This window comes from Brevibacillus laterosporus (assembly GCF_030489605.1).
Lineage (GTDB): Bacteria > Bacillota > Bacilli > Brevibacillales > Brevibacillaceae > Brevibacillus_B > Brevibacillus_B laterosporus_E.
On sequence record NZ_JAUKFY010000008.1, the window covers coordinates 115,343 to 173,013 of the forward strand.

Below are 57,671 nucleotides of genomic sequence, written 5' to 3' on the forward strand. Positions count from 1 at the left end.
GGCAGCAAACAAAGCTGAGTAATGCTCCATCAAAATACTTTGTCCGATGGCTGCTGCGGCTTGCTTAGCTACGATGGTTCGCGGTCGTTGTTCATAGCCTAGCAGGCAATAGCCACTTGCTACAGCTCCCGAACTCACGAGTACGACCTCGTGTCCTTCACCACGCAGAGCTGCAATGGCATCTACCAAGAGACTCATTTTTTGCTGGTCGCAGCCGCCTTGTTTTTTTGCTAGGGAACTGCTTCCTACTTTCACCACAATGCGCATTTTTCCAGTCTGATTCATGTTGATCTGCTCTCCTTTTTCATCTCTAACAAACAAAAAAACCTTCCATCCTTAGAAAAACATAAGGACGAAAGGTTTACTTTCGCGGTACCACCTTAATTAAATGCCGAACCCATCCTTACATGGATCGACATCTATCTTTACACTTAAGAAAGCCCTAAATGGCCGATAAGCGCTTTCCTTGATAACAGGGGAAAGAATCCTGTCTAGGTCATCCCTAGCCGCTCTGGGATGGGTTCAAGCTGTTTCATGCACGCGATCTTCCAGCCAATGGATCACGTTCTCTGGGGCAGAAAGGGGGCTTTACTATTTCCCTTCAAAGCGATGAAGTATGATTATTTACATCATTATGATGGGGAGGACGGGAAAATGTCAAGGGACGTTACTGGAAATTTTCCTGTCCATATATGCCAGAGCGTTTTGTTATTTCGTACCGTTTGGATTCCTGATCCCGTCCTAAGTGATACCTCACAACCGAGCTGGAGGATGCGACAGTAGGCGAAATTCCAGAAACCTCCACAATTAAACCGCTATTTTCAACGGAAACCTTCATATTCTGAGTAGAGATAAATACGGGATAGCGTTTTGTCGAAGTAGACAAATAAACATTGCCATCAACGATTTTCGTATCTAAATGATCGTACAAGGCAACAGCTAACGGTCTGCTCCAATACTGCTGAAAGAAAGCGAGAATCCCATCTCTGGTATGATAAGGCTTTGGAAGCTGTCTATAAATGAGTCCATCTTCTTTAATCTCTTTGCCATCAGGAAGGGTAGCAGCAGCGTATTCCAAGTGATTAATTACCTGTTCGGCCTTTTGTAAGAATACCGACACATCATTGAGATTTGTTTCCATATGAGCCAATGCTGTTGTTTGCCATTTAGCCTGTTCCTTTTTGGTATCGGCTGTATTTATGCGGTCTGATTTTTCAGCAGTTGTGGCAGAAGATTTCTTGGATTTATTGGTAGCACCTTGTGATTTAACTGTTTTCTCTGCCTTTTGACTGTGTTCCTTCTCACTGGTATTCTTTGATTGCTCTGGTGGTTTATCACCTTTACATCCCGTTGCACCAGATATAAGGAGAGCTATTAGCAACGGAATATACCAATTTTTATTCATAAAAAATCACCTCGCCATTTTCTCCTTTTCTGCTAGCTTTTGAGTAGGAAGCCGATTTCAAACCCGTTAGATTTTACTAACAAAGGCATGGAGGAAGGAGGAGATGGTTATGATAAGACAATATTGAAGAAAGAAAAGGGAAAAAAGAACGACGAGGGGTTGTTTGTTGACTGTTTTCCCACTATCATAAAAGGGATAAGCATTGAAAATAGGGGGAAGCCCCGGTTTATTTGAGGTGGTCATAACGCATGTTCGGATTTGGAAATAAACAAAGAAAATTAATGACGTATGACGTATTGCTTGTAAAAACAAAAGATGGCAGAGGCCGTGACTTTTTCCAAGTTGCTTTTCACAGCTCTCAGGCCGCTGATATTATGAGTATGATTACGAAGCTGGAGAAATCCAAATACAATTCAACAGAATATCTAGGCGAGCTTGGTGATTTTAGGATTATTACGCATTATGAAGGGGTAGAAAGCATTAACATTCATGACACTGTAGACTCTGATGCGACACCTATTCAAATTCAAGATTTCGCAAACATGATGCTCCGTCGTTTTGAAATGCTTCAAGAAGCTGGCAAGCTGGAAGAAACAGAGGAGTTAGCTTTCTTTATGGGCGAATTAACTATGCTGCGCGATGAATCCTTTACATCATTATAGAATCTAATCAAATAGTGATGAAATTCAGAAAATAGGATTGCAAGGTATGGTTATTTGGTTTACAATGAATCTGAACAATTACTTTTTTGGTAGTAAATGTCAACATTCCACAGAATCGAAAAAATAAGGCGATTTTTGTGGAATGTTTTTATAGGCAGATAATGAATGAGCATTCATTCAAGACGAAAAACGACACCAAATCTGCCTACCTGCTAAAATCAAGCCATGATACAGGCATATGAAGGAGGAGACTTCATGGAACGCAAAATTAACAAAGCTGCGGTCTTGGGATCAGGGGTCATGGGAGCTGGTATTGCAGCCCATTTGGCTAACGTAGGTATCCCTACTTATCTGCTGGATATCGTACCGCGTGAACTGACGGAGGAAGAGAGCAAGAAAGGATTGACGCTGGATCACCCAGCCGTTCGTAATCGTATTGCACAAGCGGGTCGTGATCGACTGCTAAAAGAAAAGCCGGCGCCTCTGTATGATAAAGATTCCATCTCCCTCATCACAGTAGGCAATTTGGAGGATGATCTAGACAAACTAAGAGAAGTGGATTGGATCATCGAGGTTGTTGTCGAGAATGTAGATGTGAAAAAGCAGGTATTTGCTAAAATAGAAGCTTATCGCAAACCTGGCGCGATTGTATCCTCTAATACCTCGGGTGTTTCCATCAATGAAATGTGTCAGGATTGTTCAGAAGAGTTCAAAAAATACTTCCTGGGAACTCACTTTTTTAATCCCCCTCGTTACTTAAAGCTCTTAGAAATCATCCCAGGTGAGCATACTGATCCGGCCTTAGTTGAATTTATGATGCATTTTGGAGAATTTGTACTCGGAAAAGGAACTGTTCTTTGTAAGGATACACCTAACTTTATCGCCAACCGCGTAGGTACATATGGTCTTCAAGTGTCCATTCAGGAAATGCTGCGTCTTGAGTTAGGAGCAGATGAAATAGATGCTCTTACAGGTCCAGTAATTGGTCGTCCAAAAAGCGCGACGTTCCGAACCTTGGATGTGGTGGGTTTGGATACGTATGTACACGTTGCCAAAAATGTTCGTGATAAAGCTACGGACGAATCTGAAAAAGCCATGTTTGAAATTCCTGAGATCCTTACCAAGATGGTGGAAAATCGCTGGTTAGGTCAAAAAGCAGGTCAGGGCTTCTTTAAGCAGGAGAAAACAGCAGCAGGAAAAGAGATCTTGGTCTTGGATGCGAAGACGTTGGAATATAAGCCAAGGGTAAAAGCGAAGTTTGCTTCATTGGAGGCTGCTAAGCAAGCCAAAACATTGCCACAAAAATTGCAGGCAATTGTGTATGGAAAAGATAAAGGCAGCGAATTTTTATGGAACGTATTGAAAAAGACAATGCTGTATGCAGCCGCAAAAGTACCAGAGATTGCAGATGACATTGTTTCAGTAGATAAAGCGATGAGATGGGGTTTTGGTTGGGAGCTAGGTCCTTTTGAGACCTGGGATGCCATAGGCCTTGAGAAATCAGTAGCTCGGATGAGAGAAGAGGGAGAAACAATTCCAGCTTTGGTAGAGGAGCTATTGGCTAGTGGAAAAACCTCATTCTATGAAAAAGCGGAAGGAAAGATTGCTGCTTTTCATATCGGCGGAGCCTTTAGGGGACTAGAAGAGAAAAAAGAAGTCATTAATCTGGCCGCTTTAAAAGAACAGGGCAAAGTGATTGTCAAAAATGCAGGTGCGTCCTTAATTGATTTAGGCGATGGGGTTGCTTGCTTTGAATTTACCACTCCGCATAATGCGCTCGGCGTAGATATTTTGCAAATGTTCAATAAAGCAGCAGATGAAGTAGAGAAAAACTTTACCGGTATGGTGATCGGAAACCAAGGCAAGAACTTCTGTGTCGGATTAAACCTAGCGATGGCATTAATGGAGGCACAGGACGAAAACTGGTTTGAGCTAGATATGCTGGCTAAGAAGTTCCACAACACCGTTAACCGAATACGTACAATGCCTCGTCCGGTAGTAGCTGCGCCGTTCGGAATGACGCTTGGTGGCGGAGTAGAGATTTGTTATATGGCTGATCAGGTGCAATTGGCGGCGGAAACCTATCTGGGCTTTGTAGAAGTAGGCGTGGGTGTATTGCCGGGAGCGTGTGGTACGAAAGAAATGCTCTTTAGAGCGATGGAAAACATTCCAAGCGGAACTCCTACTCCTGTCGATGCCTTCCCATTTGTAGCACGAGCATTTGAAACCATTGCGATGGCGAAAGTATCCACCAGCGGCAAGGAAGCGATTAAATTAGGGTATATGCGCCCAACTGATCGCATTTCAATCAATCAGGATCATTTGTTATATGATGCTAAACAAGCGGTGCTGGAGCTTGATAAACGCGGATATACGCCTCCTGCAGAACGCCGGATTCCAGCTATCGGAACGACAGGATATGCCTCATTACGCCAAAATATCTATGGATTGCGTGAAAGCGGCATGATCAGTGAGCATGATGAACTCATTGCAACGAAAATCGCCTATATCATGTCAGGGGGAGATGTCCCAGCAGGTACACTGGTTAACGAAACATATATTCTTGAACTTGAGCGCAAAGGCTTCCTTGAATTAATCAAAACACAAAAGACCCAACAGCGCATGCAGCATATGCTTGCTAAGGGAAAACCGTTGCGCAACTAAACAAGCGTCGGAAAAGAAGGAGGAGAAAGCATGAGAGAAGTAGTCATCGTGGCTGGGGCACGTACGGCTGTAGGTAAGTCAAAGCGCGGCTCATTAAAGGATGTTCATCCAGTTGATCTGGGCGCATATGTTGTAGAGGATTTGCTTCGCCGTGTTCCGAATCTGGACCCGGCGTTGATTGAGGATATAATTATTGGAAATGCAGTGCCGGAAGCGGAGCAAGGAACCAACATGGCTCGTTTAATCGGTCTTCGAGCTGGATTGCCGACCAATGTATCAGGTATTACGATCAATCGTTTTTGTTCATCTGGTTTACAAAGTATTGCTTATGCGGCCCAACAAATCATGTGCGGTGGTGCTGATGTCATCATTGCAGGCGGTGTGGAAAGCATGAGTCTTGTACCGATGGTGGGGAATAAGGTAGCTTTGAACCCAACCTTGGTGGAAACGATGCCAGAAGCATACATGGGCATGGGACATACGGCAGAGAGAGTGGCACAGCGTTATGGCATTAGTCGTGAGGATCAGGACCAGTTTGCGGTAAGAAGCCATCAGCGTGCGGCGGAGGCGATTGCGGCCGGAAAGTTTAAAGATGAGATCGTCCCAGTGCCAGTGAAGCAGGTATACGTGGATGAGAACGGTAAACGTCATGAGAAAGAATTTGTGTTTGATACAGATGAAGGTGTACGAATTGATACAAATGTTGAAACTTTGGGAAAATTACGACCGGTCTTTCACGTAAAAGGTAGCGTTACAGCGGGTAACTCGTCTCAAACTAGCGATGGCGCCGCCGCCGTTCTCGTAATGTCCAAGGAAAAAGCAGACGAATTGGGCATTAAGCCAATTGCCAAGTTCCACTCCTTTGCGGTAGGCGGTGTTGATCCTGATGTGATGGGAATTGGGCCAGTTGTTGCTGTTCCAAAAGCCCTGAAGCAGGCTGGACTTAGCCTTCAGGATGTAGATTTGTTTGAGTTAAACGAAGCATTTGCCTCGCAATCCCTAGCTGTTATTCGTGAGCTGGGCATTGATGCTGAGAAGGTGAATGTTAACGGTGGTGCAATTGCATTGGGACATCCATTAGGATGCACAGGTGCCAAATTAACGGTATCTCTACTAAACGAGATGAAGAGACGTCAATCGAAATATGGCGTTGTAACAATGTGTATCGGTGGCGGTATGGGGGCTGCTGGGGTGTTTGAGGTTCTTTAAAAAAGATGTTTGAGGTTCTGTGAAAATATGTAAGCGTCCAAAGCATAAATAGCTTGGCTTGTTAAATATGGAAAGGAGAAATGAAACATGGCAGATGTAAAAGAAATTGTACGCGGTGGAAGCTTTTTGATCGAAACAGGTTTAGCAGAAGATGTATTTACGCCGGAGGATTATACAGAAGAACAAAAAATGATTGCGAAAACCACAGAGGAATTTGTCGTTAACGAGGTTTTACCTCATTTGGAGGAGATTGAACAGCATCACTTTGATCATTCGGTTCGCCTGTTAAAGGAAGCGGGAGAATTAGGGCTGTTAGGTGCAGATGTTCCGGAAGAGTATGAGGGGCTTGGGCTTGATAAAATGAGCTCTGCGTTAATTACAGAAAAAATGGCACGTGCACGTAGCTTTGGCCTAAGCCATGGTGCTCATGTAGGGATTGGTTCCCTGCCAATCGTATACTTTGGTAACGATGATCAAAAGCGTCGGTACCTGCCTGATTTGGCATCGGGCCGCCGTCTAGCGGCTTATTGCTTAACAGAGCCGGGTTCTGGTTCGGATGCATTGGGTGCTAAAGCAACCGCTCGTCTGTCTGAGGATGGCACGCATTACCTGTTAAATGGGGAAAAGCAATGGATCACCAACGCTGGATTTGCTGATGTATTTGTAGTCTATGCCAAAATCGACGGTGAGCATTTTACAGCGTTTATTGTAGAACGTGATTTCCCTGGCGTATCATTTGGACCGGAAGAGAAAAAAATGGGGATAAAAGGCTCGTCCACACGCACCGTTATTTTTGAGGACGCTAAGGTACCAGTCGAAAACCTATTGGGTGAGAAGGGCAAAGGTCACGTCATCGCGTTTAATATTTTAAACGTTGGTCGTTATAAACTAGCAGTAGGTACAGTAGGTTCTGCAAAACGTGCATTAGATATTGCGACGCAATATGCAAAAGAGCGTAAACAATTTAAAACGCCAATTGCCAACTTCCCGCTTATTCAAAATAAATTAGCTTCTATGGCAGCGAAAGTATATGCGTCTGAAAGCTCTGTATACCGAACAGTAGGTATGTTTGATTCCTCCCTGTCAAGCTTGGGAGAAAAAGCAAATGATGGCCGTGAGGTAGCAAAGGCAATTGCTGATTATGCGATCGAATGCTCGATCAACAAGGTGTTTAGTTCCGAGGTATTGGATTTCTGTGTGGATGAAGGCGTGCAAATCCATGGCGGATACGGCTTTATGTCCGAGTATGAAATCGAGAATATGTATCGTGACTCTCGCATTAATCGTATTTTTGAAGGCACCAATGAAATTAACCGCTTATTAATTCCAGGCACATTGGTTAAAAAAGCAATGAAAGGCGAATTGCCTTTGTTGCAGGCAGCATCAGGCTTACAGGAGGAGCTGATGAGCTACTATCCTAGTGAGCTGGAAGAAGCTCCTTTGGCTGTTGAAAAGCATCTGCTGGAGATGACACGCAAAATCATTTTAATGGTTGCAGGCTCAGCTTTGATGAAGTACCAAAAACAATTGGATCAAGAGCAAGAGCTACTAGCGATTGCGGCTGACATGCTAATTGAGCTATATGCTATGGATAGTGCCGTTAAGCGCACAGAAAAAGCAATCGCAAAAAATGGAGCAGACAAAGAACAGCACAAGCTGAACCTGACAACAGTGTTTGTGCATGAGGCTTTCGATCGTATCGAACAAGGAGCGAAGGAAGCGTTAGCGGGAATGGAAGAGGGGGACGACCTTCGTTTACGCTTATCCATTCTCAAAAAATTGACACGTCGTGACCCAATCAACAGCATTGGATTGAAACGCCAAATCGCGGCTCACGTATTAGAGAAGGATGGCTACGCAGTATAGAAACATATAGCTTGAGCATAAAAAAGGTTGCCAAGGAATCGGCAACCTTTTACTTTTTCTTTTTTATATCCTTTTGGGTGGAAGCACGATAGTTATCGCAAGAATTTCGCTCGACCAATTTAAAGGGAATAATAATGCGCTTGGTAGGTTCATCAGGTTGTTCAAGCTTCTCAATCAAGCATTTTCCAGCCTGATATCCCAGTTGAAAGATTTGAATGTCCACTGAGGTGAGCGGCGGCTGAGAAATTTCCGTAATCAGAGCATTGTTAAAACTAATAAGAGACACATCTTGAGGCACGTTAACCCCTATTTCGTTTAGGACCCGCAAAATCCCCAAAGCCATCATGTCATCCGTCACGATCAAGGCAGTCGGTCTGTTAGGCAAATTCATTAGTTCAATTGCGGCTTCCTCACCGCCTTCACGCAGGACTTTTTCTCGAACAATATATTCGTCTTGTAGGGGGAGGGAGGCTTGGGCGATGGCTTGTTTATAGCCTTCTAAACGGTCAATGGTGACCACCATGTCAGGTGAACCACCAACAAACGCGATTCGTTCATGCCCCTTTTTGATGAGATACTCGGTGATTTCCTTCGCTGCTGAATAGTTGTCGTTATCGACATGATTAATGGCATCCATGTCCGTATGCGGTTTTCCCACCATTACAAAGGGAAAATCTCGTTCTTTTAGATAATTGGTGACGCGATCGTTAATTTTGGAATAAAGCAGAATCAATCCATCTACTCGACCGCCTTGAACCATTCTCACAACGCCATCATACAATTCAGCTTCAGTTTCCCCGGTGGACATACAGATAGCGTACTCGCGGCTATGAGCAATTTTGCTGATACCTCGGATCACTTCAGGAAAGAAAGGATTTTGGAAGATCCGATCCGTTGAATCAGGCATTACCAGCCCAATGGTTTGTGAGGATTTGCTAGCAAGACTCCGGGCCTGATAGTTAGGATGATAGCCGAGTTGTTCCATGGCTTTTCGAACGCGCTGCTTCGTTTCTTCGCTAATGCGAGGATGGTTGGCAACGACACGAGAGACTGTAGATGGTGCTACATTTGCTGCCCTTGCCACATCTTTAATTGTTACCCCCATGCGTTACCATCCCTTTCCACTTTATTTTTCATTATGATCTCTCATGAAAAAACAGTCAGGGAGATGCCCCCAACTGTTTGCATAATTATTGGCTTAGTTCAAATGTGAAGATCTGCTTATCCTTCAAATAGGAGCCTGTCATTTCTTGACCATTTACATAGATGGTTTTCATCGTATCTACTCCGTGAATGTGGACAATCATAGATTTCCAAGAAGGAGAGTAACCTGTGTGAATGTCCTCTATGTTTATTTCTACTTGATTTTCATCGTGGTGACAAGTAATTTTTCTCTCTAGATATTGATTATTTTGATAGGAGAACGTACTTCCGTCATCTTCATACAGGATATACTCTGTTTGTTGCTGACCTGGATAGATGTGAATCATGATTTGTTCGTCAGGGACCTTAGTGGATAATTTGGCTGGTGCCTCCGGAATAATTGCCCCTTCCTTCACAAAAATCGGCAGGGTATCGAGCGGGGCAGAAACCATGATATGCTTACCGCCATCGAATTTAGTGTCTGTCCAGTAATCATACCAGGTGCCTTCCGGCAGATAAACAACGCGATGGTATGTTGCCGGTCTAGTGATTGGAGCGATTAAAACATTCTCACCAATCAAGAACTGATCGGACAGATTGGATGTATGTGGATCGTTTGGATATTCCAATACAAGCGGGCGCATTACAGGAAGACCCGTCTGATGTGCTTCACGGAACAACGTGTATAAGTGCGGAAGCCATTTATAACGCAGTTCAATATATTTCTTCGTGATCGTTTCCACTTCTTCTCCAAACGCCCATGGCTCTTGTGCCACTGTACCAAGATTGCTGTGGTTTCGGAAATAGGGAGTAAAAGTTCCGAGCTGTGTCCAGCGTGTCAGCAATTCCCCCGTAGTATCATGTGCAAAGCCTCCAACATCAGGTCCGGTAAATGGCACTCCGGATAACCCAAGATTCATGCACATAGGCATCGCCATTTGCATATGCTCCCAGAAGCTTCGATTATCTCCTGTCCAGACAGCAGCATAACGCTGTACACCAGCGTATCCGGCTCTGGTCAGCACAAACGGACGCTTTCCAGTTAACAGTTCTTTTAAGCCTGTATAAGTCGCTTCACCCATTAAGAGCCCATAGATATTGTGTAATTCACGATGAGTTTTTGGATTTCCGTCATTTTCATGTATGACTGATAAATCCATAGTCTTGGTTTCATTGAAAACGGCGGGCTCATTCATATCATTCCAGATACCTTCAATGCCCATGTCAGTATAGAATTTTTGCTTCTGACCCCACCATTTCCGTACATTCGTATTGGAAAAGTCAGGGAAGGCACTGATTCCTGGCCATACTTCCCCTACATATATATTTCCTTCCAGATATTTGCAAAAGCGATTTTCCCGCACTCCCTCTTGATAGATAGGGTATTCCGCATCTTGCTTTACACCTGGATCAACAATGGGAACGATGTTGATTCCTTCTGCTTTTAATTCTTGAATCAGCGAATGGGCATGCGGGAACCGATCATAGTCAAAAGTAAATACACGGTATCCGTCCATGTAATGAATATCCAAGTAGATCGCATCGACTGGAATTTCCTTGTTCTTAAAGTTTCTTACCAGTTCCCGGACTTCCTGCTCATTTTTATAGCTGTAACGTGATTGATGATAGCCAAGTGCCCATTTGGGGGGAATGTCCATGCGGCCTGTTAATGTCGTGTATTGAGTAATAACATCCTTTGGAGTAGGCCCTGCCAGAATGTAATAATCCAATTCGCCGCCTTCTGCCCCGAAGGAATAGCTGGTTTGACTGGATTTCAGATCAAAAACGCTGCGATACGTGTTATCAAAAAAGATTCCATGTGCAAAACCATTTCGAATTGTCATGAAGTACGGAATTGATTCATAGAGAGCATCAGTTTCTGGATTATGCGGAGCAAAAACGTCTGTATTCCACATTGTCATTTTTTCACCGCGTTTATCAAGAAAGCCTGTTTTTTCGCCAAATCCGTAAAAATGGTCGGCGGCATCCATTTCTTTAAAACAAATAATTTCTTGTTTTTGTGTAAAGGTCATTCCTCTCTCGCCCTCTGCTACAAGCAATCGTCCCAGAGGATCATAGGCGGAAATTCGAAAAGGATTTTTGGTGATTTTTAGGTGGAGCCCAGATGTTTTAATCAGTAGATGCAGGTCATGGTCCTCACATATTGGATTGACATCCTGAGGAGCCTTTATGAGGGCAAAGCTGCTTTCTAAAGTCGGTCTTGATAGCGGTTTCATAGTTATCCGTACAATATCATCTGCATAGAAAGACAGACTAACCCAACCGCGCTCACAGCGAAAGTGGAAGAGATCAGTTTTTTCATAGTCTAATAAGGCGCCAATGTCATAGTAGTGAGTCGAATTGCTTGCTTGTTCATTTCCAGGATGAATGGCAAAACTGGTATCTTGCATATAAAAACCTCCTTTGTTCTTTGGTTGACCGCATGTTTGAAAGAATCTCACAATCATTATATTTTCAATCAATTAATTGCGCAACCGATTGCGCAAGGTTATTTTCAAGTATTTTATTGTCGCTCTCTTAAAGTGACCGCGTTTCATTTAGGTTATGGCGGGATAAATGGTTGTAATGAACGTGTTTTCGTTAAGAAGTACAAGCGATTTTATTTTTGGGACAAAAAGGGGGACTATTATAAAATTTCTCTTGTTTTATGAAAGCGTTTTTATTACAATGATTTTGCGCAAACGATTTCACTAGGTTGATGAAATAAATGATATACGTTATTCAGGGGGGAGTCACAGTGAGAAACATGGCATCTTTTGATTTCTGGCAAAAGCTTGGGAAAGCACTTTTAGTGGTAGTTGCTGTCATGCCTGCTGCGGGGATTATGATTTCTCTCGCCAAGCTGATTGCGATGGCAGGCGGAGATGTAACCTTTGTTGTCAGATTTGCCCACGTGATGGAAGAAATAGGGTGGGCTATCATCGGTAATCTTCATATTTTGTTTGCAGTTGCCATTGGTGGCTCATGGGCAAAGGAGCGGGCAGGCGGCGCATTTGCTGCACTGATTGCTTTTATCTTAATCAATCGGATTACGGGTGCAATTTTTGGAGTAAGCGGGGATATGCTATCAAGCCCTGACGCTACGGTCTCCTCCTTATTTGGAAAAGAGTTAGTAGTGAAAGATTATTTTATTTCATTTTTAGGGGCACCTGCACTTAACATGGGTGTTTTTATTGGTATTATTTCTGGATTCCTAGGAGCCGTTATCTTTAATAAGTACTATGATTATAATAAACTTCCGGCATCGTTAGCTTTCTTTAATGGGAAGCGATTTGTTCCGTTTGTCGTTATTTTTTGGTCGGCTGTAACCGCTATCATTTTGTCTTCTATTTGGCCGTCTATTCAGGGAATTTTGAATGATTTCGGAAAATGGATTGCTTCTTCTAAGGATTCAGCACCTGTCATTGCTCCCTTTATCTTTGGAATGCTAGAGCGTTTGCTGCTACCATTTGGATTGCATCATATGCTGACTGTTCCGATTAATTATACCCAGCTTGGCGGTACATACACATTGCTTACCGGTACCAGTGCAGGTCAGGTCGTAGCGGGGCAAGATCCATTGTGGCTTGCTTGGGTGGCTGATTTGAACAACCTACTTTCTCAAGGTGATACGGCTGCTTATCATCAATTGCTAAATAGTGTAACGCCAGCTCGTTTTAAAGTAGGTCAGATGATTTTGTCAACGGCGTCATTGCTTGGCATCGCGTTAGCTATGTATCGTCATGTGGACATCGAGAAACGTCCAAAATATAAATCCATGTTTTTCTCTGCCGCTTTGGCGGTATTTTTGACAGGGGTAACAGAACCGATTGAATTTATGTTTATGTTCGCTGCACCGCTTTTGTATGTGGTTTACTCGATTTTGACTGGACTTAGCTTCGCGATGGCTGATTTTATTCACCTGCGCCTACATTCCTTTGGATTCATCGAGCTGTTAACACGAACACCAATGGCGATACGGGCAGGAATGATACAGGATATCATCAACTTTGCCGTAACATGCCTCGTATTCTTTGGATTGAATTTCACTGTCTTTCATTTTTTGATCAAAAAGTTTAACTTCCCAACCCCAGGGCGTGCTGGAAATTATACTGATGAGGAAGAGCCCTCTGCAAAACAAGAGCAATTGAAGAAAACCACTACTGGTGTTGCTGAATCGATTGTTCAGCTATTAGGTGGACAGAATAATATAGTAGATGTGGATGCTTGTATGACACGTCTGCGAGTAACAGTTAAAAATATAGAAGATGTGGCTAAAGAATCAGAGTGGAAAAAGACAGGCTCGCTTGGACTGATTTTAAAAGACAAGGGAGTGCAGGTTGTGTACGGTCCCAAGGCGGATGTAATTAAATCAAGTGTTCAGGATTATTTAGGAGTCTAATATGAGATTACTAACACTGAATTGTCATTCGTGGCAGGAATCTAATCAGCAAAAAAAGCTAGAGGAATTAGCGGATGCCATAGCGGAGCACGCGTACGATGCTATAGCTTTGCAGGAGGTTAGCCAATCGATTAAAGCTGCAGTGATAAAGGATCACATTAAGGCGGATAACTATGCTTATCTTTTATTACAAGAGCTTCAGAAGCGCGGGCTAGACGATTATCGGATGGTCTGGGAGTTTTGCCATATCGGCTATGAGGTTTACGAAGAAGGGGTAGCTTTGCTGACCAACCTTCCAATTAGGAAGCAGGACGCATTTTATGTATCCAAACATACAGATACGTCCTATTGGAAAACCCGCAAGGTTATCAAAGCGACCGTGGAGTATCATCAGAAGTACATCTCATTCTTTTCCTGTCATTTCGGATGGTGGGAGGATGAAGAGGAGCCCTTTCATGCTCAGTTCGAACGTTTAATGAAGAGAACGGATAAAAATGAACTTACCTTCTTGATGGGAGACTTTAATAATCATGCCAAAGTGAGAGGGGAAGGCTATGACATGGTAAAAGGGCAGGGCTGGTACGATACGTTTTTGCTTGCAAAGGTCCAAGATGAGGGCAGTACAGTTCAAGGGAAGATAGCCGGATGGGATCAAAATCAGGAAGGCTTGCGGATCGATTATATCTGGGTTAATCAGCCTGTCTCTGTCCAGGAATCAAAAGTCATTTTTAACGGAACCAATAAGCCAGTCATATCAGATCATTTTGGAGTAGATGTCATGATTTGATGCCAAAAACCAAAATCCGATTCACTAACAATCGGGTTTTGGTTTTTTTATTTTTATTTTTTTTATCTTTTCCTGAAACGTTTGTGAAAAACACCTCGTCAAAGAGTGTGAATCAAGCAAAATGGAAATTTTGTTAATGAAAATGGAGGTATCCACAATGAATAAAACTTTCAAAATGTTAAGTGCTGCTCTGGTTACCGCTGTGGTGGCTACCAGCTCCATTTCAGCTTATGCCGCTACTCCTCAACTAACACAAACAAATCTTGTACAAACAAAACCAGCATCTAAACACGCTATTTATGTAAATGGTAAAATAGTCGATCAGAAGTTAAACGTATACGCAAATAAACAAAACGTACTAATGATTCCTTTACGTGCGATTTCTGATCAACTCGGCTATAAGGTTAGCTGGAATGCAGAAACGAAGAGAGCTGAACTGCAAAAAGGAGCGCAATGGACAGCAGTTGCGGTGGGGAAAGATCAATACAATGTAAATAAAATGTATGTGCAGCTAGGATCAGCTCCCGAGTCAAAAGCAGGAGTAACCTACGTGCCAGTTTCCTTCTTTGATAAAGTGCTTCATCAGCAAGTAGTTGTTGAGGATGACGGGACAATAAAAATTGGCGAACAAGAACAAGCTCAAGGGGTTACGAAAAAAGGCAGTATTACTAACATCTCTATTGACGAAAAGGATGCTTCTATTAAAGGAGCTATCATGGTGAATGGGTTTACAAACGGTGTTCGTTTAAACATCACCGACGAGACAAGCATCGTTAATCAGGATGGTAAAAAGCTGACCATTGCCGATTTGAAATTGGGTCAAGAAATTGAAGTTGAGCATGGTCTGGCTATGACTATGAGCATTCCGCCTATGACAAATGCAGTGAAAATCGTAGTAAATGATAAAATGGCTGCTCCTGAGGTTTTAGGAACGGCTGGTGAAGTCGTTGAAGCGAAAACATTAACAGATGGAACCATTCAGGTAGTGATTAAAGGAGAGAAGTTAAACGACCAATCCTTTGAGATGATTGCGCTAAATCTAGCAAAAGATACCCCGATTATCGATGCGAAGGATAATAGTCCATTAAAAGCAGAGGACTTGCGTAAAGGGGCAAAAGTCTATGGATTCTATGGTCCTATGACAACAAAGAGCCTACCAGCGATTGGACAGGCGATGAAAATCGTGGTTGAGCAGGAGTCTTTGATTCAGCCTAAATAAAAAGCTACAGCCTAAGTAGATAGCTACAGATGCATGGAGATGGTGGCTTGGGCTTGAATAGGGAGTGTATAAAAACGCTTGGACGGATGATCCAAGCGTTTTTTTATGCGGTGGAAAAACTAATATAATAGTTTAATGGTAAGCTTTACCTATATCCCTATGTTCGTTTGATATCCTCCCTCATAAAGCTCCTAGTAAATTGCTTCCCAACCAGCAGGAGTTACAAACAGACGAATCGCAATAATTTTCCGATCCTCCATTAAGGTAAAGTAATGACGATAGGAAGATGGAACAGAGATTAAATCGCCGGGGGATAGCTCCACATCAAAGTAGCGACCGTCTGTGCCTAAAATGGCAAAAATACCATGACCATCTACGCAAAAGCGGACTTCATCATCCGTGTGATGATGTTCTTTGACGAAGTTCTCTAATTTTTTATCTAACTCTGGTGTTTTGTCACTTAGGACAATGACGTCTGCAGTGGTGTAGTTGCGGCGTTCGCTAATATCTTGTATCTCTTTTTGGAAGGTATCTAAAATTTGCTGTTTTTCAGCATCAGTTGGCGCGTAATTATTTCGCAAAGCAGGATCTAATTGATCTACACCCCAATATTCATAAATAACATCCTGCGAGTTTAAAAAAGCCTGAACTGCCTCTCTATCCTCAATATATTCATTGGTATCGTGAAAACGTACTTTTGCCATGAAGAAGGACCTCCTTGTGTTGCAATATTATGAATTATTTGTTTAGTCGGACTGAATTAAATGGCAATACCGGACGCTTTTGCAGATAAATTACCTACTTGCAATAAGCGCAGTTGATATTCAAATAGAAATTCAAAAGCTTCTATATGTCTTTTTGCTTCAAAATCATTACGACCCCAGGCATATATTCCGTGGTTGCGGATTAACACGCCGGGTACATCAGGCTTGATCGCCTCTTTAATGGCCGCTGCTAAAGTGGGAATATCTGCATGGTTTTCCACAATCGGGACGTTAAGAAGAGCGTTTTCTTCCCAAATTCCTAGTCCTTTGATTAATTCCTGACCATGAATAGTAAAGCTTTGCTTTTGTGCATACAGCTCGGAAATCACATTGTTGGCGATCGTGTGCACATGAAAGCAAGCGCCAGCATCAGGAGTGCTTTGGTAGACAACAGCATGCACTAATGTTTCCGCAGAGGGCTTCAAATTGGTAGGCTCTACAGAATTGCAATCGCCGTCAACGATCAAATAATCTTCTGGAGATAGTTTGGTTTTATCTTTGCCACTGGCGGTCACAGCAAATTGTAAGGGCACATCGCTGATTTTAATAGAGAGGTTCCCGCTTGTGCCCGGAAACCAATCTCTTCTGGCAAACGTTAGCTTTATCTCATCTAATTTTTTAAAAGCGGCGGTACGCTGTTCAAGTGTTGTTGTCATAGCACAATCCCCTCCTGTTTGGCCCTAATGGCTTTAATAATTGAAATCACATCATAAAAAGTAGTAAATGGTTTATGTGATAAATTTTCTTCCTTACATTTTTCTAGCAGGAAGGAACGGGCAATGACAAAATCAGCAATTCGAGACCCTGCCAAGTCAGTGATACTATCCCCAATGACAACACGTGTATAGGCGGTAGCATCATAGCTTCTAATGATGGTAGTTTTACACATTCCACAATCTGTTTGGCAATGCTCATCGCAGGTATGCGGCCACGTAATTTTTATTCTCTCATTGCTAAAATCACTGCCATTGCAATAAATGGGGCCATCGAGCTGAAACGGAGCAAGAATCGGATGAACAAAAAAATCTATACCTCCGCTTGTAATGAGCAGAGTCACGTCTTCTTGCCGGCAATAATCCACAAACTCTGCAAAGCCGGGGCGAATGCGGGCATTCTCTACAGCAAATTGGGTGATTTCATGTTCGAGTGAAGAGGGGAGCAGGGAAAAAAGCTTTCCTACCCCTTCTCTAATGGTTATTTGTTGCGTTAAAATTTGTTCGGTTAACTCTTCCCAGCCTGGGGGATGAAAGTGGCGCATGATTGCCACAATATTGTCTTTTTCCGTAATTGTTCCATCGAAATCGCAAAAAAGCACAAGCTGTTTTGTCATGCAGAACCTCCCCATTTTTCTAGCGCGAGTCGGAGTTCATTAGAGTCGGAAGCTGCTGCTGTAAGACTGATTCCATTCACGGATGCATCAATAGCGGCACGGAACGCTCGACCGCCTGCAGTTGCTCCGAGCGGGTGTCCATGAATGCCGCCGCCTGCGTTAACAACCTGATCCAGACCAAAGTCAGCGTACAGCTGTGGAACCAATCCGGGATGAATACCTGCTGATGGAACGGGGAAGACAGGTTGTAAGGTGCCGTAATCCTCAACCAAATGATTCGCTAGCTGATTAGCCTCGCTCTTATCTAATGCCACATTTCCGTATGGAGAAGGGAATAACACGAAATCAGCCCCGGCTAAACGCAACAGATTACCGAGCAAGAGCGGAGCAGCTATGCCGTAATCAGGACTAGGATAATAGGCGCCAGCAAGTGCGGGGTGTGCCATGATTGGCACTTGAATGTCTGGATCTTCTGTCAGACGTTGCAGGAGATCTAAGCCAAAAGCAAGTGCATTGAACAAAAGGCAGGAAGCACCTGCATCGACAGCTTGCTTCGCCCGTTCAATAAGCTGCGAGTTAGGTCCTGTAAGGTTAGCGGCATACAAGACAGGCTTGCCGGTTTGTTCCGCAATTTCATCTGAGATGGCTTTGAAGCGTCTGATACGTTGGATAAATGGAGCTTTATCATCAGCAAAGAAAATTTCGTCATCTTTAATCAAATCAAGGCCGCCTTCTGCTTGGGCACGAAACTGCACTTCTAGTTCCTCTAATGACAAACCTGTGCATGACTTAAAAATACTCATTAATAAAGGACGATCATGCACTCTCGTTATTTCCCGTATCCCTTTTATGCCGAATTTTGGACCCTGAAAGCCTTGCAAAAAAGAAGGAGGAAGCTGAATGTCTACCAGCTTGATTTTTCCGTCCATTGATAGTTTGCCGAATACCCCAGTAAGAAGAGAAGGGATATCTTGTGTAAAGCATATTGTTGGATAACTGATTGTGATATAACCTCGTGTTTCACCTGATGAGGTGGATTCAAGAGGAGATACATCTGCTACCTCGCCTAAATAGGGGCGCAGCTGCTCCTGTTTTGCCAGAGGAAGGTCCGTCCATGAGCCTACTGTCATACCAACTGCAATACCTTCCGCTTTCTTTTGTAAATCCTTTGCTTGGGTTAAATAGGTTACGAGAATTCGATCTGTACTCATGGATGACCTCCTTATAGGTAGAGAATTTATCAACTAAAAAACGCCCCCTTCAAGAGAAGGAGGCGTCCGATAGACAGATCTTCTTCTCTTATCTCTCACATAAATCAATACAGCACGATTATGTGTAGGATTTAGCACCGTTTCGCATCGTTTATCCCGATGCGAGGGTTGCCGGGCATCATAGGGCCAGTCCCTCCGCCTTCTCTCAATAAGAGCTGGGTAATTGTTGTAATTGTCAAAATAGAAGCTGTTTCTTGGAGATCATCTTATCCCTTTTTGTAACAGGCGTCAACCCTTTTTATAAATAAAAACTGAGTTTAATAAATTGTTTGACATAACTGGCTTACCTGTGTATATTTCTACTAACGATTCATTTATGAGGCTTTAGCTGCGCAGGGCAGGAACCTGTGTTCACCTACAATTACATATACTTATGGATACCTTATCCAGAGACGGTGGAGGGACTGGCCCGATGAAACCCAGCAACCGACACATAGCCGCTAACCTGGCATGTGCACGGTGCTAATTCCTGCAGAGACATTTAAAATTCTGGTAGATAAGGGGGAACGTTTTATGAATATGGCATGTCAAAACGACCTCTTTTCTTCGGAAAAGAGGTTTTCTTTTTCTTTGGTAAGCAAAGCATGGTGTGAACAGATATGGGCAGAGCATAAGTATTGGGTCATGATGAGGTGTTACCAAAAATATAAGCAAATATCACAAGCATTCCGGGATCAATTAAAAACGTCTCGCGAAACAGGAGAACGCGATTGGAGTATATTTGCAGAACAGTTATTACATGAATTTCAGAAGATGCGAAAACTGCCTATTGAATCAACTAATGCCTGTAATGCCTTAAGTCATGCATTCGGTCATCTTCGCGGAAAACTTACTGAACAAGAAAGCGGCTCCTGGCATGTCTTATTGCAAAGGAACTGGGAGGAAGCCCATCGTATATTGTTTTTGCTTGCTATGGAATATGGTGACGATTATTTGTCGCGGTCGCGTATATTTTCACCGGAGGCACCTAGCAGTCATACATGGATTCGGTTTCGCGGCAAGGATTTTTTTATTGCAAAGGATTTGGGGCAGTGGAAGATTCTTGAGCCATCGGAAGTTTGGGAGCGGGTCGGCGTGTATCGAGTTAACCAATTAACCAAGTATCGCTTATTAGCCAATCTAGGAGGAATCGTCCATCCTCTGGCACATTACGATCAATACATCAACCGATACTAGAGTGATAAAAGGAGAGGAAAAGCGATGGGTTATCAAGCGTTATCGGTTCAAGAGTCCATTTTATACGTACAGAATCAGGGAACGATTTTTACACAAGATGCGTCTCTTGTTAGCCGAGAAATTGGTGATGGCAATTTAAATTTGGTTTTTAGAATAACGGATGAAGCGACCGGTAAAAGTGTCATTGTGAAGCAGGCCTTGCCTTATGCTCGCGTGGTTGGTGAATCATGGCCGTTAACGCTGGACCGATCTCGGATTGAAGCAGAAGCGCTCAAAATTCAGCGAGAGCTGGTAGGGGATTTAGTGCCTGAGGTATACCATCACAATTCGGAGCTGGCTTTGACGATTATGGAGGATGCAGGTGATCATAAGCTTCTTCGTACAGGCCTTATTGAGGGAGAGATATACCCGCATTTCGCTAAACATATTGGAACTTTTCTGGCTCATACCTTATTTTTTACCTCTGATCTTGGAATGAATCCTTTTGCTAAAAAGGCTAATGTGAGCAGGTTCATTAATCCAGAGCTATGTAAAATTACGGAAGACCTTGTATTTACTGATCCTTATGAGGACCATGAGACCAACAATTTTAATCCGCTTATCCGCCAAGACGTAGAAGCAATATGGGGAAACCACGCATTACGTCGAGAAATTGCTAAGCTGAAATACGGCTTTTTGACACGAGCAGAAGCTTTGTTGCATGGTGATCTGCATACAGGCAGTATTTTTGTCACCCAAACGAGTACAAAGGTGATTGATCCTGAGTTCGCTTTTTATGGGCCAATAGGTTTTGACATTGGGGCTGTCATCGCTAATCTTGTCTTAAATTATGCAGGTCAGCACGGCCTACAAGCGGACATAAAGAAACGGGAGAAGTATCGTTTTTATTTATTGGATACGATAGAAAACGTCTGGAATGAGTTTGTATCGCAATTCGTTCGTCTGTGGCACAAAAAAGCGAAGGAGCGCAGTGCGCATGTTCCGGATTTTTGGCAGGATTATGTTTCTCAGGTCTTACAGGATACGGCGGGATACGCTGGGTGCAAAATCCTAAGACGCGTGATTGGACTGGCGGGTGTAGCTGATTTAAATAGAATTGAACAGGAGGAGCTTCGAGCAGAAGCCGAAAGACTTGCATTAGAGATCGGCCAATCCTTCATTCTCAATCGTAAGCATTTTGCAGAAATTACAGATATAACGGCGATCGTGCGAGAGATTACGGTTGAACGGGAGCAGGTCTTACAAAAGTAAAGAGGCAATAAAACAGAGTCATCTGCTGTCCTGCTAAACAGGGCAAGCAGGTGATTTTTGTTTTTTAGAGAATTATTGTTCAATCTATTGGATCAAACAGGGACAAAAAAAGGGGGAGAAGCATGATAAGTATCGTCATATCGCCTGATTTGGAACTAAAGGAAGTCCGCATTGAGGATGCAGCAGTCACCTTTGCTTTAATAGAAAAAAATCGAGATTATTTACGTGAGTTTTTGCCATGGCTGGATAATGTGCGAGATGTGGAGGATTCGGAAAATAATATTCGTTTTGCCATTCAACAGGCAGCAAATATGCAGGGAACTCATTATTCGATTTGGTATCGAGGCCAACTTGCAGGAAGAGTTGCCGCCAATTTTATCGAATGGAATCATCGTAAAACGGTAATTGGATACTGGCTGGGGGCTGAATTTCAGGGGAAGGGGATCATGACGCTAGCAGTTGAGGCATATCTTGATTACTTGGTATTTGGGAAGTGGAATTTACATCGGGCAGAAATTGCAGCCGCTGTACAAAACGAGAAAAGTCGTGCTATCCCTGAGCGGCTTGGGTTTCAATTAGAAGGAATTATTAGAGGAAATGAATGGCTGTACGATCATTACGTGGATCATGCTGTATATGGAATGCTACAGCAGGAATGGAGCAGCGAAAAATAGAGAGGGAAGCTAGAAGTCCCATTTTATAATTGACTGAATTTTGGGATTAGAAAGAGAGAAGGTGTTGGAAAGTGGGTTCATTTCGGCAATTAGCATGGTTTTTTCGAAGGCATTGGAAGCGATATGCTTTTGCCATTAGTGTACTGATTATTATTGATATCTTATTGCTATTGCCACCGCGCGTTATCGGCAGTTTAGTCGACGAGATTCGCAATGGACTACTCACCCAAACAGGATTACTAACTACGGTTGGGATACTCGTAGGGATCGGAATTTTGTTATATGCACTGCGGTATTTGTGGCGGTTTTTATTATTTGGGGGTTCACTCACGCTAGAAAAGACCCTGCGAAATCGCTTCTTTCGGCATTTAAATCAAATGTCACCCAGCTTTTTTGGGCGTCATCGAACAGGCGACTTAATGGCAATTGCTACGAATGATATTCCAGCAATCGAAACAACAGCCAGTATAGGGGTGCTGACGCTGGTTGATTCCATCTGCATGACCTTGCTGACACTTGGAATCATGCTGTTTGCGGTAGATTGGAAGCTAACACTCGCAGCCCTGCTGCCCATGCCGTTCTTGGCTTGGTCTACCGCTTATTACGGTAAATTGTTGCATGAGCGCTATTATCAAGCACAAGAAGCGTTTGGAAAAATGAACGATCATGTGCAGCAGTCGATCTCTGGTGTACGCGTTCTGCGTTCTTTTGTGCAGGAAGAAAAGGATGTAGAAGCATTTCAGGCTGTTAGCGAGGATGCCTTAAAGAAGAATGTTCATGTAGCAAAAATTGACGCGTTGTTTGAGCCTACTGTGTCTATCATTATTAGCTTTAGTTTTTTAATTGCCCTAGGCTACGGTTCTATATTGGTGATTAGCAGTCAGATATCATTAGGGGAGCTAGTGGCTTTTCAGCTTTATCTTGGATTACTGATTTGGCCTATGTTCGCATTTGGATATTTAATGAATGTTTTACAACGGGGGAGTGCATCGCTTAAACGTTTGTACGAGCTATTGGATGAGCCTTCTGATGTAGTGAATATAGCGGATGCTGTTACAGATGTGCCTGTTGGTCCGATAGAGATGCGGGATTGCTCCTTTACTTATCCGAAAGCACATCGACCGGCATTGCAACATATTTCCTTCAGGCTAAACAGCGGGGAGACGCTTGGGATTGTTGGGAAAACAGGAAGCGGTAAATCGACCTTGTGTAAAATCCTGCTGCATCAATATCCGGTTGAATCAAAGCAAATATTTTTCTCTGGCATTCCTATCGAACAAATCGCTTTGCATACACTGCGTAAAAAAATCGCCTACGTTCCGCAGGAGCATATGCTATTTTCTCGCACGGTCAAAGACAATGTAGCGTTTGGCGTGACACAGGCCAATGACGTTGATGTGGAGCAAGTGCTTCGCCAAGTGGAGATGCTCACTGATTTACAGCACCTATCACATGGTTTAAAAACAGTCATTGGCGAGAAAGGAGTTATGTTATCCGGTGGTCAAAAGCAGCGAATTTCTATTGCTCGTGCCCTATTAACTGAGGCGGAAGTGTTGATATTAGACGATTCCTTATCAGCCGTAGATGCCAGAACGGAAGAGAAAATCATTCGACATTTACGTGAAGCACGTTTGGGAAAAACCACGATTATTACGGCCCACCGCTTGTCTGCTGTTGCGCATGCTCAGCATATTCTTGTGTTAGATGAAGGGCAGGTTGTAGAAGAAGGTACCCATAGCGAGCTAATGGCCAAAAACGGTTGGTACGCTCAGCAATATCGCCGTCAGCAGATGGAAGAGCAGGTGTCTGGAGCGGAAGGAGGGATTGTGGAGTGATTCATACTACTGCCGAAGTCAAACAAGGGGTATCGAAGCGATTAATCTATTATGCAAAGCCTTTTCAAAGCAAAATCATTGTCGCACTGTTGCTGTTAATCGTAGGAACAGCGGCCGATCTAGCGGGGCCGTTGATAGCCAAGCTGGCGATAGATAACCATATTTTAAGCATCCAGAAAAATTGGTATTTGGTAAAACAGGATGATTCCTCCCAAGATTCAGCAAATTCTTTCGAGAAGAGCGTGACCCTGCCCTTGCCAGCTATGCAGGCCTCTGGATTGGTTCGAGAAGACTGGAGGTATGAAGGAACGGATATTGGGAAGTACCAGCCAGCACAAATTCTTGCTCAGGATAAAGAATATTATGTAGTATCGCCTCCAGTATCTACTGAAGGAAAGCGAACTTTTTCGTTAGTTTCCCCCGCCCAATCGGAACGGAAATTGTTCCGCATTCAGGTGGAGAACAAAGGCAAAATAGATCAAACCACAGGCTATCTGTTGACGCCTGAGGAGGTAAAAAGTCTTTATACGTACGATTACATTCCTTTGTTCGGCTTGTTAGGCGGCTACGCAGGCTTAATTTTTCTGTCAGCAGGCTTGCATTATATTCAGTTACTTAGCTTGCAAACGATTGCGCAACGTATCATACAGCGGATGCGTATTGATGTATTCACTCATTTACAGAAGCTACCGATCTCCTTTTTTGACAAAACACCTGTAGGTACTATGGTTTCTCGAATTACAAATGATACGGAGGCAGTGCGTGAGCTTTATGTGAGCGTTATGGCCAGCTTTGTGCAGAATGGTGTATTTGTGGTTGGTATCCTGCTCGCCTTATTTATATTGGAGCCGACATTAGCTTGGGCCTGCATCGTATTTGTTCCTATTTTGCTACTCTTAATTAAAATCTATCGGCAATACTCTTCAAAATTATTTATTATCATTCGTTCCAAGCTAAGTGAACTAAATGGGATGCTAAACGAAATGATCCATAATATGCCTATCGTGCAGGCTTACCGAAAAGAGGAAGAGATTCAGGCTGAATTTGCCAACATCAATCAGGCCTATTTTATAGGAAGGAAGAAAGAAAATCACTACGAGGCATTGCTGCTGCGCCCGGCTGTCGATCTGCTAGAGAAGATCATGCTGACCCTGGTCATTTGGTATTTTGGCGCTGCTTCTTTAACAGGAGTTATTTCATTCGGGGTTTTATATGCATTTGTTGATTATGTTACCAGATTCTTTGAACCAATTAATATGGTGATGGAGCGCATGGCCCATTTACAGCAGGCATCTGTTTCGGCGGGACGTGTATTTGAAATCATGGATACAAAAGCAATAGAAGAGACGAGCAAAAAACAGATAGAGCGGCCAAAGGGCGAAGTTGTATTTGATCATGTATGGTTTGCTTATCATGACGATCAATATATTTTGAAGGATATTTCCTTCCGTGCCGAACCAGGTCAGACGATCGCATTAGTAGGGCATACGGGTTCGGGGAAGAGCTCGCTCATGAATGTATTGTTAAAGTTTTATGAGTACCAGAAGGGGAGAATTACAATTGATGGGATCGATTTACAAGCTATTCGTTCCAGCTCACTCCGTCAACATATAGGAATGGTATTGCAGGACCCGTTTCTTTTTACCGGGGATGTAGCATTTAACATTCGACTCTATGCAGATACTATTAATGAGGAAAAGGTGCGAGAAGCGGCAAAAGCGGTACATGCCGATGAATTTATTGCTCAATTAGAAAAAGGCTATCATGAAGAAGTCGTGGAACGCGGCGCGACCTTATCATCTGGACAACGTCAATTGATCTCCTTTGCCCGAGCGTTAGCAGCAAATCCAGCCATTCTTGTCTTGGATGAAGCAACAGCTAGTATTGATAGTGAAACAGAATCGGCGATACAGGATGCTTTAAAGATTCTAGCGCAAGGAAGAACAACCTTTATCATTGCTCATAGACTGTCAACCATTCAGGATGCGGATGTTATATTGGTGTTGTCGCAGGGAGAGATTGTTGAGCAGGGGAACCATGAGGAGTTAATGGAGAAGCAGGGCATCTACTATAAGATGTATCAGCTTCAGCAGGGAAAGCCGCTAAAGCAAATTGAGAAAAAGTAGAGGGTTGTGGAAGAGTAGGGATACGGTGTATGATCTTCTAATGGAAAGGAGATCGCATACATGAAATCTTCGCGCTTTACTTTTACAACATTGCTCGTAGTGGTCTTTATTGCTGGTATTACTCAGGGATTGACGCTTCCTTTGCTAGCTATCTTGTTAGAGGAACGCGGCATTTCTGCTGTTTCTAACGGTTTGAATGCTGCTGCCCTCTATGTCGGAATGTTCATTATGTCGCCATTGATGGAAATCTTTTTACGCAAATGGGGTTATCGGACATGTCTATTTATAGGGCTTGTTCTGGTGACATTCTCCACTTTGTTACTTCCATTGTTTACATCGCTTAGTGTATGGTTTGTCCTCCGCTTGATAATGGGAATGGGCGATTCTGCTCTGCATTATACCAGCCAGATCTGGGTGACGGCAACATCTACACCGGAGCGACGTGGGCGTGATCTTTCGCTATACGGTCTTTCTTATGGAGCTGGTTTTAGCGTAGGACCTTTAGCCATTAATTTAATGCCGTTTGGCTTGTGGGCACCTTTTATGGCGCTTGTTGCGTGTAATCTGGTGGCTTTCTTCATGCTGTTGCAAATTCGTAACGCCTACCCACCTGAAGTAAAAGCAAACGGTGGGAAAAAGGTAGTTAAATCAAGAGAAAAATACAAGATGGTCATCCAAATGACATGGCTGGCTTTGATTCCAGCTTTCCTATACGGTTTTATGGAAACAACGCTAAACGGCAGCTTTCCGATTGCGGCCCTACGTACGGGAATTTCGGCAGAATCGGTTTCCATTATTTTGCCATCCTTTGTAGTAGGTAGTTTATTCCTGCAGTTGCCACTTGGAACCTTAAGTGACAGAGTAGGACGCAAAAAAGTCATGATGTGCTGTGCCGTAATTGGTTGCATCGCGTTTATGCTGTTCCCGTTGGCAACATCCTCTGTACCGCTAATGATGCTGTTATTAGCTTCTGCAGGAGCAGCGGTGGGTTCATTCTACTCGCTAGGATTAGCTTATTGTGCTGATATCCTGCCACAAGGCTTAATTCCGATTGCGGGAATTATTGCAAGCATGAATTTTAGCGTAGCAAGTATTATTACACCTAGTGTTAATGGATTCTTAATTAATTACATTTCTCCAACCTCAATCTTTGTGGCGATGGGTGTTATGTTTATCGTTTTCTTCTTGGCAGCTATTTTCTTCCGACCAGAGAAAGCGCGGACTACATCGGTTCAAGAGTTTGAAGGAGTGGAAATGAAATAGGATAAACGAGACCTGGCTATGACAGCTAGGTCTTTTTTCTTTTCCAAAATTGTCCTTGACGCATGTAAAAAAGAATTATACTATGATTGTAATCATTATTAAAAAGTTTGCCTTATTCAATTATATTCACCTATGGAAAAATGCATAAAGCCGCATGAACGCTGTTACCTTCGGGTAGCAGCTTCGTTTGTTTTTAGGGGAATTTTAAGTATGATTCTCTTTCTCAACAAAGTAAATTTCAAACCAAAAAAGAAAGAAGGGTGATTGGGATGTTACAAAAAGGAATGATGATTCTGTCAGGTGTGTGTGTTCTGATTAGTTGGCTATGGGGCAGCATCGCGGGGATTGATCCTGCTTGGATTGCTATTGTGGTATGTGGGGTACCCATTGCCATTACAGCGGGTAAGGAATTATGGGAACAACGGCGTTTGAATAGCGACGTGCTGGTCACGATTGCAATCATCGCGGCTGCCTGTATTGGGGAGCTACTAGCTGCGGCTGAAGTAGCCTTTATTATGATGATTGGAATGTGGCTAGAAGAGAAAACAGTGGCCAAAGCCACTTCGGCTTTAAAGGAAATGGTAGAAATGACTCCTGAACAAGCCAGGGTCATGCGAGGGGGACAGTGGATTGAGGCAAAAGCAGCTTCAGTGCTAGTAGGTGAGCTGGTTCTGGTAAAACCGGGTGAGAAGATACCAGTAGATGGAATTGTAGTAGCTGGTCAGGCTGCGATTGATCAGGCAATTTTAACAGGAGAGTCCTTGCCTGTTGAGAAGCGGCAAGGGGATGAAGTATTCGTAGGCACTGCCAACACAAATGGATCCCTAGAAATTCAAACCACTCGTGTTGGTGAAGAAACAGCATTTGCTAAGGTAACGAGATTGGTAGAGGAGGCAATGGAGAAGAGGGCACCTGTACAACGTTTGCTGGATAAATGGGCGGTATGGATCGTCGGGGCTAGCTTATTATTGGCTATTCTTGTGTATCTTGTTACAAACGATATGGTGCGTTCTGTGACCGTTTTAATCGTCTTTTGTCCCTGTGCCTTGGTATTGGCTACTCCGACTGCGATTATGGCAGGGATCGGAAACGCAGCAAAAAACGGGATTTTAATTAAAAGCGGTGTAGCACTGGAGCAGTTAGGCTCAATTAATACGGTTTTATTTGATAAAACAGGTACGTTAACAAAAGGAGCATTGTCCGTTGCCGGGATTGCCCACGCGGAGAATAGTGCCCAAGAGGTGATGCGTTGGGCGGCGGCCTTGGAACAGCATTCGGAACATCCTATTGCTACAGCTATTTTACATCAAGCTAAAACATGGGAATTAGAACTTCCTGCCGTAGAATCCTTCATCATGCATGCTGGCAGCGGAATTGAGGGGATTGTTGAGGGTAAGCGCATCTATGTGGGGAATCCATTCTTTATTAAGGGACTCGGAATAGGTCTTGAGCAGGTGCAAGGCTTGCTTACTACGAAAGAAAAGGAAGGAAAGACGAATGTTCTTATTGCTTCCGAGCACAAGCTGCTAGGACTCATTTCAGTATCAGATCAGCTTCGACCTGAAGCTAGGGAAACGGTTGAAACATTAACAGAGGCAGGTGTTGAGGTAGCGGTCGTTACTGGAGATAACAAGGGTGCGGCGCGATTTATGGCGGAGCAACTGGGAATTACACAGGTGTATGCGGAACAAATGCCGGACATGAAATATATACAGGTAGAGCGCCAGCTTAAAGCGGGTCGCAAGGTAGCGATGATTGGTGATGGAATTAATGATGCCCCAGCGCTAACACTAGCGGATGTAGGGATTTCGATGGGCGTGCACGGTACCCAAATTGCTGCGCAAGCGTCTGATGTGGTATTAATGTCAAATGATCTGCGTAAAATTGCCGATGTCATGCGTTTGGGTCAAAAGGCAGTACAAGTGATCCGGGAAAATCTAATCATTTCTACAGCGATTAACAGCGCTGCTATCCTCCTTGCTTTATTAGGCGTATTGGGCCCTGTATTTGGTGCGTTCGTTCACAATATTACTTCGGTACTAGTGGTAGTAAACTCTGCCAGACTAATCGGTTTTTTATCTACACCTAAAAATTCGCATCCATCTTCTCCGCATCATGGAGCACATTCATCAGCCGGGTATCCTGCTGATCCAGGAAAGCTTCAATCTGTAAATAAATTTGTCTGATTGAAAAAGAGCAGATGGAAGCTGTACAAGGGATAATGCTACGCTCAGGTTATCCCTTGCAGTCAACATCTGCTTGCTTATTATCAATGAACTTTGCTTCCCTCATCCAGCAATTGACTAACAGTAACAAACTTATATCCTTTCGAACGCAAATCAGTAATGAGCTCCTGCAGGGCTTTTAAGGTTTGCTTTTGATTCATCCCGCCGTCGTGGAAGAGGATGATATCCCCTCGGGAGGTATGCTTTTTAACACTGTTCACAATAACAGATGAGGTGCGGGCTAAGGACCAGTCCCGCGGATCAACCGACCAATAGATGATATCATAACCTGACAATTGCACAGCATTCATCACATCAGTGGTAATCACCCCCCCTGGCGGACGATAGTATTGGGGAAGGACGCCTGTAGCCTTGTAGATGGATTTTTCAGCTTGTTTAATTTCATCATAGATCTCCTGCTCGGTTAGTTTGTTTAGATCGTAATGATGATACCCGTGATTTCCGATTTCATGTCCAGCTTTTTTTATCCATTGCATAATGACAGGATATTTATCAGACTGGGATCCCAAGACAAAGAAGGTGCCAAGAATACCGTTCTTATGCAGCGTTTCTAGAATGCGAGGTGTATAGATTGGATCTGGACCATCGTCAAAGGTTAAAGCAACTACTTTTTTTTGCGTTTCAATTCGGTGGATAGGCTCATAGACCATTCGATTGGCAAAAAGACCGACAGAACCTGATGCAGTTACTCCTAACCATGCTAAACCTATGAGGGCAAGGCAGCATGTAAAGCTTCTTGCCAATCGTTTTTTCACGGTAAATTCTCCCCTTTCTTCAGTCATTTACTTCCTTAGGTTGACCGAACAGGGATAAGAACATGCTGGAAGAAAAGCGCAAAGTTTGTCGGATATGATATCATGGAGGGAAAACGTTAAGGGTGAGAGGAGTGACAAGACGTTGGAAAAAAGCGGCTTGCTGCATGGACTTGCACATACCTATCAAGGAAAAGAACAACCTGTCGATTATTATCTTCATATAGATGAGGAAAAAATAAGCCTGAATGAGTGGATTGGGCAACAAATATCGATTCAGTATGATGGACAAAAAAATTGTATTGCTTGTGGACGCAAAACCAATAAAACCTTTAATAGCGGTTACTGTTATCCTTGTTTTACTAAATTACCAGAGAACGATCTTTGTATTGTCAAACCTCATGAATGTCATTTTGACCAAGGAACCTGTAGAGATGAGAGCTTTGGAGAATCGCATTGCATGATTCCGCATTATGTATATCTGGCGCTCTCTAGCGATGTCAAGGTTGGACTTACCCGTAAGAACAATGAATTAAAACGTTGGGTAGATCAAGGAGCCATTCGTGCTATACCGATTGCAGAGCTCCCAACACGTCGAATGGCAGGGGAGCTTGAGGTGCATCTCAGCCAATTCATGCCGGACAAAACCAACTGGCGCAAAATGTTAAAAGGTGAAGTAAAAGAAGCCGATCTAATTCAACTTCGGGAAGAAGCTTATGAGAAATTTCCTGAAGAGTTTAAGCCATTCCAATTGCGTGAAGACGAGTGGATCGATATTACCTATCCAATCCTAGAAACCTTATCCAAAATTAATTCTTTATCCTTGGACAAGCTGGAATGTGTTTCTGGAAAGTTGCTTGGTGTAAAAGGTCAATATTTAATTATGGATATTGGAGTTTTCCAGGTACGAAAGCATGCCGGCTATCAAGTAACAGTGAAAACTGGATAAACCAAAGCAACGGCAAAAACCATGGTCGCAAAGGATCATGGTTTTTTTGCTGTGTAAAGGCCATTTCTACTCCGGTCTGCTGTTTATAACGTTTGCTGGAATAACTCACAGGATGTAAGGCCTGTCCAATGGATATTGTGAAATGGAGACTCATATACTTTTTGAAAAAGGCAAGAGGTGTTTTCTAATGGACAAATTCTATCGTGATACGTGGGTAGAGGTCAATTTGGACGATATACGGACTAATATACGGGCTTTTCGACAGCATATTCCTGAAAAAACGCAAATCATGGCAGTAGTGAAAGCAGACGCATACGGACATGGTTCCGTAGCAGTGGCAAGAGAAGCCCTTGCGGCAGGTGCTACTGCTCTAGCCGTTGCTTTTTTAGATGAAGGCATTGTTCTCAGAAAGGCAGGCATCACGTGTCCCATATTAATCTTAGGCTATACACCTATAAGGGCAGTGGAAAAAGCATTTGAATGGAACATCTCATGCACTGTGTTTCAACCGAATTGGATAAAAAAAGCGGAAAAAATCTTAGGCAGGAAGCAGAGAAGGAAGAAAACCAATAATCATGGAGGTAAACATGCAGATAACAATGAAGACAAATCAGAAGCAAAGAATGATCAAGATAAGAAGGAGATAGCCACACAGGAGAGTAAACGCTTGTCTGTACATATCAACATCGACACAGGTATGGGACGGATTGGTGTAAGGACAAAAAAAGTACTTCTTTCTGTGGCGAAAGGTGTGTATAAAAGTGATGTGTTTCAATGGGATGGCATCTATACTCATTTTGCCACGGCGGATTCACAGGAAGTCACCTATTTGAATCAGCAATTCGAAAGATTTCAGGACTATTTAGAATTTTTGGGAAAAAAAGGGTTTGAACTACCTGCTATTCACTGCTGCAATACCGCGGCTGCGATGACTCATCCTGAGTGGGGATTTGATTATATTCGACTAGGAATTGGAATGTACGGATTATATCCATCTGTCTATATAAAATCATTACATATACTTAATCTAAAACCTGCTCTCCAAGTAAAAACCCGTATTTCAAATGTGAAGTTTATGCAAAAACCGTTTGGCATAAGCTATGGTATTACCTATATCGCTTCACCAGGCGAACAGATCATTACTCTCCCGATCGGTTATGGAGACGGTTTTTCACGTTTGCTTTCAAATAAGGGAAGCGTCCTTTTACAAGGAAAGCGATTTAGCGTGGTAGGCAGGGTAACGATGGATCAATGTATGGTAAGTGTCAATAAAATCAAGGCAAAAGTAGGAGATGAGGTCGTTATTTACGGTCGATCCGGCAAGGAAGAAATCACGCTTGAAGAGGTAGCCGAACTAATAGGAACGATTAATTACGAGGTTGCCTGCATGCTTAATTATCGATTACCGCGTGTATACACCAAACAAAATAAAGTCGTCTGTGTCCGTAATTTATTAGCATCAATCAATCCGAAGCCAGGAAAACATATGAAAAAGTAACAGAGCCGATATATATTGAAAGTAGTGAACGTAAAGGGGAACTAAGGGTAAGAACAGGGAAGGACAATAAAGAAAGAACTATTCCATTAAATGCAGAAGTAAGAAGGGCGATAAAAAGATACATAGAGGAGCGATCTGACAGTAACAATGCACTGTTTCTGAGGAACCGACAGCAACGTATTAGTGTAAGAAGTGTTCAACATTTATTAGCGCAGTATGGTTTTCATGCCCATCAACTAAGACAAACATTTATTACAGCACTAGTAAGAGACAATCAAGATATAGGAGTGATTCAGTCTCTTAACGGACATAGGTCAGCAGATATGGTGTTACGTTATAGCAAGCTCACAGAGGAAGACAGACAAAAAGCGGTTGATAATTTGTTTTTAAAGTAAGCTATCCTACATGGATGGCTTTTTTTTCGTAATGACCGGATATTTTCGAAAGGGGATACTTTTACATCCATTCAGCATGTGCATATTTCGAATATGGGGATGAACACTTCCATAAATCCACCTTAGATGTTGAATTTACGATACGTTAACAGATGTAATCATAAGGTCTTTCATACTTCTCTTTTTTGAACCCCTTTGATGAAACATACATTTTATTAGAGCTATTTATAATCCTTGACTTTCAAAATCCTTTTCATAAAAGAAAGTAAATCAATCTATTATTTTTTATTGTTATTTACAAAAATATACAATAAAGTTAGAATCAAGTTAAGATTGATAAAGGAATCAATGGGATTATTTATAAATTATGGAAGGGGATTAACATGAGTGTAGGTCTGACTTTCACAACATTGGGGGAACTGATAAAGGGAAAAAGAGTGGAAATAGGCGTCAGTTTGTCAGAAGTGTCCAGAATGACAGGGATTAGTAAGGGGGTTTTATCGAAGATTGAATCTGGAGATACGAAACGTCCAGAGCTTCGGACATTAAAACCAATTGCAGATGTTTTAGAAATCCCTTATGAAGAGATAATTGAACGCTATGTTGAAATAGAACATCGAGTCGAAGTCTTGGATGATATATTACAGTTGTGCATTGAGGTCTCAAGCCCTTCTTTGATGACTAAGGTGGCAACGAAATTCCTTGAAAATTCTAAAGAGGAAACATACGTACTATTAGAGCATGTCTTTTGTCTTGCTAATAATACTGCAAACAATGAAGTTAGACTGTCGCTTTACAATACAATTATTAAATATGCAAGGGTACACGGAATTCCCATGTACATAGCCAAATCGTCCCTGCAAAAATACCTAATTGAAAGACAAGATTTTAAGACTATGGAGGAGTCTTTTAAGATTGGCGAAGAAGTTATTCATTATGTAGATTTTTTATCTGAGGAAGAAAAAATAATTTTATATTTCAGAATGGCGCTTCAAGCTTATGCTATAAAGAAATATAAGGCTTGTATTGAACTATCCGAAGCAGGGATTACATTAGAAAAAAATGATACAGAGCTAAAAGCTAGAGCATATTTAGCAATGATTAACTCGCTCTATTTTTTAGGTTTTTATGATGAAATTGAGAAGCATCTGACTGTTTATAAAAAATTTGATTATCATTTTGTCAATGAATCAGCTACATTGACTCAAGCAATGGTCAAGGCGAAAAGAAAGGAATATGAAACAGCCATCCCACTGTTGCTTGAGTGCCTACAAAACATCAGCAAGGGTTCAAAAATTCATGCAGTTAATGAATTATTTGAACTATATTTAGAGATGGGGAAATTTGATTCCATTGCAGAATTAATTGCACAAGAAGATAGCTTCTTGAAGATTGAATCAAAAACACCTTATAAATATTATTCGATGGGATTGTATTTTCAATATAAAGCAAATTATCAAATTTTAATTAAATTATTTGAAGAAGGATTGGATAGTTACCTTAGCAGCATGTCTGCATACGGGAAAATCAATGCTTATCAAGATATTAATCAGTGTATGGAAAGCATACTTGATTTTTATATATCCAAAAACAAAAATCTTGATTTACAAATGCTACATAAGCTTCAAAAGGTATATAATGGAATTACGCAGGATAAGATAATTAGTTAGCATAGGAGGATTGAGATGAAAAAGGCAATTATAACGATTTTCATGACTTTAGCAATGGTAATTTCTATAAGTTCTATTGATTCTTCCTCTCATGTTGCAGAAGCTAAGATAATACAGTATGCGTATGATCCGGGCTATTGACACTTATAATTTTTATGAGCGCTATTTATTAGCGTTCTTTTTTTGGGTGTTTTTTGTCGTATCTTGTAAAACATTTCAATTTGATGGATTTTTGAGGGAAATATAGAACAGGGGAACCACCATCAGATACGATTTACGTTTCGATCAGGTATAGGCGACTCACTCCATCAGCAGTATTTGCACAAGAAGATGCTACAACCTACGTTAATGAACAAGGTTTGAAATTTCAAACATTAGAGGTAGATACTAAAGCTCTTTCAATCCTTACCAAAAATTTGAAAACTGTTAGAGAGAATGTATTTTTGGATGAGGATGGTTTTTATCACCTAAAACCTGAGTTAAAAGCGGTACTGGGTGAAGAAGAGTATGAATTCTTTGTAAAATCCAACGAAAAAATTAATCAACTTATTAAAGATGGGGATCATTAAAGTTGATGAAGATGATCAGATTATTAAAAACGCTAACAAAGCGAAAATAAAAGCTTCCGAAGACGCATATGAGGATTTTGAATATTTTTGGTGGGATACTCACTATGTTTTTTAATAAAAAACAAGCTGATAACTTTCAGCAATCACTAGAGGATGCCGAAGAAGCATATGATTATTACTCCCTTGCTTTAGTTATGGTTCCCGAAATATACTATTCGAAACTCCTCTCTTACAACTCAATTGTTTAGTAAACGCGCTAGTAGCATAGCTAAGAAGATAGATAAAAACAAGACCAAAAAAGGTGTCTATTGTGATTTTGGACGGGATGGATTCACGACTAATATTTACGGGCGTTAATTAACTGTATTTAAAAGCCGCATATTTGCGGCTTTACTTCATTATTAGGAGGGCTGGTTGGAATGAATGTATCCGTAATGAATATTGGTTTGTTTTTAGTTATTGCAATACTGTTAGTTTCTTTATTTTTTACAAATAGAAAAAATCCAAAAAAATCGTCAGTTAAAATCTATATACTCAACATTATTATTCTGAGTATTATCTTAGGCAACTATTTCTATAACAACTTTAGTGGACTTAATTCTATTTTTATACCTATCGTTTATATTCTGGTGATATTATTGAACCTCCAGCAAATTATAAGAGGATTAAAAAATAATAACTTATAATAATTTGTTCCTGATTATCAAACATCCGAATTCTAATATTCGGACGTTTTGCTGGTATTAGCTATTATTTATCTTTTTTCTTAAACGATGGTGATAGAAAATGTACTCAAAATGGAATAAATGCTGAGAAACTTGAAAAAACTATATATGACGATTTACTCTTAAGAATTTATAAAAATGAAAGAAGGAAAATATGTTATTGACAACGAAATTGAGGTTAAGTCGCATAAAGAGAGAGTAGAGAAGCTGAATAAGGAAAGAGAACAGCTGAAAAAGAAGCAGGTTCAGGTTGTAATGAATATGGATTTATTTGATGATGAAGGAAGTACATAAATATACTGGGGCTGAAGCAGAAAATCCAAACAGTAGATGAACAAATTTTTATAACGAAGAGACAAATAATTGAGTCAAAAACCATGATAAAAATGTCTCTAGGGTTAAAGATGTAATTGAAAGTATGAAGGCTATAGATTCAGAGGATTTAGGAGCCTTAAAAGTATTATTCCATAATGTAATAGAAGAGGTGAGGACTTTTGACAAACGCACCAAATATTCGTTTGTATAGTTACGCAAAATGCGGCACATGTCGCAAAGCTAAACAATGGCTGGATACCAATGAGGTTACATATACAGAAATCCCAATTGTGGATACTCCGCCATCCAAAGAGGAATTGCATCAAATCTGGCAAAATAGCGGGTTGGATATTCGCAAATTTTTTAATACTAGCGGTCAATTCTATCGTGAGCTGAACCTGAAGGAAAAGCTGCCAACAATGTCAGAGGATGAAATGCTGGAGCTACTGGCATCCAATGGTAAGCTAATTAAGCGACCTCTTATCACAAATGGGTCAAAGACAACACTCGGTTTTAAAGAACAAACCCTAGAAGAAATGTGGGGCAAATAACCCAATTTTCTAGTCAAAATGGAAGGATCGGATAACCGATTTTCTTGACAATCAGGCAGCATACACAGAGATTGAGGATCATTGTCAAACAAAAACCACTGTTTAATAAAAATTATTACAAATTAATATTGACTATAATCTATTAGTTTTGATATCATAACTCTTGTAGATAACATTTACTATTCCTTAAGGAGGTAATATATATGGCACAACGTATTATTGGTCTTCAAGCTCCTGATTTTTCAATGGAAACAGTATCCGGTGACGGAAAAGAATTCGGTCGGGTTTCTCTTTCTGACTATAAAGGTAAATGGTTGGTATTGTTCTTCTATCCACTAGATTTCACTTTTGTATGTCCAACTGAAATTATCGCTTTGAGCGATGCATATGAAGATTTCAAAGATTTGGATGCAGAGGTACTAGGTGTATCTGTTGACTCTGTACACTCTCACAAAGCTTGGATCAACACTCCACGCGACCAAAATGGTCTTGGTGGTTTGAACTACCCGCTTGCTTCTGACTTCAACAAAACAGTTGCTCGTTCTTTCGGCGTGTTGGATGAAGAATCCGGTGCAGCTTACCGCGGTCTATTTATCATCGATCCAGAAGGCGTTGTTAAATACCAAGTAGTAACTGACATGAACGTAGGACGTTCTAACGACGAAACTCTACGTGTTCTTCAAGCTCTACAATCTGGCGGACTTTGCGCAGCTAACTGGCGTCCAGGCCAAGCTCATCTAAAAGGATAATTCCTGATTTAGATTGGGTATCGTTTTCACAAACAAAAGGGTCTAACTTTACAGTGTTAGGCCCTTTTCTATATTAAAGGAGGCATGAACCATGCGTTTACGTGAAGAACTTCCAGATTTTCCAGGCATCACAGAATGGGTAAACGGTCAAGTTTCTAAGGCTGATTTGCAGGGCGAAAGAGCAGTTCTTGTACATTTCTGGTCTGTTAGTTGTTATATGTGCAAAGAATCTCTACCACAAATTAATGAGTGGCGTGAAAAATATGCAGATCAGGGCTTAAAAGTGATTGGTATTCATATGCCGCGTTCCGAAGCTGATACTGATATTGCGAAAATTAAAGAAACCATCGCTCAATATGAGCTTACTCATCCAGTAGCGATTGATAACGAAATGACAACAACTGATGCGTTCCAAAACGAATATGTTCCTGCCTACTATCTGTTTGATGAGACAATGGCACTTCGTCATTTCCAAGCAGGCGAAAAGGGCTTAAATATGGTCAAAAAACGTTTGCATCGAATTTTGGGTATTGAAGAGGATTAGGGACCTTACATGTCCAATTATGTAGAGGGGAAACTCAAAGTAAGACCCCTGTTGCTTATAAACTCCGGATAAGAGGAGCAATGTCGGCTTTGCCGTCACCAGAAGTCTTTGGATAAACATCCGAGTGTTCTACGAAAAAAGGAGGAAGTTAGATGGAATTTCCAAAAGAATTACGTTACAGCGAAGAGCATGAGTGGGTACGTGTAGAAGGCAACAAGGCTTATATCGGTATTACTTCTTTCGCTCAGTCCGAACTAGGTGACATCGTATTTGTTGAATTGCCGGAAGTAGGTTCTACCATCCAACGCGATGAACCATTCGGTAGTGTAGAATCTGTTAAAACTGTATCTGAACTATATGCTCCAGTTACTGGTAAAGTATTAGAAATTAACGGTGCTCTAGAAGAGGAGCCTGAATTGGTAAACACATCTTCCTATGACAAAGCTTGGATGATCGTGGTTGAGATGTCTGATTCCAGCGAGTTGGATAAGCTTATGGATGCGGATAAATACGAGGCAATGGTAAAAGAATAATCAATAACACACTTATTAACGTTATGAACAAAAAGATCGGTTATAAGCAACCGATCTTTTTTTGCTTTCGTAACCTTTTTGCAAACATTACAGAGTGATACTCATTTATAATGAAGGAAAGGTATACAGTTTAGCTGGAGGTTTTCTTATATATGGTTATGAATTTGAGACAGTGGAGTGTTGGTGTACTGTTGTTAGGCTTATTGGCAGGGTGTACACCCGTTGCTTCCCCAAATGAATTATTGAAGGCTCCCACTTTAAATAAAAATCAAGAAGAAGTAAAAAAGGCTGTACTAGCTAATTTGCCACAAGGAAGCTCGCTTATGATTCCGCGCAATAATTCTGGTGAAAATGGAGCCATTATTGAAAAAGACTTAAATGGCGATGGAAGTAATGAAGTCGTAGCTTTTTATAAGCTAGGCGAATATAACGTGGGATTTATTGTGATGCAAAAAACAGAGAATAGCTGGCAAAAGGTTGGACAGATCGAGGAAACGGGGCAGGATGTCGATTATGTAGCCTTTGAGGATGTTTCAGGAGATAAAGAAAAAGAGATTTTCGTTAACTGGATGGCAAGTGAGGATGTAGACAAAGAGTTTGGCGGATACAAGTGGAAAGATGGACAAATGATTCAAATTTTAAAAACATCCTGCAAGGAAGCTATCGTAGGGGATTTGGACAAGACAGGGGTATCAAAGGCCTATGTGTTCAAGCTGGATCATGACAAAATGAAAGCCCCTGCGGAAGTGTACCAGTATGACAAAGCGATTTCGAAAATGAAAATGATTCAGCAGTTGGGATTAGACTGGTCGATTAATGGGTATGAAAATATTTTATTAGGCAAGGCAAATAAAGAGCAAAATGGGATATTTTTAGATTCGGGTATCGGTGCTCATTCAGGGCAAACGGCACTATTGGTCAGTAACAAGGGGAAGCTGACACAGGTAGACCTGACAAAGTACGATAATGTGATGTTTAAGCCTTATTCTACTTTTAGCAAGGATATTAATAATGATGGAATTATTGAAATCTCGACATTTGTACAGCCGGCGGGAACAGAAGATTTGGCCATGGTTGATACGCCTTGGATTACAGAGTGGTACCAATGGAACGGTCAAAAAGGCCTGATCAAAGTAAAAGAATCCTACGATGACGTCAGCAATGGATTTCAAATAAATATACCAAACTATTGGTTCGGACATTACACGATCAAGCTGGTAACTACAAAGGAAGCAGGAGCGATCACCTTTTTATACTTAGATTCTCAGGGAAAACCATCAGCCGAGTTGTTTACCATTGATCCGATTAGAAAAACAGAGTGGGCGAGTAAAGAGAAGGAGCTAAAACAACAAAGAAAAGAGTATAGCGTTATAGATGAAAACGGCGAACACGTCTTTGTTGCTCGATTCCCGACTGATATGAACGGTGTCCCAGCAAAGGAACAACCGATTTATCGAAAAATGCTATTTAATTTGCAGCAGATTCAAGAGGTATTTCGCAAAATATAGATTGATAGCAGGGAATCTAGGTTCAAGGCAGAAAGGAGCAAGGAGAGATGAAAGTATTATTGCTAGAAGATGAGGAATCCATCCGAGGATTTGTGCGAATTCAATTTAAACGAAATGGGTTTGAAGTATTAGAGGCGGAGACAGGCGAAAAGGCGTTGGAAATTGCTAAAAAGGAGCCTGATATCGCAATAGCTGTATTAGATGTAATGCTTCCGGGCATCAGTGGTTTGGAGGTTTGTCAGGAATTACGGAAGATGTACCCGCAATTGGGGATTATTATGCTTACTGCTAAAGCTCAAGAAGTAAATAAGATAGAGGGATTAAACCTAGGAGCAGACGATTACATTACAAAGCCCTTCAGTGCCGCTGAGCTGATTGCCCGAATGAATTCGCTAAAACGACGGGTAGAAACGATACCTTCCACTGTAAAGCCAGGTGAATTGATCACTTCTGGTCCATTTACCCTGCGATTGACGGATCGAAAAATGATCAAAAATGGGCAAGAAATAGATTGCACGCCCAAGGAATTTGCTATTATCCATTTATTAATGGAACAAAAGGATCGTGCAGTCAGTCGCGATGACATCCTAAATGAAGTTTGGGGAAAACATTACATTGGGGATTTAAAGGTGGTAGATGTCAACATTAGACGCATCCGACAGAAAATCGAGGATGACCCCTCAAATCCGAAATATTTGGAGACAGTCTGGGGATTTGGTTATCAGTGGAAAGAAGGAACGTAAAATATGTATGGAATAAAAAAACGTCTAGTCATGAATTTTACCTTTGTTGTATTAATGGTAATTCTAGTACTAGGAAGCTCGTTTGTTTTAGGGGTGCGTAGTTTTTATTATGGTGGTGCAGAACAAGCGCTTCTTAGCCGTATAAATGTGTCTACGAACTTTTATAACAAATACATTCAATATTATAATTTGCAAAGTAAAGCAAAATATATTTTCGAGCATACGTCACAGGATGATCTCGCACATGTTGAAGTCATTGATTTAGATGGTAATGTGATTTTAGACTTTAACGGTTTTACCAAACGCAAAAGTGTGCTTACGCAGGATGTACAGGATGCATTAAAAGGTAACACAGGGGTTTGGTTGGGAAAAAGTGAAGATACAGGAGAACATATTCTTGCAGTATCTAAGCCGCTCACCTTTTATGATTCAACTGCAGGAGTCCTGCGTTATGTGACCTCTGTTGAAGAGATCGACAAGGTTGTAAACCAGATTACACTGCTTGTGTGGAGCATTGGCGCTGGTCTCGTTCTGCTATCTCTAGTCTTAAATTTGATTTTATCTAAGCGAATTATAAGCCCTATCGTTGAGCTTACGGGTGCGGCTAAGTCAATGGCAAAAGGTGATTTTAGTCAACGAGCTAGGCAGGTAGGAGATGATGAGATTGGAACCTTGGCTGAAACCTTTAACTATATGGCGAGCGAATTAGAGAAGGCTGAAGAAATCAAGAACGACTTTATTTCTTCTGTCTCACATGAACTGCGAACTCCCTTGACCTCTATTAAAGGTTGGTCAGAGGTAGTTTTGACGGGTGACATGGAAGACAAGGAAGAGACACGCATGGCCATGCAGATCATTGTGAAGGAAACGGATCGCCTAACTGGATTAGTCGAACAATTGCTAGACTTTTCCCGCTTGCAGGCAGGAGGGATGGAGATTCATAAGACTGAGCTAGAGGTGAATCAGCTCTTAATGGATGTCCAGCAGCAGTTTTCTGCTCGCGCCTTCCAAAAGGAGATCAAATTGGTGACGGAAACTCCAGATGAACCCTTACTCGTATTAGGAGACGAAAATCGCTTAAAGCAAGTGGTAATTAATCTTCTTCATAATTCAATGAAGTTTAGTGAAGAGCAAACTACTATCACAATTCGTAGCTACCGAGAAGATCAGTTGGTTATTATAGAAGTCATAGATCAGGGAGCCGGAATATCGGAAGAGGAATTGCCTAGAATTACAGATAAATTTTATAAAGGTAAGCATAAGCAATCAGGCAGCGGCATCGGATTATCGCTGTGTTTAGAAATTGTAAAATTACATCACGGCACACTTCATGTAATGAGCAAAGTCGGCGTAGGTACAACGATTCAGGTCCGTTTACCTATATATGAACCATAAGAGGCGTGAAGGTGAAAATCAGGATTTCATTGAAAAATCATCAGAAACGGCTATAATCAAATACGGGATTGGTAGAATTATCATTGGTGAAACTGGTAGCATTTTAAACCTAGCATATCGGAAGCTTGTAAGATACAATCAAAGGACAATAACGATTTTGTACTTGTGTGTCTGTTCAGATAAAAACAAATAAGAGTTCGACCGCATGTACATGGAAGGGAGAGCTTATGGGTTTTTGCTGTGGAGCAGGGATGATTGGCTCTTTTGGAACACTTCGTCACATGGAAATTCTGGTGCACAATGTACCAATCATGTATTGTCCGGTTTGTAATCGTACGAGAGTTCATCCGACCGTTGAAGGTGAGTATGAAATTCTTGTTGAATATGCTCAGGGAGATCACGCTGCAGAAGTGGATTTCGCAGAGTTTGTAGATTTGGATAAGCTGTCCGAGCTGTTTGAGAACTGTTCAATGACAGATCAAGGTTCTTATGATGAGAGTCTGAAACGACAAATTGACATCGCCCTTGATTTGCTAGGTATAGCCAAACAAATGAACGATTTGGAATGGCGAGAAGCTTTAACAAACAGATTAACAAATTTAAGCCATCGGTTACGACAACATCACGCCAATGAGCGAAAGACAAAAAAAGCCTTTTAATAGGGGCTAACCAGTGAACAGTTGATGGAGGTCAGCCGTTTAGGAGGATTGTATTCGATGCTTCAACTTCAAGGTGTTCATCATATTGCTCTTAGCTGCCGCAATGTGATGGGCGTAGCTCAATTTTTTCAAGAGATTTTAGAAGTACCGATTTCTCTTGATCAATCGGGAGAAGATGAGCCAGTTTATTTCAACATTGGGCCTTATACACGAATTGGTCTACATCCAACTACCAAAGAGCTAAATATAAATTCCGGTCACGTGGATCACATTGCTTTTGCAGTGGCAACACGTGATGAATTAGACTATCTTGTTGATAAGTTGGAAGCGGAAAATATATGTTACCGTGGGCCAATTGAACGCCCAGGAAGTTATAATCTTTATTTTGAAACACCAGACGGTCATCACTTGGAGATACGTTTGGACAAGGATGAAGAGGATGAAACGGATGACGCCTAAAAGGGCGTCTTTTTTCTTTGTGCAAATTCGATAAACTTCTACAAAAAAAGGTCTGCCTTCAATTAGAAAAGGCAGACAAGAAAGGAGTTTATAATGAAAAAGGGGGTACTAATGGGTGAGTAGTAGGTAATTTACCTATCTACTAATTATTACCTATTATGCATTATTTTTCGAAAAATTTCAATCATTTTTTACTATTTTTTTAAAAAGTTAAATCAGTTTCCGCATATTCAACAAATGATCTTTCGAAATTTTTTCGTGATAATTATCCGTAAAGGAGATCGTAGAAATATGACGATAAAAACAGTCTGCGGTAGACAGAGAACGACAAAGGCTCTAATTCCTCGCCAAAGGTTTCGACTCACAAATTTACGAATATGTAGGTAATGAATGGATCGTGATGTGAGCGGAGGGATGACAATGGCTTCTCAATTAAGAGCAGTATTGTTTGAAGTACAAAAACGCTTGGAACGAAAAAGATACCTACAAAGTTTGATGAAGGATTGGAATCGCCATATTGGCTTCAAATTAGAAGATGGAACACTTGATAGCTGTTTAGTCTTTGCTGATGGAGAAATAATCGTAACGGAATGGGATAAGGGGCATAAGGCGGAGGTTGTTATAAAAGGGGATGTCCAACGCTTGCAGATGCTTTTGACCGGTGATGAGCTCTCCTATCGCTATGCTAAAGAAAACATTGAGATGAGGGGACACGTCCGAGATCAATTAAAATTAGATTCACTGTTGCGATTGTCTTTTGAACATAAACAAAAGCTAGCCTAGTTTTAATATTGCATTTATTCGCAGATATTAATAGTATATAAATTATCCCTGCCGCTTTTTAAAAAGGGGCTGTTTGTTTTTGCTGACGAAGCTTGTGATAAAATCCATTTACTAGGCTCTTACCTAGAATTCAATGAATCATCTCTAGTTATTCACATCTTTTTCAAAAAAAACGCAAAATCTTGTAGCTTAATTGATCTAATGTGATATACTAATTACAAAATAAAACACGATATAGCCCACATTTTTTACGGTTGGGGAAGGAGATACATTTACATGGAAGCCAAAACGGTTAAGCGTCTATCGGAAGTTCTTGCTGGTGCCAATGCTCATTATAATTTGGCTGTACCCAAGTTGATTGAAGAAGCAGTTAAACGTGGCGAAGGAGTTCTGACAGATAAAGGCGCTTTAAACGCGCTAACTGGCAAATTCACAGGGCGCTCTCCGAAAGATAAATTCATAGTCGATGAACCCTCTGTCCATGACAAAATTGATTGGGCCAATAACAAACCCATTCAAATCGAAAAATTTGAGCAATTACATGCGGAAGTTCTAGCTTACCTGGAAAACAAAGAGCTTTATGTTTTTGACGGATTTGCTGGAGCGGATCGCAGCTTTCGTTTACCCATTCGTGTAGTAAGTGAATTTGCTTGGCATAATCTGTTTGCTCATCAATTGTTTATCCGTCCAACAGTGGAAGAATTAAAAGGGCATCAAGCCGATTTTACAGTTATTTATGTTCCGAACTTCAAAGCAAATCCGGAGGTTCACGGAACCAATTCTGATACATTCATTATTATTAGTTTTGAACAGAAGGTAGTTTTAATAGGCGGAACAGAATATGCCGGTGAAATGAAGAAATCCATTTTTAGCGTGATGAATATGCTGTTGCCTGAACGAAATGTGTTATCTATGCATTGTTCAGCTAATGTTGGACGTGACGGAGATGTGGCTTTATTCTTTGGCTTGTCAGGCACAGGAAAAACTACCCTATCTGCTGATTCAGACCGCCGTTTGATTGGCGATGATGAACATGGATGGTCTGATCAAGGAGTTTTTAATATTGAAGGAGGATGCTACGCAAAATGCATTCGTCTTTCTGAACAAGGGGAGCCACAAATCTGGAATGCAATCAACTTTGGTGCAGTGCTAGAAAATGTAGTGGTCGATCATGATAGCGGTATCGCTAATTATGATGACGACCGCTACACAGAAAATACACGTGCCGCTTATCCTGTAGAATCGATTCCGGGAGCTGTTATACCTGGTGTGGGCGGTCATCCAAATGTGATTCTTTTCCTAACAGCAGATTCGTTTGGGGTAATTCCTCCGATTTCTAAATTAAACAAGGAACAGGCAATGTATCATTTCTTATCTGGCTATACGAGTAAAATGGCTGGAACAGAACGAGGTGTAACCCAGCCTCTAAGTGAATTCTCCACATGCTTTGGCTCTCCTTTCCTACCATTGCGTCCTATCGTTTATGCAGAAATGCTAGGGAAAAAGATTGATGAGTCTAATGCGCTTGTATATTTGGTGAATACGGGCTGGACAGGTGGACCTGTAGGAGTTGGAAGCCGGATGAAATTAGCATTTACGCGTGCGATGGTAACGGCTGCTTTGCATGGAGAACTGGAAAAGGCAGAATACGTTACTGATCCTGTGTTTGGAGTACAAGTGCCAACTACTTGCCCAGGTGTACCTAGTGAAGTGCTGCAACCACGTCAGACATGGGCCGATAAGGATGCCTATGATCAGCAGGCAAATGAATTAGCTAAGCTGTTCCAAGCTAACTTTGCTAAAAAGTTCCCGAAAGCAACTGATATTTCACAGGCTGGTCCTGTCGTTAAATAAAGAGAGCGTAGTAGAAGACCCGGGGGTTTCTCCGGGTCTTTTTGTTTGTTATCTGGTTTTTGTGTCGAGTCCATGACAAATCAAACTCGTAAACTTTGCTAGGTTAGGGAATTCTGCTACACTGTGGGGAGTGACTAATAGAGAAAATTTCTCAAGTATGCAACAATGGATACGTACACCTAGATATAAAAGATAAGAGCAAGCAGTAAAAGAGGATGGATTATTAAAAGGGAAGGGGCAACTGCATATGAGTAACGGTAAAAAACAACCTGAATCCACACTTTCTTTAAAAGAGTGGGCTGTAGCGATTAAAGCTTTAGGGGAAGGAAAACAGATTATTACTGTCCGTAAAGGCGGTTTATATGAAGAAACAAGAGATTTTAAGCTAGAAAACGATACTTTTTATTTGTACCCAACCTATGAGCACCAAAAAGCAGAGATGATCAAACCTGAGAATCAAGCTGATTTGGAAGCAACTCTTGTAGGCTGGAGCCTTGATAAACCAACTGTAGATATCGAATACTTTGCTCATATTACAGATGATATAGAAATTTTAGATGAAGCAAAAATTCGTGCTTTGAACCCTTACCATATCTGGACCGACGACTTCGCTGATGTTCGTCTGCACTGGAAAAAGAAGAAACCATTGCATATTCTATTTGCCCGAGTTTATAAATTAGACAAGCCGGTAACGATTGAGATTGCTGAAGAATATAAAGGCTGTAAATCTTGGCATAATCTTTTGTCCAGCATCCCGCAAAATGGTTATGCACCAGTGCTAAGCGACGAGGAATATGCACGTACCCGCCAAGTAATTATGGATATGCTAACGAAGGATAAATAGCATCTCCCTTTGGCTGTGACATGAGAAAAAATCCCACTATGCTAGTAGTGGGCTCTTTTCGTCTATTATGAGAAAACAGGTATGTAAAAAATGGATCAACAGTTAAAAATAGTGCTGTACAATAGGAAAAACACCATGATCAGCCAAGGGGTTTTACCGCTCCATAATAGGCTTATCCGGATTTAAGAAACATTCATGTTTTATAAATATGGCAATAGTTCTTTCCTTGCTTTCTTAGAATTATTATTATAAAATGTATTGAGAATGAATTGAGAATGCACAGGTTTTTCGATAGGATAGTATAGTGCTTGTCTACAACATCGTGAAGACTGTTTGATCATAATATATGGAGGAATGCAAGATGGCTGCTGTACATCTACAGATTAAGAATTTACGCGCAAAGATTGAGGAGAAGGAAATCCTAAAAGGCTTGAACCTAGAGATCAAAGGTGGGGAAATCCACGCGATCATGGGACCAAACGGAACAGGTAAATCTACATTGGCATCTACGCTAATGGGACATCCTAAATATGAAGTAACGGATGGTGAAGTTATCCTAGATGGTGAAGATCTATTAGACATGGCTGTAGACGAACGTGCTCGTGCAGGTCTGTTTCTAGCTATGCAATATCCATCTGAAATCACAGGTGTAACGAACTCCGATTTCTTGCGTTCTGCTATGAATGCAACTCGTGGTGAAGGAAATGAAATCTCTTTAATGAAATTCATCCGTGAAATGGATAACAAAATGAGTACATTAGAAATGGACGAAGCGTTTGCTCATCGCTACCTAAACGAAGGTTTCTCTGGCGGGGAGAAAAAACGTAATGAAATTCTACAAATGATGATGCTTCAGCCTAGTCTCTGTATTTTAGATGAGATCGACTCTGGTTTGGATATCGATGCTCTTAAAATCGTAGCAAAAGGTGTTAATGAGATGCGTTCTGAGGATCGCGGTTTCTTAATCATTACTCACTATCAACGTCTACTAGACTATGTGAAGCCTGATTTCGTACATGTAATGATGCAAGGTCGTATCGTAAAATCAGGTGGACCTGAATTGGCAGAACGTCTAGAAGCAGAAGGTTATGATTGGATTAAAGCTGAGCTCGGTATCGAAGACGAGACCGTTAACGCAGAATAAGAGGCGAAGGAGGTCGAGACTATCATGAGTACAGAAACACAACTTCGCTTTGGTAAAGAAGCGATCAAGCAATTTTCCCAAGCGAATCAAGAACCAGCATGGTTTTTAGAAAAGCGCCTAGCTGCATTCGAACAAGCTCAGACGCTAGCTCTCCCTGTATTGGAGAAAACCAAGATTGATAAATGGAACTTCGATCAATTTCACCCGTTCCAACTAGAAGCGCGTGTAGACAACATCGAACAATTGGATGAAGTCGTAAAAGAACAACTGGATGATAAAGATATAACCAGCCTGCTCGTACAGAAAAATGCGTCTGTAGTCTACCATAAGGTGGCTGAAGAGCTGAAAAGCCAAGGCGTTATTTTTACTGACCTTGCTACAGCGCTTCGTGAACATGGTGAACTTGTGAAACAATATATCTATTCAATTGTCAAAGAAGACGAGCACCGTGTAGCTGCTTTGCATGCAGCAGTGGTAAATGGCGGGGTATTCCTGTACGTTCCAAAAAACGTAGAAGTGAAGATGCCGTTGCAAGCTATTTATGAAGTAGCAGGCGATGAATCCCTGTTGGCTCCTCATGTTGTTATCGTAGCAGAGGCTAATGCCCGTGTAACTTATGTAGATTCATTTGTATCTGCAGAGGGAACCAATATGGTAGCAAACAGCATTGTAGAAGTACACCTAGGCGCTAACGCACACGTACAAGTAGCGTCTGTTCGTTCCTTCTCTGCTGAGGTTCACGACTATGCATACCGACGTGCCTTGATCGGTCAGGATGCTAATATGGAATGGATTTTGGGCGAGATGAATGATGGTAACACAGTAGCGAACAACACCTCCATTTTGGAAGGCAAAGGCGGAAATGCTGATACCAAATCCATTACTGTAGGAACAAGTAAGCAACGTCAAAATCTGACTTCTCAAGTGCAGCATATCGGAACACATACTGAATCCAATATGTTGAGCAAAGCAGTAATGACAGATGAAGCGGTTGCCATCCTAAACGGAATTACCAAAATTGAAAAAGGCGCAGAAAAAGCAAACGGTGTGCAAGCAGAAAACATTTTGATGCTATCTGAAAAAGCTCGTGGTGATGCAAATCCAATCCTTTTGATTGATGAAGACGATGTAAAAGCTGGTCACGCTGCTTCTGTTGGTCGCGTGAGTGAAGAAAGCTTGTACTATCTCATGTCTCGCGGTATTGAACGAAAAGAGGCTGAGCGTCTTGTCATTATTGGATTCTTGGACCCAGTGGTTGCCGAGATTCCGATTGAAGGAGTGAAAAGCAAGCTACGCCAAGCATTGGAAAGGAAGTTAGGACGATGAACGCACATGAAGTCCGTAAATTGTTTCCTATCTTACATCAAGAAGTAAATGGTCATCCATTGGTGTATTTGGATAGCGCCGCTACTTCTCAAAAGCCGATTCAAGTTCTTGAAGCGGTAGATAAATATTACCGTAGCTATAATTCTAACGTTCATCGCGGCGTCCACACGCTTGGTACGCACGCGACGGACGCTTATGAAGGAGCACGTGAAAAGATACGTGCGTTCATCAATGCCAAAGAAACGGCTGAGATAATCTTCACGCGCGGGACGACTACTGCATTAAATACCATTGCAATCGGGTATGCTCGCACGTTCCTTACTGAAGGCGACGAGATTGTAACCACGCTAGTTGAGCATCACAGCAATTTTATCCCTTGGCAACAAGCAGCAAAGGCAACTGGAGCAACTTTCAAGTTCATCCCGTTAGCTGAAGATGGTACGATTACTCTTGAGGCAGTGAAAGCAACAATCACACCACAGACCAAAGTGGTCGCAATCCATCACATCTCTAACGTTCTAGGTGATACAACTCCTATCAAGGAAATTGCTAAAATTGCACATGAAAATGGCGCTGTTTTGGTTGTGGATGGTGCCCAAAGCGCTCCGCATAAAAAAGTTGATGTACAGGATCTGGACTGTGATTTCTATGTATTCTCCAGTCATAAGATGTGCGGGCCTACAGGGATCGGCGTCTTGTATGGAAAACGCGCACTCTTGGAAAAAATGGAGCCAGTCGAATTTGGCGGCGAAATGATCGATTTTGTATATGAACAGGATTCTACATGGAAGGAGCTCCCTTGGAAATTTGAAGGGGGAACGCCGATTATCGCTGGGGCCATCGGACTTGGGGCGGCGATTGATTTCCTAAATGATCTGGGCATGGACGAAATTGAAGCACATGAAAAGAAACTGATTAGCTATGCAATGGAACGCATGAAAGAATTGGATGGACTTACAATTTACGGTCCTGTCGAACATAGAAGCAGTTTAATTACTTTTAACCTGGCGGACGTTCATCCGCATGATTTGGCAACGGTTTTAGATGCAGAAGGTATTGCTGTACGTGCGGGCCATCATTGTGCACAGCCGTTGATGAGATGGTTGAAAGCTACCGCTACTGCTCGTGCCAGCTTCTATCTGTATAACACAGAAGAGGATGTGGATGCCTTAATCGCTGGGTTGAAAAAAGCGAAGGAGTATTTTGGAAATGTCTTCTCTTGATGATCTCTATAGACGTGTCATAATGGATCATTATCAAAAGCCACGGAATAAAGGAAAGCTAGAGGATGAAAATGGATTGGTTATCAATCTGAATAATCCAACCTGTGGAGACAGCATTTCGTTATCGCTGCAAGTAGAGAACGGTGTAGTTATGGACGCAAAATTTCTAGGGGAAGGATGTTCCATCTCTATGTCCTCTGCTTCTATGATGACGGAAGCTGTAAAAGGAAAAACCGAAGAGGAAGCGTTGCGCTTGATTCAGATTTTCTCTGATATGATGCAGGGAAAAGAACCGGATGACTCTATTGATTTAGGCGATATTGAAGCTCTGCAAGGTGTCTGCAAGTTTCCGGCGCGCATTAAATGTGCAACGCTCGCCTGGAAGGCATTGGAGCAAGGTATTAACCAGACGGACGCGAAGTAATATACCCTCCAATTGAATTGTGAGGCAAAAGGAGTGAACGATATGGCGAAGAAAGCCCCTGAAATCCAAGAGTATCAATATGGATTCCACGATAAAGACGTTTCGATTTTCCGTACGAAAAAAGGTTTAACTCGTGAAATCGTAGAAGAGATTTCTAAAATCAAAGAAGAACCAGAATGGATGTTAGAATTCCGTTTAAAAGCGCTGGACATTTTCTATAAAATGCCAATGCCTAAATGGGGCGGCGACCTCGATGAATTGGATTTCGACAACATCACTTACTATGTAAAACCGTCTGAAAAAGCGGGTCGCAGCTGGGATGAGGTACCAGAAGAAATCAAGGCTACCTTTGACAAGCTAGGTATCCCAGAAGCTGAGCAAAAGTTCTTAGCTGGTGTATCTGCACAGTATGAATCTGAGGTTGTTTACCATAACATGCAAGAGGATTTAGAGTCTCTAGGTGTTTTATTTACGGACATGGACTCGGCTGTACGTTTATACCCTGATATCGTGAAGGAGTATTTTGCGACAGTTATTCCGCCAGCAGATAATAAATTCGCGGCGCTTAACTCTGCTGTATGGTCTGGTGGGTCCTTCATTTACGTGCCAAAAGGTGTAAAAGTAGAAACTCCACTCCAAGCATACTTCCGCATTAACTCAGAGAACATGGGTCAATTCGAGCGTACACTAATCATTGCGGACGAGGATAGCTTTGTTCATTACGTAGAAGGCTGTACGGCGCCAATCTACAGCACAGATTCTTTGCATTCTGCTGTAGTTGAAATCATTATTAAAGAACGCGCTCGTTGCCGTTATACAACGATCCAGAACTGGTCTAATAACGTATATAACCTAGTAACCAAACGTGCTGTAGCGTATGCTGATGCAAACATGGAATGGATTGATGGAAACATCGGTTCCAAGTTAACGATGAAATATCCTGCCGTTATCATGAAAGGACCGCGTGCTAAAGGTACAGTTCTTTCTATCGCGGTAGCGGGTAAAGGTCAGCATCAGGATGCTGGTGCGAAGATGGTCCATCTAGCGCCTGATTGTACTTCTACGATCGTATCTAAATCTATTTCCCGCGATGGCGGTAAAGTAACATATCGTGGTCTAGCTCAATTCGGTCGTAAAGCAGAGGGTGCTAAATCTAACATCAAGTGTGATACATTGATTTTAGATAAATTGTCTACTTCTGATACGATCCCATACAATGAGATCATGAATGACAACGTGACGCTTGAGCATGAAGCGACTGTATCTAAAGTATCTGAAGATCAGTTGTTCTATTTGATGAGCCGCGGCTTAAGTGAAGCGGAAGCTACAGAAATGATCGTAATGGGCTTTATTGAGCCATTCACAAAAGAATTGCCAATGGAATATGCCGTTGAAATGAACCGTCTGATTAAGTTCGAGATGGAAGGGTCTATCGGATAACCTTGTTGTATCAAGGGTTTTCGGCTTCGGAACTACGGTTTGTCCAAAATTTGTCCAAAATGTTATAGCTGAAGATATCGTTCGTACATGGATAAAGCGTCATTTTCAATCTTCTTGGTGACGTGAAGATATGTATCAGCGGTAACTTTAACACTTGCGTGTCCGAGTCTCTCGGACACGTATTTTATATTTGCACCCGATTCCAAAAGATGAACAGCATGGGTGTGACGTAAGGCATGAGGTGAGAGGACAAGAACTCCTGCGCGCTTACATACTTCTTTGAAATACTCCCGTACCACGTTTGTACGTAACCATCTACCGTCTTGTTGATGGAAAACAATATTCTCTTTTGTAGCCTTGTAGTTCTCGTACATAAGGCAAACTTCTTTTTGATTGACTTTAGTGTCTTTAGGAATTTTAATTCTTTGGAGGTGTACAAATTGGTCTATGCCATAAGTGGTGACCATAATATGAACTTATGGATGTAATTTGAGTTGAAAGAATATTTGGATAAAATTTTCTTTAATGGTATAATAAGCAGGTGATATTGTAGTGTAAGAAGGAGGGTAGGGTTTGAAAAAAATATTTTTGTCTGTAATAACCTTAGTGATTGCATTTTTAGTTATTTATAATTTTGAGTGGCTTATTGGGGGTTACTCATACAAGAAAGAAGAAATGAAAAGTCAAATAGAAGCCTACCTTATAAATGAAAAAAAGTACAAAAAAAGTGATATTACAGAAATTAGGGTTGATTATCTAAGTAAGTTCGGTACGTATGGTGCTAGAGTCATTTTTAGCGATGAGAAAGATAAAACCTATGGCTATAGAGTTATTGATGGAGAGGTCATGCAAACAGGTTATGGAGCTTCTAAATATAATAAAGGTCAATTAAGTGATGAAACAAAACATAAGGAACCATAAAAAAGTTACCTGTCAAATGGCAGGTAACTTTTTTACTCTTTTTTAGAAATTACCTTGAGTAAGTACAGTGGTCACATCTGAACTGTCTTCAAGATCGTAAGGAGCAGCGATTTCTAGTTCAATTGGAGATGTACCCCCTGGTCCAGGTACATATGTCTTAGATGTATTCAATCGAACACCAGCACCAAAATAGTATGCATTCCATACAATTTTTGAACAGTATGTTTTGTACTTATAGTTGTATAAATCAGAGATAGCATATTCTACATCTGAATAGTTTCTTACATACCAGTCTGCCCAATCAGCTGCCTTATTTCGAATCTTGGTTCGATTATATCGAACTACTTTCGTCCCATATTTTTTACCTACATTATCTCTAAAAAATCTTTTGATTGAATTTTTTTCTGGATTATGCCCTATCCCTTGTATTTCAACAATATTTTCTGTATCTACAACAATCGCAGCGTGACCAGTAAGTCCTTTTGAAATGGTATTGTTTGTTATAAGGATATCCCCTGGCTTAATCTCAACTCTTGAATTTGGATATGTTGCTTCGACTGGAACATCCTCTGGCTTATTAATATTCTGTCTTTCTATTTCAGAAGCTGACACACCTAAAGCCCCAGTAAATATTAGTGAGACTGACATCAACGACATAAGTAATCTTTTTTTAAACATATTTAAGCCTCCGAATATTGTTATTCCTTCTCCTAGCTTATAAACAAAATCTTGAAAAGAATCATTCAATATCTTCTTTCTGTTTTCAAAGAATAGCTGAAAGACGGCTCTGTTTGTTCTACAAGGTTTTCCGTACAGGTATTCACATGTAAGACAATTACTTTTTCGAAAAAAATATTTTTTTCCATTTAAACGCAAAGGCGTGGTAAACTTGAATGGAGCATCATTAAATATGCTCCGATTGTTGGGGTGTTCCTAAGCTTTCGTAGGGCATTTGGGAACATCCCGATTTTATTACCTGTTTTAAATCTTTCTTCCGACATCTCCCTCTACAATCGCCCCATGCTAACATCTTTCAACTCCTTTCTTTGAATATTTCTTCTTTGATACCCTCCTTTCTCTGGCAACCACAAAAAACAAAAAATAATGCATTTTTCTATATTTTTCATGAATTACCATTTATTAACTTAATTATATATCAGTAGGCACAAATTTTCCTAATAGAAATTTCTGTTAATTAATTAAGTCTTTTTGTTTGATTTGGTAGGTAAATTCCTCCTAATTCACTCAAAAAAAAGAGAGGATACCCTCTCTAATTACCAACCTTCACCGTATGTATAAGTGCTTGATAAACTTTGGTCTGTTACGAATGAAGCTGGTATCTCAAAATTCATTCCGATAGAACTTAATAAGGAAAGAATCATGAGTGAAGACATTAAAATTCTTTTCATAATGAATGTTCCCCCTTGCCATAATGTTAATAAACTTTTCTTTATGCTCTTCAGAAGGGTTATACTCATAATGCATGAGCATGATGCTTTTTAATCGCTCAACGTTTTTGAACATGAGTGCCAGTTCTAACGCCTCAACATTATAATTAAACCCTAAGTCGGTTTCTCCTTTCATAAGAAAATATGCCGCTAATGCTTGAAATAACCTTAATTTATATTTTTGACTAAGTTTATCTGTCTTGCAGGATAATTGTTCAATCTCCTTTTTGTACTTTTGTAAAAGCACCTGAATATCCTGAAGCATCTCCTTTTGAAGATAGACCTCTATAGCTACAGGTAAAAATGCAAATAATTTCTGGGGATCGGAAGAAATTAGGTTTAAATGATCGTCAATAAACTCTACATGTCCGTTTTCAATGAGAAGTAGAGTTTCATTAATTTGAGCTAACATAGAATCACCATAGGAACCGTACTCCCTAATGACACGGATTCCATTTATCAGATCATTCATACCTTTATAGCTTGAAAATTCATACAATAGAGCAATGGCAATGTACTCTTTGTTTTCTTCTTTCGTTGCTAAGACTTTCAATTCGGTTGAAAATTTTAGTAGCTCATCCCATTTTTCTACGGTGTTATAAAACGTTAATATTTTGAAATACGCTTCTAGTTTGTATTCTTTTGGAAGTAGAGGAAGGTATTCTAAAAGTTGGTGAAGCGATTTATATCCAGAGACAGTAAGGTCTACATCTCTAGCTATTACAAATCGTCTAAAATAAGAAATGGCTGCTCTTTCATTACGTGTTGTACTGTTCGCGATCACGATATCATATAAGGGCAGACTGTAGTTTCTTTGATCGGATGAAAAAATATGTTCTGCCATTTTAAAGGTGTTGTCAAGAAGCCTTTTTCTATCTGTATCCTCTTTGATCAATTCAATGATCTTCTTTGTAATGTCATATCGTTCAACGTTGATACAACTTGTGAAAAAATCTGCGGTTTTAACAGGTGACAATTTCCCTGATTCGTTAAAGCATTCCCCAATAAAATACTCATAAAAGGTATCTTTAGGTAATCTTAAAGCTTCCGTAATAGAGTCTAATTGAGGTAATGTCAAACCCCTTTTGTTGTTCAGTATTAGACTCAAAGTAACTGAATCAATCTCAGTTGCTAAAACAAGGTCTTTTTGCTTCCATCCTTTTTTATCAAGTACATTTTGTAAACGCTGACGTAATTCTATTTGTGCTACTTGATAATTAAATTCCAAGACGTGCATTAAACGATCCTCCTTTTCGGTCTGGAAATATTTTACTACATCATACTTTAATTGGATAATATTGTAAATAAAAATAAGGTATATGAGTAATATTATTAAAAATATTAAGTTCCATAAGTTCCTAACTACAAAATAAATAAAACATCCGTTAGTATGACTATGCCTTAACGATTAGCTGGTGGAAAGAGATAAAAGAAGGTAGAGGCGTAATTGAATCCGCCTGAGGATTGGTAGTTAGGTTTGATTCCCAATTTAAACAGATCAAGCTAAAGAATGATGAGGATTTTTGGTGGATTCCTGTAGAAGATGTAGTGAGTGTGGAAGCTTAAGCAGAGAATCTTATAAATGCATATAGTGTATTGCCTATGGGAACAGGGATACAGTACAACCCTTTAACGAATTAACGAAAAAGGGTTGTACTCTTTTATGATATGGTAATTACGATCAGCATTACATAAAAAGGAGGAGAAGAATTGAGGCGTCAGGACAGTCACGGACCAGAAATAGGTTCTCTGGGACCAGTAGAAGGAAATTAATAGTTGTTAAGTTAGTAAGGCTCCCTGTATGGGGAGCTTTTTTCGTCAAAACCTCTATTTACTCGTCAAAGGATTCGACAAGGCCTATAGGGAAGTCAACTATGGGGTGATGAAATGAATTGTCGCTTGAAATTGATTCTTGTAGAAAGAAAAATAAAACAGCGGGAATTTGCAAAGCAGATCGGAATAGGAGAAGCACACTTTAGTAGGATTGTAACTGGAACAATAATACCGACACTCGATATAGCTTTTCGTATTGCTGAAGCTTTAAGTCTCAAAGTAGAAGATATATGGGAATCAAAGTAATTAATTGCTTGTTAATACAAAAAATTATATTATAATGCAATTTATTGTATCTGTGTGCATACACTGTACCATCAAGATTAAGGAGCTGGTGCAGATGTGGATCGTCCACCAACGTATGGCAGAGCTTTGATTTATCAATAAGACAAGGGAGCTTACTGACTCGGAAATGACAGAAATGAGTCATTGTCTGAGTGCAAACGCTCAAAGAGCTTAGGAGATTGCAAAACTCAAAAACTTATCTTTTATCGCCAGTATGACGAACGACGCGGATTGGCAGCATGAGTTGTGTTCAAGGATAGAGAAGATAGAGAGCTGAAAACGGTTTGTCCGGAATTTGCCCGGAATTTTAAAATTGAACATACCGTTCGTACTGATCAAAGCGTCATCCTTAATCTTCTGGTCACGTGAAGATTATACCGGGGGTAACTTTTACATTGCGTGTCCGAGTCTCTCGGACACGTTTTTTACATTTGTGCTTGAGTTCCAAAGTTGGAACGGCATGGAGAATACAGGGGGGAAAACATCGCTTGCATTGATTAAAAATTTTGAAGAGCATACAATGGCTACAATCGGTCAGTTTGTCAGTTTTTCAATCAGGATGTATTTGGGATAAGCATAAAAAGAGAGGATTGTAAGCGATGGAAGATATTTTAGACCAGGTAGCAAGACTAGGAAAGCGGCTTCATCAAAGAAATATAACGTTTGCCCTAGGTGGCAGCACTCTATTATACAGCTTAGGATTAGAAACTAATTTTCGCGATATCGATATCACCACAGATGCATCATTAGACAAGCTATGCGAAGCATTAACGGAATATCCTGTGACAGTAGGGATTTCGGGTGACGGTGTATACAACACTCAATATCGATTATCGGTG

Annotated in this window: 53 protein-coding genes, 2 pseudogenes and 2 riboswitches (2 of these 57 running past the window's edge); of the genes and pseudogenes, 43 read left to right on the plus strand and 12 right to left on the minus strand. The window is 41.2% G+C overall.

All coding sequences use genetic code 11. The features are described 5' to 3' along the window. On the minus strand, positions 1-285 hold the beginning of the coding sequence (gene proB, locus QZ995_RS11120; RefSeq protein ID WP_301806674.1) for a glutamate 5-kinase. It extends 867 nt beyond the left edge of the window; 285 of the gene's 1,152 nt are visible here — the first part of the coding sequence; the start codon lies at positions 283-285; its stop codon lies beyond the left edge, outside the window. Between the two features lie 382 nt (positions 286-667). Beyond that, complete coding sequence (locus QZ995_RS11125) at positions 668-1,405, minus strand: hypothetical protein (protein ID WP_301806676.1); 738 nt, start codon at positions 1,403-1,405, stop codon at positions 668-670. Positions 1,406-1,653: 248 nt separating this feature from the next. Here QZ995_RS11125 and QZ995_RS11130 point away from each other — a divergent pair, with 248 nt between their 5' ends. The 4 genes from QZ995_RS11130 to QZ995_RS11145 all read left to right on the plus strand — a co-directional run bounded on the left by QZ995_RS11130 (position 1,654) and on the right by QZ995_RS11145 (position 7,806). Then, positions 1,654-2,067 (plus strand): hypothetical protein, encoded by a 414-nt coding sequence (locus tag QZ995_RS11130; RefSeq protein ID WP_301806678.1) that lies wholly within the window; start codon positions 1,654-1,656, stop codon positions 2,065-2,067. A 255-nt stretch (positions 2,068-2,322) separates the two neighbouring features. Beyond that, on the plus strand, positions 2,323-4,731 hold the full coding sequence (locus QZ995_RS11135; protein WP_301806680.1) for a 3-hydroxyacyl-CoA dehydrogenase/enoyl-CoA hydratase family protein: 2,409 nt from the start codon (positions 2,323-2,325) through the stop codon (positions 4,729-4,731). 30 nt (positions 4,732-4,761) lie between these two features. Then, a complete protein-coding gene (locus tag QZ995_RS11140) occupies positions 4,762-5,940 on the plus strand; it encodes an acetyl-CoA C-acetyltransferase (protein ID WP_301806681.1) in 1,179 nt (392 codons plus the stop codon). Positions 5,941-6,027: 87 nt separating this feature from the next. Further along, on the plus strand, positions 6,028-7,806 hold the full coding sequence (locus QZ995_RS11145; protein ID WP_301806682.1) for an acyl-CoA dehydrogenase family protein: 1,779 nt from the start codon (positions 6,028-6,030) through the stop codon (positions 7,804-7,806). A gap of 49 nt (positions 7,807-7,855) precedes the next feature. Here the strand turns inward: QZ995_RS11145 and QZ995_RS11150 are convergent, their stop codons facing one another. Together QZ995_RS11150 and QZ995_RS11155 are read right to left on the minus strand one after the other, a co-directional pair. Next, a complete protein-coding gene (locus QZ995_RS11150) occupies positions 7,856-8,911 on the minus strand; it encodes a LacI family DNA-binding transcriptional regulator (protein WP_301806684.1) in 1,056 nt (351 codons plus the stop codon). A gap of 85 nt (positions 8,912-8,996) precedes the next feature. Further along, positions 8,997-11,360 carry a glycoside hydrolase family 31 protein gene (locus QZ995_RS11155; protein WP_301806686.1) on the minus strand — a complete coding sequence of 788 codons (2,364 nt, stop codon included), beginning with the start codon at positions 11,358-11,360 and terminating at the stop codon, positions 8,997-8,999. A 356-nt stretch (positions 11,361-11,716) separates the two neighbouring features. On the opposite strand from QZ995_RS11155, the gene QZ995_RS11160 reads away from it, so the two are divergent. The 3 genes from QZ995_RS11160 (at position 11,717) to QZ995_RS11170 (ending at position 15,357) form a co-directional block, all read left to right on the plus strand. Then, on the plus strand, positions 11,717-13,351 hold the full coding sequence (locus tag QZ995_RS11160) for a PTS transporter subunit IIBC (protein ID WP_437124730.1): 1,635 nt from the start codon (positions 11,717-11,719) through the stop codon (positions 13,349-13,351). A 1-nt stretch (position 13,352) separates the two neighbouring features. Next, positions 13,353-14,138 carry an endonuclease/exonuclease/phosphatase family protein gene (locus QZ995_RS11165; RefSeq protein WP_301806689.1) on the plus strand — a complete coding sequence of 262 codons (786 nt, stop codon included), beginning with the start codon at positions 13,353-13,355 and terminating at the stop codon, positions 14,136-14,138. Positions 14,139-14,295: 157 nt separating this feature from the next. Beyond that, entirely contained in the window at positions 14,296-15,357 is a 1,062-nt protein-coding gene (locus tag QZ995_RS11170) for a copper amine oxidase N-terminal domain-containing protein (protein ID WP_301806690.1), read from the plus strand. Between the two features lie 191 nt (positions 15,358-15,548). Here the strand turns inward: QZ995_RS11170 and QZ995_RS11175 are convergent, their stop codons facing one another. The 4 genes from QZ995_RS11175 to QZ995_RS11190 are packed head-to-tail and all read right to left on the minus strand — an operon-like array spanning position 15,549 to position 18,662. Beyond that, entirely contained in the window at positions 15,549-16,061 is a 513-nt protein-coding gene (locus tag QZ995_RS11175) for a cupin domain-containing protein (RefSeq protein ID WP_031411594.1), read from the minus strand. Between the two features lie 56 nt (positions 16,062-16,117). Next, positions 16,118-16,777 (minus strand): methylthioribulose 1-phosphate dehydratase, encoded by a 660-nt coding sequence (locus QZ995_RS11180; RefSeq protein WP_301806691.1) that lies wholly within the window; start codon positions 16,775-16,777, stop codon positions 16,118-16,120. After that, the gene (locus tag QZ995_RS11185) at positions 16,774-17,451 is read right to left on the minus strand and encodes a 2-hydroxy-3-keto-5-methylthiopentenyl-1-phosphate phosphatase (protein ID WP_301806693.1); all 678 of its coding nucleotides are present in this window, start codon (positions 17,449-17,451) and stop codon (positions 16,774-16,776) included. The genes QZ995_RS11180 and QZ995_RS11185 overlap by 4 nt, the downstream gene beginning before the upstream one ends. Beyond that, the gene (locus QZ995_RS11190; RefSeq protein WP_301806694.1) at positions 17,448-18,662 is read right to left on the minus strand and encodes a 2,3-diketo-5-methylthiopentyl-1-phosphate enolase; all 1,215 of its coding nucleotides are present in this window, start codon (positions 18,660-18,662) and stop codon (positions 17,448-17,450) included. Before QZ995_RS11190 ends, QZ995_RS11185 begins: the two co-directional genes overlap by 4 nt. Positions 18,663-18,747: 85 nt before the next feature. Beyond that, positions 18,748-18,877: riboswitch (SAM riboswitch) on the minus strand. Positions 18,878-19,101: 224 nt separating this feature from the next. After that, positions 19,102-19,225: riboswitch (SAM riboswitch) on the plus strand. 10 nt (positions 19,226-19,235) lie between these two features. On the opposite strand from QZ995_RS11190, the gene QZ995_RS11195 reads away from it, so the two are divergent. The 7 genes from QZ995_RS11195 (at position 19,236) to QZ995_RS11225 (ending at position 29,233) form a co-directional block, all read left to right on the plus strand. Continuing rightward, on the plus strand, positions 19,236-19,898 hold the full coding sequence (locus tag QZ995_RS11195; RefSeq protein WP_301806696.1) for a DUF1722 domain-containing protein: 663 nt from the start codon (positions 19,236-19,238) through the stop codon (positions 19,896-19,898). Between the two features lie 24 nt (positions 19,899-19,922). Further along, complete coding sequence (mtnK, locus tag QZ995_RS11200) at positions 19,923-21,149, plus strand: S-methyl-5-thioribose kinase (protein WP_301806697.1); 1,227 nt, start codon at positions 19,923-19,925, stop codon at positions 21,147-21,149. 122 nt (positions 21,150-21,271) lie between these two features. Continuing rightward, positions 21,272-21,823 (plus strand): GNAT family N-acetyltransferase, encoded by a 552-nt coding sequence (locus tag QZ995_RS11205; RefSeq protein WP_301806699.1) that lies wholly within the window; start codon positions 21,272-21,274, stop codon positions 21,821-21,823. 71 nt (positions 21,824-21,894) lie between these two features. Beyond that, the gene (locus QZ995_RS11210) at positions 21,895-23,658 is read left to right on the plus strand and encodes an ABC transporter ATP-binding protein (RefSeq protein ID WP_301806701.1); all 1,764 of its coding nucleotides are present in this window, start codon (positions 21,895-21,897) and stop codon (positions 23,656-23,658) included. Then, a complete protein-coding gene (locus QZ995_RS11215; RefSeq protein WP_301806703.1) occupies positions 23,655-25,784 on the plus strand; it encodes an ABC transporter ATP-binding protein in 2,130 nt (709 codons plus the stop codon). Before QZ995_RS11210 ends, QZ995_RS11215 begins: the two co-directional genes overlap by 4 nt. A 60-nt stretch (positions 25,785-25,844) precedes the next feature. Further along, a complete protein-coding gene (locus QZ995_RS11220; RefSeq protein WP_301806704.1) occupies positions 25,845-27,047 on the plus strand; it encodes an MFS transporter in 1,203 nt (400 codons plus the stop codon). Between the two features lie 269 nt (positions 27,048-27,316). After that, positions 27,317-29,233 (plus strand): heavy metal translocating P-type ATPase, encoded by a 1,917-nt coding sequence (locus tag QZ995_RS11225; protein WP_301806705.1) that lies wholly within the window; start codon positions 27,317-27,319, stop codon positions 29,231-29,233. A gap of 83 nt (positions 29,234-29,316) precedes the next feature. Here the strand turns inward: QZ995_RS11225 and QZ995_RS11230 are convergent, their stop codons facing one another. Beyond that, on the minus strand, positions 29,317-30,048 hold the full coding sequence (locus QZ995_RS11230) for a polysaccharide deacetylase family protein (protein ID WP_301806707.1): 732 nt from the start codon (positions 30,046-30,048) through the stop codon (positions 29,317-29,319). 142 nt (positions 30,049-30,190) lie between these two features. On the opposite strand from QZ995_RS11230, the gene QZ995_RS11235 reads away from it, so the two are divergent. The 24 genes from QZ995_RS11235 (at position 30,191) to sufB (ending at position 52,345) form a co-directional block, all read left to right on the plus strand. Beyond that, positions 30,191-30,994, plus strand: coding sequence for a DUF2797 domain-containing protein (locus tag QZ995_RS11235; protein WP_301806708.1), 804 nt, complete (start codon positions 30,191-30,193; stop codon positions 30,992-30,994). 187 nt (positions 30,995-31,181) lie between these two features. Then, positions 31,182-32,492 (plus strand): alanine racemase, encoded by a 1,311-nt coding sequence (gene alr / locus QZ995_RS11240; protein WP_301806711.1) that lies wholly within the window; start codon positions 31,182-31,184, stop codon positions 32,490-32,492. Between the two features lie 14 nt (positions 32,493-32,506). Next, entirely contained in the window at positions 32,507-32,887 is a 381-nt protein-coding gene (locus tag QZ995_RS11245; protein ID WP_437124731.1) for a tyrosine-type recombinase/integrase, read from the plus strand. A 383-nt stretch (positions 32,888-33,270) separates the two neighbouring features. After that, positions 33,271-34,557 carry a helix-turn-helix domain-containing protein gene (locus tag QZ995_RS11250; RefSeq protein ID WP_301806714.1) on the plus strand — a complete coding sequence of 429 codons (1,287 nt, stop codon included), beginning with the start codon at positions 33,271-33,273 and terminating at the stop codon, positions 34,555-34,557. 15 nt (positions 34,558-34,572) lie between these two features. Next, positions 34,573-34,698, plus strand: coding sequence for a hypothetical protein (locus QZ995_RS11255; protein ID WP_258073275.1), 126 nt, complete (start codon positions 34,573-34,575; stop codon positions 34,696-34,698). A gap of 218 nt (positions 34,699-34,916) precedes the next feature. Next, positions 34,917-35,126, plus strand: coding sequence for a hypothetical protein (locus tag QZ995_RS11260; RefSeq protein ID WP_301806721.1), 210 nt, complete (start codon positions 34,917-34,919; stop codon positions 35,124-35,126). Positions 35,127-35,989: 863 nt separating this feature from the next. Next, positions 35,990-36,145, plus strand: a complete 156-nt coding sequence (locus tag QZ995_RS11265; protein WP_301806724.1) for a hypothetical protein — start codon at positions 35,990-35,992, stop codon at positions 36,143-36,145. A 200-nt stretch (positions 36,146-36,345) separates the two neighbouring features. Further along, positions 36,346-36,717 carry an arsenate reductase family protein gene (locus QZ995_RS11270; protein WP_031411568.1) on the plus strand — a complete coding sequence of 124 codons (372 nt, stop codon included), beginning with the start codon at positions 36,346-36,348 and terminating at the stop codon, positions 36,715-36,717. A 203-nt stretch (positions 36,718-36,920) separates the two neighbouring features. After that, positions 36,921-37,466, plus strand: a complete 546-nt coding sequence (locus QZ995_RS11275) for a peroxiredoxin (protein WP_301806728.1) — start codon at positions 36,921-36,923, stop codon at positions 37,464-37,466. A 91-nt stretch (positions 37,467-37,557) separates the two neighbouring features. Next, a complete protein-coding gene (locus tag QZ995_RS11280) occupies positions 37,558-38,010 on the plus strand; it encodes a redoxin domain-containing protein (protein ID WP_003334554.1) in 453 nt (150 codons plus the stop codon). 152 nt (positions 38,011-38,162) lie between these two features. Continuing rightward, a complete protein-coding gene (gcvH, locus tag QZ995_RS11285) occupies positions 38,163-38,543 on the plus strand; it encodes a glycine cleavage system protein GcvH (RefSeq protein ID WP_301806736.1) in 381 nt (126 codons plus the stop codon). A gap of 152 nt (positions 38,544-38,695) precedes the next feature. Continuing rightward, entirely contained in the window at positions 38,696-40,051 is a 1,356-nt protein-coding gene (locus QZ995_RS11290) for a hypothetical protein (RefSeq protein WP_301806737.1), read from the plus strand. 47 nt (positions 40,052-40,098) lie between these two features. Then, a complete protein-coding gene (locus QZ995_RS11295; protein WP_301806738.1) occupies positions 40,099-40,794 on the plus strand; it encodes a response regulator transcription factor in 696 nt (231 codons plus the stop codon). Between the two features lie 3 nt (positions 40,795-40,797). Then, entirely contained in the window at positions 40,798-42,189 is a 1,392-nt protein-coding gene (locus tag QZ995_RS11300) for a HAMP domain-containing sensor histidine kinase (RefSeq protein ID WP_301806739.1), read from the plus strand. Positions 42,190-42,416: 227 nt separating this feature from the next. Continuing rightward, a complete protein-coding gene (locus tag QZ995_RS11305; protein ID WP_301806742.1) occupies positions 42,417-42,848 on the plus strand; it encodes a hypothetical protein in 432 nt (143 codons plus the stop codon). A gap of 57 nt (positions 42,849-42,905) precedes the next feature. Beyond that, positions 42,906-43,307, plus strand: a complete 402-nt coding sequence (locus QZ995_RS11310) for a VOC family protein (protein ID WP_003334561.1) — start codon at positions 42,906-42,908, stop codon at positions 43,305-43,307. A 420-nt stretch (positions 43,308-43,727) separates the two neighbouring features. Then, positions 43,728-44,090, plus strand: coding sequence for an SCP2 sterol-binding domain-containing protein (locus QZ995_RS11315; RefSeq protein ID WP_301806745.1), 363 nt, complete (start codon positions 43,728-43,730; stop codon positions 44,088-44,090). A gap of 276 nt (positions 44,091-44,366) precedes the next feature. After that, positions 44,367-45,944, plus strand: a complete 1,578-nt coding sequence (gene pckA, locus QZ995_RS11320; RefSeq protein ID WP_301806747.1) for a phosphoenolpyruvate carboxykinase (ATP) — start codon at positions 44,367-44,369, stop codon at positions 45,942-45,944. 247 nt (positions 45,945-46,191) lie between these two features. Next, entirely contained in the window at positions 46,192-46,788 is a 597-nt protein-coding gene (locus QZ995_RS11325; RefSeq protein WP_301806749.1) for a DUF1802 family protein, read from the plus strand. Between the two features lie 361 nt (positions 46,789-47,149). Next, positions 47,150-47,932 (plus strand): Fe-S cluster assembly ATPase SufC, encoded by a 783-nt coding sequence (sufC, locus tag QZ995_RS11330; protein ID WP_301806750.1) that lies wholly within the window; start codon positions 47,150-47,152, stop codon positions 47,930-47,932. Between the two features lie 24 nt (positions 47,933-47,956). Continuing rightward, the gene (sufD, locus tag QZ995_RS11335; RefSeq protein ID WP_301806752.1) at positions 47,957-49,258 is read left to right on the plus strand and encodes a Fe-S cluster assembly protein SufD; all 1,302 of its coding nucleotides are present in this window, start codon (positions 47,957-47,959) and stop codon (positions 49,256-49,258) included. Then, entirely contained in the window at positions 49,255-50,481 is a 1,227-nt protein-coding gene (locus QZ995_RS11340) for a cysteine desulfurase (protein ID WP_301806754.1), read from the plus strand. Before sufD ends, QZ995_RS11340 begins: the two co-directional genes overlap by 4 nt. Beyond that, the gene (sufU, locus tag QZ995_RS11345; RefSeq protein ID WP_301806756.1) at positions 50,468-50,905 is read left to right on the plus strand and encodes a Fe-S cluster assembly sulfur transfer protein SufU; all 438 of its coding nucleotides are present in this window, start codon (positions 50,468-50,470) and stop codon (positions 50,903-50,905) included. The genes QZ995_RS11340 and sufU overlap by 14 nt, the downstream gene beginning before the upstream one ends. Positions 50,906-50,947: 42 nt before the next feature. Then, positions 50,948-52,345, plus strand: a complete 1,398-nt coding sequence (gene sufB / locus QZ995_RS11350) for a Fe-S cluster assembly protein SufB (RefSeq protein ID WP_301806758.1) — start codon at positions 50,948-50,950, stop codon at positions 52,343-52,345. Positions 52,346-52,407: 62 nt separating this feature from the next. Here sufB and QZ995_RS11355 read toward each other — a convergent pair whose 3' ends face one another. Beyond that, a complete protein-coding gene (locus QZ995_RS11355; RefSeq protein ID WP_301806761.1) occupies positions 52,408-52,719 on the minus strand; it encodes a tyrosine-type recombinase/integrase in 312 nt (103 codons plus the stop codon). A gap of 199 nt (positions 52,720-52,918) precedes the next feature. Here QZ995_RS11355 and QZ995_RS11360 point away from each other — a divergent pair, with 199 nt between their 5' ends. Continuing rightward, on the plus strand, positions 52,919-53,266 hold the full coding sequence (locus QZ995_RS11360; protein WP_301806764.1) for a DUF3139 domain-containing protein: 348 nt from the start codon (positions 52,919-52,921) through the stop codon (positions 53,264-53,266). A gap of 42 nt (positions 53,267-53,308) precedes the next feature. On the opposite strand, the gene QZ995_RS11365 is transcribed toward QZ995_RS11360, so the two are convergent. Both QZ995_RS11365 and QZ995_RS11370 read right to left on the minus strand, forming a co-directional pair. Beyond that, entirely contained in the window at positions 53,309-53,944 is a 636-nt protein-coding gene (locus QZ995_RS11365) for a YiiX/YebB-like N1pC/P60 family cysteine hydrolase (protein ID WP_301806766.1), read from the minus strand. A gap of 663 nt (positions 53,945-54,607) precedes the next feature. Beyond that, positions 54,608-55,951, minus strand: coding sequence for a helix-turn-helix domain-containing protein (locus tag QZ995_RS11370; protein WP_301806769.1), 1,344 nt, complete (start codon positions 55,949-55,951; stop codon positions 54,608-54,610). A 152-nt stretch (positions 55,952-56,103) separates the two neighbouring features. On the opposite strand from QZ995_RS11370, the pseudogene QZ995_RS11375 reads away from it, so the two are divergent. The 4 genes and pseudogenes from QZ995_RS11375 to QZ995_RS11390 all read left to right on the plus strand — a co-directional run. Continuing rightward, a pseudogene (locus tag QZ995_RS11375) lies at positions 56,104-56,280 on the plus strand (YolD-like family protein); the annotation flags it as partial. Between the two features lie 321 nt (positions 56,281-56,601). Next, on the plus strand, positions 56,602-56,793 hold the full coding sequence (locus QZ995_RS11380) for a helix-turn-helix transcriptional regulator (protein ID WP_031411226.1): 192 nt from the start codon (positions 56,602-56,604) through the stop codon (positions 56,791-56,793). A gap of 133 nt (positions 56,794-56,926) precedes the next feature. Next, a pseudogene (locus QZ995_RS11385) lies at positions 56,927-57,109 on the plus strand (DUF7667 family protein). 322 nt (positions 57,110-57,431) lie between these two features. Beyond that, on the plus strand, positions 57,432-57,671 hold the 5' portion of the coding sequence (locus QZ995_RS11390) for a hypothetical protein (protein ID WP_301806774.1). The gene runs 294 nt beyond the window's last position; 240 of the gene's 534 nt are visible here — the first part of the coding sequence; it begins with the start codon at positions 57,432-57,434; the stop codon falls past the right edge of the window.

Bases quoted from the DNA above. Each gene is read 5' to 3' on its own strand.
- mtnK (WP_301806697.1), top strand. From the start codon at position 19,923: ATGGGTTATCAAGCGTTATCGGTTCAAGAGTCCATTTTATACGTACAG.
- QZ995_RS11265 (WP_301806724.1), top strand. From the start codon at position 35,990: ATGAAAGAAGGAAAATATGTTATTGACAACGAAATTGAGGTTAAGTCG.
- QZ995_RS11340 (WP_301806754.1), top strand. From the start codon at position 49,255: ATGAACGCACATGAAGTCCGTAAATTGTTTCCTATCTTACATCAAGAA.
- QZ995_RS11315 (WP_301806745.1), top strand. From the start codon at position 43,728: ATGGCTTCTCAATTAAGAGCAGTATTGTTTGAAGTACAAAAACGCTTG.
- QZ995_RS11180 (WP_301806691.1), bottom strand. From the start codon at position 16,777: ATGACAACAACACTTGAACAGCGTACCGCCGCTTTTAAAAAATTAGAT.
- QZ995_RS11155 (WP_301806686.1), bottom strand. From the start codon at position 11,360: ATGCAAGATACCAGTTTTGCCATTCATCCTGGAAATGAACAAGCAAGC.
- sufB (WP_301806758.1), top strand. From the start codon at position 50,948: ATGGCGAAGAAAGCCCCTGAAATCCAAGAGTATCAATATGGATTCCAC.
- pckA (WP_301806747.1), top strand. From the start codon at position 44,367: ATGGAAGCCAAAACGGTTAAGCGTCTATCGGAAGTTCTTGCTGGTGCC.
- QZ995_RS11280 (WP_003334554.1), top strand. From the start codon at position 37,558: ATGCGTTTACGTGAAGAACTTCCAGATTTTCCAGGCATCACAGAATGG.
- QZ995_RS11125 (WP_301806676.1), bottom strand. From the start codon at position 1,405: ATGAATAAAAATTGGTATATTCCGTTGCTAATAGCTCTCCTTATATCT.
- QZ995_RS11190 (WP_301806694.1), bottom strand. From the start codon at position 18,662: ATGAGTACAGATCGAATTCTCGTAACCTATTTAACCCAAGCAAAGGAT.
- QZ995_RS11130 (WP_301806678.1), top strand. From the start codon at position 1,654: ATGTTCGGATTTGGAAATAAACAAAGAAAATTAATGACGTATGACGTA.
- QZ995_RS11305 (WP_301806742.1), top strand. From the start codon at position 42,417: ATGGGTTTTTGCTGTGGAGCAGGGATGATTGGCTCTTTTGGAACACTT.
- gcvH (WP_301806736.1), top strand. From the start codon at position 38,163: ATGGAATTTCCAAAAGAATTACGTTACAGCGAAGAGCATGAGTGGGTA.
- QZ995_RS11255 (WP_258073275.1), top strand. From the start codon at position 34,573: ATGAAAAAGGCAATTATAACGATTTTCATGACTTTAGCAATGGTAATT.
- QZ995_RS11185 (WP_301806693.1), bottom strand. From the start codon at position 17,451: ATGACAAAACAGCTTGTGCTTTTTTGCGATTTCGATGGAACAATTACG.
- QZ995_RS11195 (WP_301806696.1), top strand. From the start codon at position 19,236: ATGAATATGGCATGTCAAAACGACCTCTTTTCTTCGGAAAAGAGGTTT.
- QZ995_RS11150 (WP_301806684.1), bottom strand. From the start codon at position 8,911: ATGGGGGTAACAATTAAAGATGTGGCAAGGGCAGCAAATGTAGCACCA.
- QZ995_RS11325 (WP_301806749.1), top strand. From the start codon at position 46,192: ATGAGTAACGGTAAAAAACAACCTGAATCCACACTTTCTTTAAAAGAG.
- QZ995_RS11250 (WP_301806714.1), top strand. From the start codon at position 33,271: ATGAGTGTAGGTCTGACTTTCACAACATTGGGGGAACTGATAAAGGGA.
- QZ995_RS11165 (WP_301806689.1), top strand. From the start codon at position 13,353: ATGAGATTACTAACACTGAATTGTCATTCGTGGCAGGAATCTAATCAG.
- QZ995_RS11290 (WP_301806737.1), top strand. From the start codon at position 38,696: ATGGTTATGAATTTGAGACAGTGGAGTGTTGGTGTACTGTTGTTAGGC.
- QZ995_RS11205 (WP_301806699.1), top strand. From the start codon at position 21,272: ATGATAAGTATCGTCATATCGCCTGATTTGGAACTAAAGGAAGTCCGC.
- QZ995_RS11160 (WP_437124730.1), top strand. From the start codon at position 11,717: ATGGCATCTTTTGATTTCTGGCAAAAGCTTGGGAAAGCACTTTTAGTG.
- QZ995_RS11225 (WP_301806705.1), top strand. From the start codon at position 27,317: ATGTTACAAAAAGGAATGATGATTCTGTCAGGTGTGTGTGTTCTGATT.
- QZ995_RS11275 (WP_301806728.1), top strand. From the start codon at position 36,921: ATGGCACAACGTATTATTGGTCTTCAAGCTCCTGATTTTTCAATGGAA.
- QZ995_RS11365 (WP_301806766.1), bottom strand. From the start codon at position 53,944: ATGTTTAAAAAAAGATTACTTATGTCGTTGATGTCAGTCTCACTAATA.
- sufD (WP_301806752.1), top strand. From the start codon at position 47,957: ATGAGTACAGAAACACAACTTCGCTTTGGTAAAGAAGCGATCAAGCAA.
- QZ995_RS11140 (WP_301806681.1), top strand. From the start codon at position 4,762: ATGAGAGAAGTAGTCATCGTGGCTGGGGCACGTACGGCTGTAGGTAAG.
- QZ995_RS11380 (WP_031411226.1), top strand. From the start codon at position 56,602: ATGAATTGTCGCTTGAAATTGATTCTTGTAGAAAGAAAAATAAAACAG.
- sufC (WP_301806750.1), top strand. From the start codon at position 47,150: ATGGCTGCTGTACATCTACAGATTAAGAATTTACGCGCAAAGATTGAG.
- QZ995_RS11175 (WP_031411594.1), bottom strand. From the start codon at position 16,061: ATGGCAAAAGTACGTTTTCACGATACCAATGAATATATTGAGGATAGA.
- QZ995_RS11220 (WP_301806704.1), top strand. From the start codon at position 25,845: ATGAAATCTTCGCGCTTTACTTTTACAACATTGCTCGTAGTGGTCTTT.
- QZ995_RS11170 (WP_301806690.1), top strand. From the start codon at position 14,296: ATGAATAAAACTTTCAAAATGTTAAGTGCTGCTCTGGTTACCGCTGTG.
- QZ995_RS11355 (WP_301806761.1), bottom strand. From the start codon at position 52,719: ATGTACGAGAACTACAAGGCTACAAAAGAGAATATTGTTTTCCATCAA.
- sufU (WP_301806756.1), top strand. From the start codon at position 50,468: ATGTCTTCTCTTGATGATCTCTATAGACGTGTCATAATGGATCATTAT.
- QZ995_RS11310 (WP_003334561.1), top strand. From the start codon at position 42,906: ATGCTTCAACTTCAAGGTGTTCATCATATTGCTCTTAGCTGCCGCAAT.
- QZ995_RS11370 (WP_301806769.1), bottom strand. From the start codon at position 55,951: ATGCACGTCTTGGAATTTAATTATCAAGTAGCACAAATAGAATTACGT.
- QZ995_RS11300 (WP_301806739.1), top strand. From the start codon at position 40,798: ATGTATGGAATAAAAAAACGTCTAGTCATGAATTTTACCTTTGTTGTA.
- QZ995_RS11145 (WP_301806682.1), top strand. From the start codon at position 6,028: ATGGCAGATGTAAAAGAAATTGTACGCGGTGGAAGCTTTTTGATCGAA.
- QZ995_RS11295 (WP_301806738.1), top strand. From the start codon at position 40,099: ATGAAAGTATTATTGCTAGAAGATGAGGAATCCATCCGAGGATTTGTG.
- QZ995_RS11135 (WP_301806680.1), top strand. From the start codon at position 2,323: ATGGAACGCAAAATTAACAAAGCTGCGGTCTTGGGATCAGGGGTCATG.
- alr (WP_301806711.1), top strand. From the start codon at position 31,182: ATGGACAAATTCTATCGTGATACGTGGGTAGAGGTCAATTTGGACGAT.